The organism is Streptomyces sp. NPDC057702 (assembly GCF_042799315.1).
Lineage (GTDB): Bacteria > Actinomycetota > Actinomycetes > Streptomycetales > Streptomycetaceae > Streptomyces.
The window spans coordinates 1-57,671 of the sequence record NZ_JBHVJC010000002.1 but is presented as its reverse complement, the minus strand read 5'-3'; the positions used below and the strand labels follow the sequence as shown (position 1 = coordinate 57,671).

At 74.2% G+C, this 57,671-nt stretch carries 48 protein-coding genes and 1 pseudogene; 32 read left to right on the top strand and 17 right to left on the bottom strand.

Annotated features, from left to right (window positions below):
* Nucleotides 1-763: 763 nt before the first annotated feature.
* From ACFVFR_RS01645 to ACFVFR_RS01605, 9 genes are all read left to right on the top strand, one after another.
* On the top strand, nt 764-1,213 hold the full coding sequence (locus ACFVFR_RS01645; protein ID WP_383696943.1) for an SRPBCC family protein: 450 nt from the start codon (nt 764-766) through the stop codon (nt 1,211-1,213).
* Between the two features lie 90 nt (nt 1,214-1,303).
* A complete protein-coding gene (locus ACFVFR_RS01640; RefSeq protein ID WP_383696940.1) occupies nt 1,304-1,906 on the top strand; it encodes a flavodoxin family protein in 603 nt (200 codons plus the stop codon).
* A gap of 44 nt (nt 1,907-1,950) precedes the next feature.
* Nucleotides 1,951-2,832, top strand: coding sequence for a glucose 1-dehydrogenase (locus ACFVFR_RS01635; protein ID WP_383696937.1), 882 nt, complete (start codon nt 1,951-1,953; stop codon nt 2,830-2,832).
* 871 nt (nt 2,833-3,703) lie between these two features.
* Nucleotides 3,704-4,174: an SRPBCC domain-containing protein gene (locus ACFVFR_RS01630; RefSeq protein WP_383696935.1), complete on the top strand. Its 471-nt coding sequence runs from the start codon at nt 3,704-3,706 to the stop codon at nt 4,172-4,174.
* A gap of 336 nt (nt 4,175-4,510) precedes the next feature.
* Nucleotides 4,511-5,197, top strand: coding sequence for a HemK2/MTQ2 family protein methyltransferase (locus tag ACFVFR_RS01625; RefSeq protein WP_383696932.1), 687 nt, complete (start codon nt 4,511-4,513; stop codon nt 5,195-5,197).
* Entirely contained in the window at nt 5,181-5,417 is a 237-nt protein-coding gene (locus ACFVFR_RS01620; RefSeq protein WP_383696929.1) for a CDGSH iron-sulfur domain-containing protein, read from the top strand. The genes ACFVFR_RS01625 and ACFVFR_RS01620 overlap by 17 nt, the downstream gene beginning before the upstream one ends.
* Nucleotides 5,414-6,418: an iron-containing redox enzyme family protein gene (locus tag ACFVFR_RS01615; RefSeq protein ID WP_383696926.1), complete on the top strand. Its 1,005-nt coding sequence runs from the start codon at nt 5,414-5,416 to the stop codon at nt 6,416-6,418. The genes ACFVFR_RS01620 and ACFVFR_RS01615 overlap by 4 nt, the downstream gene beginning before the upstream one ends.
* A gap of 146 nt (nt 6,419-6,564) precedes the next feature.
* Complete coding sequence (locus ACFVFR_RS01610; protein ID WP_383696923.1) at nt 6,565-6,744, top strand: CsbD family protein; 180 nt, start codon at nt 6,565-6,567, stop codon at nt 6,742-6,744.
* Between the two features lie 73 nt (nt 6,745-6,817).
* A complete protein-coding gene (locus ACFVFR_RS01605; RefSeq protein WP_383696920.1) occupies nt 6,818-7,993 on the top strand; it encodes an alcohol dehydrogenase catalytic domain-containing protein in 1,176 nt (391 codons plus the stop codon).
* A 452-nt stretch (nt 7,994-8,445) separates the two neighbouring features.
* Here ACFVFR_RS01605 and ACFVFR_RS01600 read toward each other — a convergent pair whose 3' ends face one another.
* On the bottom strand, nt 8,446-8,745 hold the full coding sequence (locus tag ACFVFR_RS01600) for a DUF6087 family protein (RefSeq protein WP_383696917.1): 300 nt from the start codon (nt 8,743-8,745) through the stop codon (nt 8,446-8,448).
* 476 nt (nt 8,746-9,221) lie between these two features.
* Between ACFVFR_RS01600 and ACFVFR_RS01595 the strand changes: the two genes are divergently transcribed.
* The gene (locus ACFVFR_RS01595; RefSeq protein WP_383696914.1) at nt 9,222-9,941 is read left to right on the top strand and encodes a DUF981 domain-containing protein; all 720 of its coding nucleotides are present in this window, start codon (nt 9,222-9,224) and stop codon (nt 9,939-9,941) included.
* A gap of 291 nt (nt 9,942-10,232) precedes the next feature.
* Here the strand turns inward: ACFVFR_RS01595 and ACFVFR_RS01590 are convergent, their stop codons facing one another.
* On the bottom strand, nt 10,233-10,865 hold the full coding sequence (locus ACFVFR_RS01590; RefSeq protein ID WP_383696911.1) for a LysE family translocator: 633 nt from the start codon (nt 10,863-10,865) through the stop codon (nt 10,233-10,235).
* A gap of 27 nt (nt 10,866-10,892) precedes the next feature.
* Entirely contained in the window at nt 10,893-11,633 is a 741-nt protein-coding gene (locus ACFVFR_RS01585) for a metallophosphoesterase (RefSeq protein WP_383696909.1), read from the bottom strand.
* A gap of 172 nt (nt 11,634-11,805) precedes the next feature.
* Between ACFVFR_RS01585 and ACFVFR_RS01580 the strand changes: the two genes are divergently transcribed.
* Nucleotides 11,806-12,423 carry a CGNR zinc finger domain-containing protein gene (locus ACFVFR_RS01580; RefSeq protein WP_383697391.1) on the top strand — a complete coding sequence of 206 codons (618 nt, stop codon included), beginning with the start codon at nt 11,806-11,808 and terminating at the stop codon, nt 12,421-12,423.
* Nucleotides 12,424-12,631: 208 nt separating this feature from the next.
* On the opposite strand, the gene ACFVFR_RS01575 is transcribed toward ACFVFR_RS01580, so the two are convergent.
* A complete protein-coding gene (locus ACFVFR_RS01575; RefSeq protein ID WP_383696906.1) occupies nt 12,632-13,396 on the bottom strand; it encodes an NAD(P)-binding domain-containing protein in 765 nt (254 codons plus the stop codon).
* A 230-nt stretch (nt 13,397-13,626) separates the two neighbouring features.
* Complete coding sequence (locus ACFVFR_RS01570) at nt 13,627-14,592, bottom strand: alpha/beta hydrolase (RefSeq protein ID WP_383696903.1); 966 nt, start codon at nt 14,590-14,592, stop codon at nt 13,627-13,629.
* Between the two features lie 128 nt (nt 14,593-14,720).
* Here ACFVFR_RS01570 and ACFVFR_RS01565 point away from each other — a divergent pair, with 128 nt between their 5' ends.
* Together ACFVFR_RS01565 and ACFVFR_RS01560 are read left to right on the top strand one after the other, a co-directional pair.
* Complete coding sequence (locus ACFVFR_RS01565; RefSeq protein ID WP_383696901.1) at nt 14,721-15,374, top strand: TetR/AcrR family transcriptional regulator; 654 nt, start codon at nt 14,721-14,723, stop codon at nt 15,372-15,374.
* A 214-nt stretch (nt 15,375-15,588) separates the two neighbouring features.
* On the top strand, nt 15,589-15,801 hold the full coding sequence (locus tag ACFVFR_RS01560) for a hypothetical protein (protein WP_383696898.1): 213 nt from the start codon (nt 15,589-15,591) through the stop codon (nt 15,799-15,801).
* A gap of 369 nt (nt 15,802-16,170) precedes the next feature.
* Here the strand turns inward: ACFVFR_RS01560 and ACFVFR_RS01555 are convergent, their stop codons facing one another.
* Complete coding sequence (locus tag ACFVFR_RS01555; RefSeq protein ID WP_383696895.1) at nt 16,171-16,803, bottom strand: type III effector protein; 633 nt, start codon at nt 16,801-16,803, stop codon at nt 16,171-16,173.
* Nucleotides 16,804-16,931: 128 nt separating this feature from the next.
* Between ACFVFR_RS01555 and ACFVFR_RS01550 the strand changes: the two genes are divergently transcribed.
* Nucleotides 16,932-17,363, top strand: coding sequence for an Hsp20/alpha crystallin family protein (locus ACFVFR_RS01550; protein WP_383696894.1), 432 nt, complete (start codon nt 16,932-16,934; stop codon nt 17,361-17,363).
* Between the two features lie 186 nt (nt 17,364-17,549).
* The gene (locus ACFVFR_RS01545) at nt 17,550-17,993 is read left to right on the top strand and encodes a DUF2267 domain-containing protein (protein WP_383696892.1); all 444 of its coding nucleotides are present in this window, start codon (nt 17,550-17,552) and stop codon (nt 17,991-17,993) included.
* 1,002 nt (nt 17,994-18,995) lie between these two features.
* Here ACFVFR_RS01545 and ACFVFR_RS01540 read toward each other — a convergent pair.
* Complete coding sequence (locus tag ACFVFR_RS01540; protein ID WP_383696891.1) at nt 18,996-20,534, bottom strand: amino acid permease; 1,539 nt, start codon at nt 20,532-20,534, stop codon at nt 18,996-18,998.
* A gap of 136 nt (nt 20,535-20,670) precedes the next feature.
* Nucleotides 20,671-21,666, bottom strand: a complete 996-nt coding sequence (locus tag ACFVFR_RS01535) for a hypothetical protein (protein ID WP_383696889.1) — start codon at nt 21,664-21,666, stop codon at nt 20,671-20,673.
* A gap of 920 nt (nt 21,667-22,586) precedes the next feature.
* On the opposite strand from ACFVFR_RS01535, the gene ACFVFR_RS01530 reads away from it, so the two are divergent.
* From ACFVFR_RS01530 to ACFVFR_RS01515, 4 genes and pseudogenes are all read left to right on the top strand, one after another.
* Entirely contained in the window at nt 22,587-24,023 is a 1,437-nt protein-coding gene (locus tag ACFVFR_RS01530) for an FGGY family carbohydrate kinase (protein ID WP_383696886.1), read from the top strand.
* Nucleotides 24,024-24,531: 508 nt separating this feature from the next.
* Nucleotides 24,532-25,932 (top strand): annotated as a pseudogene (locus tag ACFVFR_RS01525) (FAD-dependent oxidoreductase); the annotation flags it as partial.
* A gap of 45 nt (nt 25,933-25,977) precedes the next feature.
* Nucleotides 25,978-26,991, top strand: coding sequence for an FAD-dependent oxidoreductase (locus ACFVFR_RS01520; protein ID WP_383697389.1), 1,014 nt, complete (start codon nt 25,978-25,980; stop codon nt 26,989-26,991).
* Nucleotides 26,992-27,716: 725 nt separating this feature from the next.
* Nucleotides 27,717-30,452: an EAL domain-containing protein gene (locus ACFVFR_RS01515; RefSeq protein ID WP_383696885.1), complete on the top strand. Its 2,736-nt coding sequence runs from the start codon at nt 27,717-27,719 to the stop codon at nt 30,450-30,452.
* Between the two features lie 291 nt (nt 30,453-30,743).
* Here the strand turns inward: ACFVFR_RS01515 and ACFVFR_RS01510 are convergent, their stop codons facing one another.
* Nucleotides 30,744-31,133: a DUF779 domain-containing protein gene (locus tag ACFVFR_RS01510; protein WP_383696882.1), complete on the bottom strand. Its 390-nt coding sequence runs from the start codon at nt 31,131-31,133 to the stop codon at nt 30,744-30,746.
* A 423-nt stretch (nt 31,134-31,556) separates the two neighbouring features.
* On the opposite strand from ACFVFR_RS01510, the gene ACFVFR_RS01505 reads away from it, so the two are divergent.
* Nucleotides 31,557-32,510 (top strand): hypothetical protein, encoded by a 954-nt coding sequence (locus ACFVFR_RS01505; protein WP_383696880.1) that lies wholly within the window; start codon nt 31,557-31,559, stop codon nt 32,508-32,510.
* A gap of 146 nt (nt 32,511-32,656) precedes the next feature.
* On the top strand, nt 32,657-33,358 hold the full coding sequence (locus tag ACFVFR_RS01500; RefSeq protein ID WP_383696878.1) for a hypothetical protein: 702 nt from the start codon (nt 32,657-32,659) through the stop codon (nt 33,356-33,358).
* A gap of 167 nt (nt 33,359-33,525) precedes the next feature.
* Here ACFVFR_RS01500 and ACFVFR_RS01495 read toward each other — a convergent pair whose 3' ends face one another.
* The 3 genes from ACFVFR_RS01495 to ACFVFR_RS01485 form a co-directional block, all read right to left on the bottom strand.
* On the bottom strand, nt 33,526-33,981 hold the full coding sequence (locus ACFVFR_RS01495) for an NUDIX domain-containing protein (RefSeq protein ID WP_383696876.1): 456 nt from the start codon (nt 33,979-33,981) through the stop codon (nt 33,526-33,528).
* 166 nt (nt 33,982-34,147) lie between these two features.
* Nucleotides 34,148-36,103 carry a molecular chaperone HtpG gene (gene htpG / locus ACFVFR_RS01490; protein ID WP_383696874.1) on the bottom strand — a complete coding sequence of 652 codons (1,956 nt, stop codon included), beginning with the start codon at nt 36,101-36,103 and terminating at the stop codon, nt 34,148-34,150.
* Between the two features lie 192 nt (nt 36,104-36,295).
* Nucleotides 36,296-37,153 carry an MBL fold metallo-hydrolase gene (locus tag ACFVFR_RS01485; protein ID WP_383697387.1) on the bottom strand — a complete coding sequence of 286 codons (858 nt, stop codon included), beginning with the start codon at nt 37,151-37,153 and terminating at the stop codon, nt 36,296-36,298.
* Nucleotides 37,154-37,426: 273 nt separating this feature from the next.
* On the opposite strand from ACFVFR_RS01485, the gene ACFVFR_RS01480 reads away from it, so the two are divergent.
* On the top strand, nt 37,427-38,359 hold the full coding sequence (locus tag ACFVFR_RS01480) for a LysR family transcriptional regulator (protein WP_383696871.1): 933 nt from the start codon (nt 37,427-37,429) through the stop codon (nt 38,357-38,359).
* A gap of 16 nt (nt 38,360-38,375) precedes the next feature.
* Here the strand turns inward: ACFVFR_RS01480 and ACFVFR_RS01475 are convergent, their stop codons facing one another.
* Entirely contained in the window at nt 38,376-39,212 is an 837-nt protein-coding gene (locus ACFVFR_RS01475; protein WP_383697386.1) for a thioesterase family protein, read from the bottom strand.
* 767 nt (nt 39,213-39,979) lie between these two features.
* Here ACFVFR_RS01475 and ACFVFR_RS01470 point away from each other — a divergent pair.
* Together ACFVFR_RS01470 and ACFVFR_RS01465 are read left to right on the top strand one after the other, a co-directional pair.
* Nucleotides 39,980-42,067, top strand: coding sequence for an ATP-binding protein (locus ACFVFR_RS01470; RefSeq protein WP_383696869.1), 2,088 nt, complete (start codon nt 39,980-39,982; stop codon nt 42,065-42,067).
* 162 nt (nt 42,068-42,229) lie between these two features.
* Nucleotides 42,230-42,574 (top strand): VOC family protein, encoded by a 345-nt coding sequence (locus ACFVFR_RS01465; protein ID WP_383696867.1) that lies wholly within the window; start codon nt 42,230-42,232, stop codon nt 42,572-42,574.
* A gap of 167 nt (nt 42,575-42,741) precedes the next feature.
* Here the strand turns inward: ACFVFR_RS01465 and ACFVFR_RS01460 are convergent, their stop codons facing one another.
* Nucleotides 42,742-43,404 (bottom strand): response regulator transcription factor, encoded by a 663-nt coding sequence (locus ACFVFR_RS01460; RefSeq protein ID WP_383696865.1) that lies wholly within the window; start codon nt 43,402-43,404, stop codon nt 42,742-42,744.
* A 1,858-nt stretch (nt 43,405-45,262) separates the two neighbouring features.
* On the opposite strand from ACFVFR_RS01460, the gene ACFVFR_RS01455 reads away from it, so the two are divergent.
* From ACFVFR_RS01455 to ACFVFR_RS01435, 5 genes are all read left to right on the top strand, one after another.
* On the top strand, nt 45,263-46,117 hold the full coding sequence (locus ACFVFR_RS01455; protein WP_383696862.1) for a hypothetical protein: 855 nt from the start codon (nt 45,263-45,265) through the stop codon (nt 46,115-46,117).
* Between the two features lie 511 nt (nt 46,118-46,628).
* Nucleotides 46,629-48,752: a serine/threonine-protein kinase gene (locus ACFVFR_RS01450; protein WP_383696859.1), complete on the top strand. Its 2,124-nt coding sequence runs from the start codon at nt 46,629-46,631 to the stop codon at nt 48,750-48,752.
* Between the two features lie 15 nt (nt 48,753-48,767).
* Nucleotides 48,768-50,153, top strand: coding sequence for a protein kinase (locus ACFVFR_RS01445; protein ID WP_383696857.1), 1,386 nt, complete (start codon nt 48,768-48,770; stop codon nt 50,151-50,153).
* Nucleotides 50,150-50,929 carry an FHA domain-containing protein gene (locus tag ACFVFR_RS01440; RefSeq protein WP_383696854.1) on the top strand — a complete coding sequence of 260 codons (780 nt, stop codon included), beginning with the start codon at nt 50,150-50,152 and terminating at the stop codon, nt 50,927-50,929. Before ACFVFR_RS01445 ends, ACFVFR_RS01440 begins: the two co-directional genes overlap by 4 nt.
* A 322-nt stretch (nt 50,930-51,251) precedes the next feature.
* The gene (locus ACFVFR_RS01435) at nt 51,252-52,697 is read left to right on the top strand and encodes a glyceraldehyde-3-phosphate dehydrogenase (protein ID WP_383696852.1); all 1,446 of its coding nucleotides are present in this window, start codon (nt 51,252-51,254) and stop codon (nt 52,695-52,697) included.
* Nucleotides 52,698-52,855: 158 nt separating this feature from the next.
* Here ACFVFR_RS01435 and ACFVFR_RS01430 read toward each other — a convergent pair whose 3' ends face one another.
* On the bottom strand, nt 52,856-53,329 hold the full coding sequence (locus ACFVFR_RS01430; RefSeq protein WP_383696850.1) for a hypothetical protein: 474 nt from the start codon (nt 53,327-53,329) through the stop codon (nt 52,856-52,858).
* Between the two features lie 160 nt (nt 53,330-53,489).
* Between ACFVFR_RS01430 and ACFVFR_RS01425 the strand changes: the two genes are divergently transcribed.
* Complete coding sequence (locus ACFVFR_RS01425) at nt 53,490-54,383, top strand: alpha/beta hydrolase (RefSeq protein WP_383696848.1); 894 nt, start codon at nt 53,490-53,492, stop codon at nt 54,381-54,383.
* Nucleotides 54,384-54,515: 132 nt separating this feature from the next.
* Nucleotides 54,516-55,166 carry a TetR/AcrR family transcriptional regulator gene (locus tag ACFVFR_RS01420; RefSeq protein WP_383696845.1) on the top strand — a complete coding sequence of 217 codons (651 nt, stop codon included), beginning with the start codon at nt 54,516-54,518 and terminating at the stop codon, nt 55,164-55,166.
* An 89-nt stretch (nt 55,167-55,255) separates the two neighbouring features.
* Here ACFVFR_RS01420 and fabI read toward each other — a convergent pair whose 3' ends face one another.
* A complete protein-coding gene (fabI, locus tag ACFVFR_RS01415) occupies nt 55,256-56,035 on the bottom strand; it encodes an enoyl-ACP reductase FabI (protein WP_383696842.1) in 780 nt (259 codons plus the stop codon).
* The gene (locus tag ACFVFR_RS01410; RefSeq protein WP_383696840.1) at nt 56,032-56,895 is read right to left on the bottom strand and encodes an alpha/beta hydrolase; all 864 of its coding nucleotides are present in this window, start codon (nt 56,893-56,895) and stop codon (nt 56,032-56,034) included. Before ACFVFR_RS01410 ends, fabI begins: the two co-directional genes overlap by 4 nt.
* A gap of 157 nt (nt 56,896-57,052) precedes the next feature.
* Between ACFVFR_RS01410 and ACFVFR_RS01405 the strand changes: the two genes are divergently transcribed.
* Nucleotides 57,053-57,223, top strand: coding sequence for a hypothetical protein (locus ACFVFR_RS01405; RefSeq protein ID WP_383696837.1), 171 nt, complete (start codon nt 57,053-57,055; stop codon nt 57,221-57,223).
* Nucleotides 57,224-57,671: the final 448 nt, after the last annotated feature.

Sequence of the window (57,671 nt, the reverse complement as noted above, 5' to 3'; positions counted from 1 at the left end):
CCGCATCGCCGCAGGCGGCCCGCCGAGGTACTCGTTCGGGCCAACCACGGCGGACAGGGGACGACGTGGTGTGACCCGAGGCGTGGCATTGGCGGTGGCGTGGCCGCCTCGGTCGGTCCTGGCTCCCGACGCCTGGCCCCGGTCCGGTCACCGGGAACGCGCGCCGCGTCGGCACGACGCCCGGTACCAGGCCCCGGGTGGCGCCGGGGGCGGGAGTACGGCAGGCCCCGGGGTTTCCTCAGCGGGCGCGGGCCATCAGGGTGGCCCGGGCCGGTTCGGTGGCGGAGCCGGCCCGTTACCTGGACGTCGACACGGCCGGGATCCGGGGTGGGAGCGCTGGCCGCCTCGCGGGGAGGCGGACTTCGGCTCGCGGGCGGAGGTGCGGCTCGCGCCCCTCGACCCGCCGGAGCGGGCACGTTCCGCGTGGACGCTTCGGACGGCGGTCTCCGTGCCCGGCCGGGTGGGCCCCCGCGCTTGCGCGTGGACTCCTTGACGTGCTCGTACCGGCATTCCCTCTCGCTACCGGAACCTCGGGGCATGACGTACTCCTGCCGTCGCGGTGGCGATGTCCTGCTCTCCGAGGGGGCGGCCGGCCTGGACGCGACCGCGAAAGGCCAGGTGGCGGCCCCCTGTGTCCCGTGCGCGCGTGCCCGGGAAGCGGCGGATCACGCACCCGGACCGGCCTGTGTCACGGGCGGCGGGCTGGGTAGTCGGAGCGTCATCAGCCCGCAAGGGACCCGTACAAGCCGGAACGGAGTCGAACGTGTCGAAGATCGAGGAATCCGTCGAGGTCGCCGTCCCCCTGAGCACCGTCTACAACCAGTGGACCCAGTTCGAGGACTTCCCGAGGTTCATGCAGGGTGTCGAGCGGATCGAGCAGCGCACCGAAACCCTCACCCACTGGGTGACCGAGGTCGGCGGGGTCCGCCGCGAGTTCGACGCGGAGATCACCGAGCAGCAGCCCGACGAACGGATCGCCTGGACCACTGTCCAGGGCGAGGTGCGGCAGGCCGGGGTGGTCACCTTCCACCGCCTGGACGACGCCCGGACGAAGGTGATGCTCCAGCTGGACCACGACCCGTCCGGGATCGCCGACTCCGTCGGCGACAAGCTCGGCTTCGTCCGCCACCGTGCCAAGGGCGACCTGGAGCGGTTCAAGGCGTTCATCGAGGACCGCGGCACGGCCACGGGCGGATGGCGCGGCACCGCGTGAGTACCGCCGGGTGGGTGCCCACACCGCGCGGTGTGGGCACCCACCCGGGCAGGCTGTAGCCATGTCACCCGATGCCCGGAGGTTGTGATCATGTCCCGTGCGCTGGCCCTGGTGTGCACACTCACCCCGTCCCCCGACCCCTCCAGCAGCGAACTCCTGGCCCGCCAGGTGATGGAGGAACTCAAGGGCCTGGGCGTGGCGGGAGAGGTGGTACGGGTCGCCGACCACGATGTGCGAACCGGTGTGGCCGTCGACCTGGGCGACGGGGACGCCTGGCCCGGGCTACGGGAGAAGGTCCTGGCCGCCGACATCCTGTTGCTGTCCACACCGATCTGGCTCGGCCACCCCTCCAGCCTCGCCCAGCGCGTCCTGGAGCGTCTCAACGCCGACATCTCCGAGACCGACGACCACGGCCGCCAGCTCCCCTACGGCAAGGTCGGCCTGGTCGCCGTCGTCGGAAACGAGGACGGCGCCCACCACGTCAGCGCCGAACTCTTCCAGGGCCTGAACGACCTCGGCTTCACCCTCGCCCCCGGTGCGGTGACCTACTGGGTGGGCGAGGCCCAGCAGGGCACCGACTACCAGGACCTCGACGAAACCCCCGAGGCCGTCACCCAGACCACCCGGGAGCTGGCCCTCAACGCCGCGCACCTCGCGAAGCTGCTGAACCAGTCGCCCTACCCCCCGCGCTGACCACCGGGCCCCGTGCCCGCAGCCATTTCTGGAGGTACCGAGCCATGGCAGACGAGCCCTCCGACCCGGTCACCCGACACCCACAGCCGGATTTCCCCGACCAGGACCAGCGACATCCGGGGTGGACCGGCCCGATGGACCCCCCACCCGATCACGGCGAGAACTCCTACGAAGGGCACGGCGTCCTCGCGGACCGGGTCGCGGTGATCACGGGCGGGGACTCCGGGATCGGGCGGGCCGTCGCCCTCGCCTACGCCCGCGAGGGCGCCGACATCGTCTTCACCCATCTCGCGGAGGAACAGCGGGAAGCGGGCCGTACGGCGGAGCTCGTCCAGGACGCGGGCCGACGGGCGGTGGCGGTGGAGTGTGACATCCGGGACGAGGACGCCTGCCAGGCGCTGATCGACCAGGCGGTGGGGGAGTTCGGCCGGATCGACGTTCTCGTCAACAACGCCGCCTACCAGATGTCCCAGCCCGACGGCATCTCGGCCATCACCACGGAGCAGTTCGACCGGGTGGTGCGCACCAATCTCTACGGCATGTTCTGGCTCTCCAAGAAGGCGCTGCCGCACATCCCGAAGGGCGGCAGCATCATCAACACCGCCTCCGTCCAGGCCTACAAACCCAGCCCGCACCTGCTCGACTACGCCATGACGAAGGGCGCGATCGTCACGTTCACCCAGGGGCTGGCCCAGATGCTCGCCAAGGACGGCGTCCGCGTCAACGCGGTCGCCCCCGGCCCCGTCTGGACCCCGTTGATCCCCGCCACGCTCCCCGACACCGTCGAGTTCGGGAAGCAGTCCCCGCTCGGCCGCCCCGCGCAGCCCGCGGAGATGGCACCGGCGTTCGTCTTCCTCGCTTCCCCCCGGGCGAGCTACATCACCGGCGAGGTCGTCAACGCGACCGGCGGCACCCCCCTGCCCTGACCCGGACGGCGTGCCGGAAGCCGGAGCGGGCGCTCTGGAGGGGAATGCCGCGCCAGGCGGGCGGGCGCCGAGCCCACCCGCACGACCGTGCCTCGGTCACGGGGCGCCACCCCTCCCGGCGTCGCCCCGGTGCCGGGCACACCTCCCCGGCAGCCGGCCGCCCCGAACGCTCCGCCAGGGGCGAGCACCGGCTTCGAGGGACCCATGTCCCCGTGGGGCCGCCCCCGACACGCGCCCTCCCGGGGGCCGGGGGCGGCCTCGACGCGCCGGGGGGCGACTTCACCGCGCGTCGGTGTGGCCCGGGGGCCCCGGACACCCATCGGAGGGGAAGGCCCCGAGGCGAACGGAGGGCCGCACGCTCTGCGCACCGTCCACGTCGATGAGACGATGCGGGAAGGGCGACTGGCGCGCGGTGCGCCCTCGCGCGGGTTGGAAGAGCGGCCGGTGGCCACTGGCCGCGCCGCGTGGACGCGTAACCATCTCGACCGCCCGAGGACAACCGTGCGCCCGGCGTTGTGCCCGACGGCACTGGCCCCTGCGGGCGGGAGGCCGCGGGGCGGCCCTCGGCGGACCTGCCGGCCCGGTGGCGCCGGGTGACCCGCGGGCTCCGCGTCGGGCGGCGGGCCGCGCTTCCCGCCTGGGGAGTCACTGGTCCAGGCGGGCTCAGGCCGCGCGGCGCACGGAGCTGCTGGGCATCGCCGCCCGGTGACACCCGCGAACCCGCCGGCAGATCCGCCGGGCCCCGACGACCATCAGGAATCTCGGCCGCAGATCCCATCCCGGACCTGAGGGGCTCACCCTCGTCGCGCACCGTGAACGCGGGTGGCCGACTCGGGGCAGCCCGGCCGACTATCCGAGGACGGAGCATCCCATGGCGATCCGCCATCAGCTGATCGGCCGCGACCTCGCCGCCGTGTGGACGGTGTTGTCGAACCCGGCCCGTTACGCCGACTGGGTGGTCGGCACCCAGGACTCCGCCCCCGGTTCCGGCGACTGGCCGGAGGTCGGCTCCACCCTCACCTACACCCTCGCCCTTCCGGGGCGGCGGCGGGCCGACGGCCACACGGTGGTCCGCCGCTTCGAACCCCCGCGCCACCTGGAACTGGAGGCCCACAACCCTCTGGGATCGGCCCGCATCGCGCTCGACATCCGGCCCTGGGGCGACCAGACCCTGGTGATCGTGGACGAGCACCCCCTGCGCGGCGCGGCCGGCGCCCTGCACAACACCCTGGTCGACGCGCTGCTCCAGCTCCGTCACCGCCGGATGCTGCCGCGCCTGGCAGCGGTGGTCGAACACGAGCACCCGCTGCTCCACCCCGGTCCGGGCCGGGCGAGGACATGAGGGACGGACGCCCTCACGGCCGGGGCCGGCTGCCCGGCCGCCGCGAACCTCCCCGCCGACGCCGGTCACCGCGACCCCGCCGACGGCGACGACCAGGAGGCGGACCCCGTACGCGCGACAGGCGGCCAGGGCCCTGCCGGCGGAGACATCCGCGACGACCTCCCGGCGGAAGGCGGCACCCACGGGCGGCCCCCGCCCGTCCGCCCCCGCCCCAGCACGCCCCGTTTCGCGCGGGCGCCGCGCCGGGTGTGCGCCGGGTGCCTGCGGGCACCCGCACATCACCGGAGCCTCCGGGGAGCCCCGACGCCGACCCGTTGTGTGAGACGAGGAGCCCTCATGGCGAGTACCGCAGTGTCCGGCACCACGCAGCCGCCGCCCGGGGTGGCGACCGTCCCCGGGGTCTACGCGCCACAGGACGACACCCGACTGCTGGCCACCGCGCTCGCCCGGGAGAACATCCCACGCGGCGCCGACGCGCTGGACCTGTGCACTGGCAGTGGCACGCTCGCCCTCGCGGCGGCCCGCCAGGGCGCGCGGGTGACCGCCGTCGACATCTCCCGCCGCGCGGTGTGGAACACCCGCCTCAACGCGCTGCTGGCCCGCCGCCGTATCCGGGTGCGCCGCGGCGACCTGACCGGTCCGCTGCCGCCGGAGGGCCGCTTCGACCTCGTGGTCAGCAACCCGCCCTACGTCCCCGCCCCGCACACCGCGACCACGGGGCTCGGCCGGGCCTGGGACGCCGGCGTCAGCGGGCGGCTGCTGCTGGACCGGATCTGCGACGACGTCCCGCCCCTGCTCCGCCGGGGCGGAGCGCTCCTGCTGGTCCACTCGGACCTGTGCGACCCGCAGGAGACGCTGCTGCGGCTGACCTCCGCGGGACTGCACGCCACCATCAGCGCCCGGGCCCGGGTCCCCCTCGGGCCCGTCCTGCGCGCACGCCGCGGCTGGCTGCGTGAGCGCGGCCTGCTCACACCCTGGGACCAGAGCGAAGGACTGGTGATCATCCGTGCCCACCGCCCCTGAGAGCCAGCCGCGACGGGTGCGGGCCGAGACGAACGGGCCCGTGCTGATCGACGGCCCGGTCGAGATCGTCCTGGACGACGGCACCACAGCGGTCTCCCGTCGCCCGGTGGTCGCGGTGTGCACCTGCCGCAGAAGCCGGATCCACCCCTGGTGCGACACCAGCCACCGCCGCCGCCCCCACAAAGGCCCCCGGAGCGGCGACGGAAAGGACACACCGTGACCGCGCCGTCGACCCCGGCACGGCCCCGTCCGCCCCGGGCCCGGGGCGAGCTGTCGGCCGCCGTTCTCGACCGTCTGACCGGCGGCACCTCCCCGCTTCCGCCCTCCTCGGCGGCCGGCCGTACGGACCCGTACGGAGACGATCTGCAACTCGCCCTCTACCTGCTCTACGAGCTCCACTACCGGGGCTTCGACGGTGTGGACGACGCCCTGGAGTGGAATCCGGATCTGCTCGGGCTGCGGGCCCACCTGGAGGAACGCTTCCTGACCGCCCTCCGCATCGACGTACCCCCGGGTGGCAACGCCCGGGAGACGCTGACGGAGCTGATGGACGAGCCCGCCGGGGGCCGCGGAAGCCTCAGCCACTTCCTCCTGCGGCAGGGGGAGCTGTGGCAGCTGCGGGAGTACGCCGCGCTGCGTTCGCTGTACCACCTGAAGGAGGCCGACCCCCAGTTGTGGGTGGTGCCCCGGCTGACGGGGCGGGCGAAGGCGGGGATGGTCGCCGTCGAGTACGACGAGTTCGGTGCCGGCCGGGCCGAGGACATTCACGCCCGGCTCTACGCCGACCTGCTGGAGGATCTCCGGCTCAGCGCTGTGTACGGCGCCTATGTGGACGGGGCGCCGGCCGAGATGCTGGCGGTGGCGACGATGATGTCCCTGTTCGGCCTGCACCGGGCCCGCCGGGGCGCCCTCGTCGGTCACTTCGCCGCCGTCGAGGTCACCTCCTCACCCGGCTCGGCCCGACTGGCCGACTCCCTGCGCCGGTGCGGCGCGGGGCCGGCGGCGCAGCGGTTCTACGACGAGCATGTCGAGGCGGACGCCGTGCACGAGCAGGTCGTCCGCCACGAGGTCGTCGACGGGCTCCTGGCCGACGAGCCCCACCTGGAGGACGACGTCGTCTTCGGGATCCGGGCCACGAGCCTGCTGGAGGACCGGCTCACCACCCACCTGCTCGATGTCTGGAGCAGCGGACGCAGCGCGTTGCGGTCCACGCCGGTGTGACGGCCGGCGGTCGGCTGCCGCGCATCCGTCCGGATCGCTCCCGGTGACGGCAGGCGGCGGGCGAGGCGCCGTTTGCCCGGGCGGTCGCCGGGAACCCGGCGTTCGGCGCCGGGTACGAACGGCGCCCTCACTCGGCAGGGAATGTGGTGGTCATAGCCAAGGACGACACGGCGTGGGCGAAGGCCCGGCAGATCAAGGGAAAGCTACCGAAGGAGGCCGGCCCGGCGGTCGGCGGCGAGCGTCCGAAGGCGACAGACCGCGCCCAGCAGGGTCGAGGGCGACGCCGGCGGGCCAAGGAGAAGCCGAAGGACGTCCTCGCATGTTGACCACGGCGCTGTTCGTCCTTGGAGAGGAGAAGCGATGAGGGCTCTGACCTAGCACGGTCAGCGTGACGTCCGCGTGGACACGGTGCCCGACCCGCGGATCGAGGACCCAACCGATGTGATCGTCCGCGTCACCTCGACCGGAATCTGCGGTTCTGACCTGCACCTGTACGAGGTGTTCGGCCCGTTTCTCGACACCGGGGACATCCTCGGCCACGAGGCCATGGGCATCGTCGAGGAGACCGGACCCGAGGTGCGCACCCTCACCGCCGGAGACCGGGTGGTGGTCCCGTTCAACGTCTCGTGCGGGAGGTGCTGGACGTGCGAGCGCGGGCTGCACTCGCAGTGCGAGACCACCCAGGTCACCGAGTACGGCATGGGGGCCTCCCTGTTCGGCTTCACCAAGCTCTACGGCCAGGTCCCTGGCGGGCAGGCCGAGTTCCTCCGCGTCCCGTTCGGCGACACCCTGCCGGTCAAGGTCCCGCACACCGCGCCGGACCAGCGTTACCTCTACCTCTCCGACGTCCTGCCCACCGCCTGGCAGTCTGTCGCCTACGCGGACGTGCCGCCCGGCGGCACGGTGACCGTCGTGGGGCTCGGCCCCATCGGGGAGATGGCCGCCCGGATCGCCCTCCACCGGGGCGCGTCCCAGGTCATCGGCGTCGATCTCGTCCCCGAGCGCCTCGCCCGCGCCCGCGAACGCGGCGTCCTCACTCTCGATCTCAGCGCACACGACGACGTCGGGGACCGCGTCCGTGATCTCACCGGCGGCCGGGGCACCGACACCGTCATCGAGGCCGTCGGCATGGAGGCCCATGGCGCCCCGCTCACCAAGGCCGCCCAGCGCTTCACCGGACTGCTTCCCGACGCGCTCGGGAAGAAGCTGATGAGCAACGCCGGCATCGACTCCATGACCGCGTTCAACACCGCCGTCGACGCGGTCCGCCGCGGCGGCACCATCAGCGTCGTCGGCGTCTACGGCGGCGCCGTCGACCCCGTTCCGATGCTCACCCTCTTCGACAAACAGATCCAGCTCCGCATGGGCCAGGCCAACGTCCGCCGCTGGACGGACGACCTCCTGCCCCTCCTCACCGACGACGACCCCCTCGGCGTCGACCACTTCGCCACCCACACCCTCCCCCTGGAAGAAGGACCGGCCGCGTACAGGACCTTCCAGGCCAAGGAGGACGGCATGATCAAAACCGTCCTCACCCCCGGCGCCGCGCCCCAAACCCCGCCCGGCTCCCCCTGAGGCGGCCTGCCGGCCACGGTCGCGGCACGCAGGGCGTACAGCGCGACGCGACGGGCGCCGTGCACGCACAGCCAAGGCCCGGCCGCTCCCCCCACGGATGAGGCGGCCGGCGGCGGCAGCGGGTGCCGGCTGTCGACCGCCGCCGCGGCCACGCCTGCGGCCGACCCGGTGTGATGCCCCGCGAGGGCCACGGCTCCGCCCGGCCCCACTGACCGTTCGTCAGATGTCCACGTCCCACAACGCATCAGCACCAACGAACAAGACGCACTGTCCCAACAGGCCCTGCGTGAACAGCTCCCCCCGCCCGACGCTGTGAACCGGGGGCGTCTTCCTGCCCAGCCGCAGGAGTGTGTGGAGGCGCACGACGCGCTCGGAGGCATCCTCCGTGCCGACAGCCACGGCGCGGTTGCCGGCTCGCGTGGGGGTGCTCGCGACCGTGACCGCGCAGGGGGTCAGGGGATGGGCTCCCCGTCGTCGGCCATGCCTGCCTGTTCGTTCACCCAGGTGCGGGCCTGGGCGAGGTCGATGGCGGTGCCGGCGGGCTCGTAGGAGAACCCGTTCCACTCCTCCAGGGCCCGTGGTTCGCCGGGACGGAGGTGGCTGCCGCCGCCGTGGAGTGGGCGGTGGCGGCGGTGGACGTCCAGCGGTGGCCTGCGCCGTCTGTCGTACGCGGCGAGCTTGTTGTCTGGGTCGAGGCGCGGGACAACCCGCGAGGGTTGGTTCGGCGGCCCGGGTCGGGAGTGCTTGCCCATGGGCGGCATGGTCGCAGGCCGAGGCCGAGGTCGGGGCTGGGGCTGGGGCCGAGGTCGGCTGCGCTGCGGGCGGGGTGCCTCAGTGGCGCGGAGCGCTGGGGGAGCAGGGCGCCGTCGGACCTCGTGTCACTGGCGGTCGTGGCGGAGGTGGTGGCCGCTGGGCGACGTCCGGGGCAGCCGGTGCCGCGGGCCGGTGTGGTGCTCTGCGATCTGGCATCGGCTGTCGCCTGGCGCTGCCCGGCGGTGTGCCGGTCCTGGTGGGCGTGTGGTGCCGTAGCGCCGGTGGTGCTGGCGAGGACGGGAGCGGTGTCGTGGACGGGGAGCTTCGTGGTGGGTCGCCCCACGCGCCCGCCTCGCCCACCGCCTCCGCCCCGCACTGCCAATCGGAGTACAGCGCGCGGGGTCTTCGGGGTGCTTCGTGGGCGAACACGGGTCAGGGCGCCGTCCGGGGGCCGGCGAACCGGTTTCCTCGGGCCATGAGCACACTGATGGCAGCCGCCGAAACCGGTCTGAAGATCGACTGGACGCGCATGCCCACCTACAACACCATCATGTCCCTCGCCGCCGGGGCCGGCCTGTTGCTGATCGTGGCCCTCGGGTTCCGGCTCGTGGGTGGGCACCCCGTCGTCTCCGAGAGCTGGGCCCTGGCTTTCGGGGTCCTGGGCGTCATCCTGTTCACCACCGGTCTGCACATGACCCTGACCTGGCCGCTCGCCGGGCAGGGCTTCCCCTTCGACAACATCATCTTCGGGGAGCCCTCCCTGGCCTTCGGCGTGCTGCTGCTGGCCGCCTCCTTCTATCTCTGGAAGCGCGGAACCCAGTTCGACGCCGCGCCCGACCGCGAGCGGACCGTCGCCGTCCTCACCGGGCCGATCTCCGTGTTCGTCTTCGGTCTGGGCCTGGCCTGCCTCGGCATCGCCGCCGCCGGGTGGAAGTACACCCTCTTCGCGGCCCCTCCGGAGGAGCCGATCTCGGGGGAGTTCGCCGACCACCCTATGTTGGAGGCGAGCTTCATGTCGGGGCTCTACGTCCTCGTCGGCGTCGGCGCCCTCGTCTTCCCCGCCCTTCTGCGCCGCCGCACCAAGGCCACCACCTGGATCGTGGGCGCCTGCTGGACCCTCAGCGGCCTGGCGTTCCTCGTGTTCGGCGCACTCAACTACTTCACGCACATCGGGCTCATCGTCAACACGATGTAGTCGGCGGGCCGGGGCGGCGGCCCCGTGTGTCCGCCGGGTGGGGGCGGCACGGGCAGGGTCCGGCGGGTTGCTACGCACGGAGGCCGACCACTTCTCGTAGGCGCCAGCATCGCCGCCCGCACCGTACGCGGCGACGAAGCCGCGAGGGCGGCCGGGCGAGTTGTCCCGGCCGGGGCGGTCAGAACCCGTGGCCCGGACCTCCGCTTCGCCCGCGCCGGCTCCGCCGGTCACGCGCCGAGGCGCGCCGCGGCGGTACGCGAAGCGGCCCGAGGGACGGCTGGTGGCAGGCGGTCACGCCGGTGGCGCTCCATCGCGGTGCTCCGGATGCCGAGGGCGAGGAGGGTCACCGTCGTGGTCCGGGTGGCCGCGCGCGGGAAGCGGGGCTCGCGCGGGGCGCGGGAGGCGCGCCGGATGAGGAGGGTCCAGCCCGCGAGCCAGAGCGCGATCAGCAGTGCGTGCGCGGTGGCCAGCGTCAGGATCTGGCCGGCGAAGGACTGCCGGCCCGCGATGAACTGGGGCCAGGGTCAGGTGGACAGCGGCTGCCTTCGGGTGGAGGGCGTTGGCGAGCAGGGTTGGGGCGTAGCCGGAGTGAGCGGGGCGGGCCGGGCGTCGCCGGTGGGGGTGGGCGTCGGGCGGCGTGGCGGAGCGCCATGTCCGTACGCCCAGTGCGACGAGGTAGGCGGCGCCGATGAGCTTGACGGCGGCCAAGGCCACGCTGGAGTGCGTCACCAGGGCTGACAGCCCGACCGCGGCGAGGGCGGCGTGGACGTACAGGCCGGTGACGATGCCGAGGATGACGGGGCGGGCCCGCCGTCGGCCACCGTCGGTGACGTGCTGGACCAGCAGGGCCAGGCTGGCTCCGGGGGTGGCGACCCGGGGGAGGAGTGCCACCAGGAAGCCGGCGACGGCGTAGGGACCGACCACGGTGTCTCCGGGGCGGGCGAGCGGGGGTCAGAGCACGACGCGGTAGTGGGTGGTCAGGCGCCCGTCGTCGTCCAGGACGTGGAACGCGAGGCCGGGCGGCTGGTCCCGGTCCGCGATCTGGTCGCCCTCCCAGGGCATGCGCAGGGTCCAGGTGACGGCCGGTCCGACGATCAGCGGACGCGCGGCGAAGGTCGAGGCCGCCGCCGTATGAGCGTGACCGGTGAGGACGGCGGCGACCCTTGGGTGCGCGTCGAGCAGTGCGGCCAGCCGCCCGGGCTCTTCGAGCATCGCGGAGTCGGGCAGCGGGTGGTGGAGCGGGACGGGCGGCTGGTGGAAGGCGATCAGCGCCGTGGTGTCCGGCGCCAGTGTGCTGAGGGTGGTGTCGATCCAGGCGAGCGTCGCGGCGTCGAGGCGTCCCTCGTCACGGCCCGGGATGGTGGAGTCGCACATCAGGATGGTGGTGCCGGCGATGTGGTGGGCCTGGTTGACGGGGCCGTCGTCGGGCGCCTGGCCGAGCAGGGCCTTGCGGTAGGCCGGTCGCGCGTCGTGGTTTCCGGGGCAGGTGAGGACGGGGAAGGGGGCGGCCAGGATGCGGGCCGCCTCCTCGTACTCGGCCTCCGTGCCGTGATCGGCGATGTCCCCGGTGACCAGGAGCGCGTCCACCGGGTGAGGCAGGGCTCGCAGGTGGTCCAGGACGCGGGTGGCGCGCCGGGCCGCCCTCTCCCCGCCGTCCAGGTGCAGGTCGCTGATGTGCGCGAGCAGTGTCATGGCGCGGTCGCCTCCCCTGGCGGCTCGGCCGCCGTCCCGTGCGGGGGCGAGTGTCCCGCCCCTCCCACATCCCTAACGGAAGTTTTCGATTTACCGTTAGGGACCTTAGGGTGTGCGTGGCGATGTGATCAAGTGGTCGACGATCTGGCACCGGGAGAGAAGGGGATGCCACGTGGAGCGCTGGCTGGCACTGGAGCTGGTGAGCACGGTTCGTCACGACGGGGACGGCGGCGTCACCGATGACCTCGCCACGATCCAGGGGACAACGCGATGGCTCCAGGAGCGGGGGGATCTGCTGGCCGGCCACGTACCGGCGGGGGGACTGGCGGTAGACGAACAGCTCAGGCTCGGGATCGTCGAGCTGCGACAGGCGGTCCGGGCCCTGTTCGCCCGGGTGGTCAGTCCCGCCCCGCCCAGCCCGGCCGACGCCCATCGCCTGATGCCCCCCGACCAGGCGATGGCCCACCTCAACGCGAGCGCCGCGCGGGAGCCGGTCGCCCCGCAGATCCACTGGCCTCCCGACGGGGAGCCCATCGTCCGACTGCTGTCCGCGCGGGACGATCCAGATGTTCGGCTGGTCTCGGCCCTGGCCCGATCCGCCATCGACTTTCTCGGCGGCCCACCGCGTACACGGCTGCGGGCCTGCGCCGCGCCGCGCTGCGTGCGCTACTTCCTCCAGAGCCACGGGCGGCAGGAGTGGTGCAAGCCGTCGTGCGGAAACCGCGCACGAGCGGCCCGCCACTACAGGCGCCAGCACACGTCGGCCGAAGGCGGCTCAGCCGCGTCCTGACCGCCCCCGAGGGTGTGCCCGGTGACCGCGCCGGATCACCGGGCACGGTGGTCTCGCCCCTCGCCCCACGCCGTGGCCCCCCGCCGCCAACGCCGCCGTCAGGTCCGGCGTGGGCCCGGCGCCGCCGGGCGCGCCCCGGCCGCCCGCCGGGTGGCGCGCGTCAGCGGTCCGCCGACGGTCGGGTCACGGATGGCCCGCGCTGGGGCCGCTACCGCAGATCGGCGAGGAGGCCGTCCAGGGACTCCCGCAACGACGCGGCGTTGGCCGGGTCGAACCAGGTGGTGCGGATGCGCTCGTTGTTGCCCCCGGGGGTCTCGTGGTCGGCGGCGAGGTGGCGCAGGGGCCGGGCCCCGTCGCCCAGCGAGCGGCCGACGTTGTGGAAGAGGCCGCGCACGTACCGCTCGGCGGCGTCGGGGGCGATGCCGTGGTCGGCGGCCCACGCGGTGAGGGTGGCGAGGTAGGCGTAGTGCGCGGTGAGCGTCCCGGTCAGGGCGGAGAAGACGTCGAAGGCGGCTTCGTCGGCCACGGGCAGGGCTCCGCCCAGTTGGTCGAAGAGGGAGTCCACCACCGGATGCGAGGGGTGGGTCACGGTGACGGAGCGACGCTCGCGCACGGCGGGCAGGGGGATCGCGCGGACGATCGGGGCGTCGGTGGCGAGGGTGTGGCGGAGGTCGTCGGCGGCGACGCCCGCCATGAGGTTGACCACGGTCGTGTCGTCGTCGACCGTGAGCCCGGCGAGCGCCTCGCGGTGGCCCTGGCGGCGCACGGCGATGATCACCACGTCGGAGCCGTCGAGCACCTCCTGGTTGTCGGCGCACACGTGGACGCCCTCGAAGCGCTCGGCCAGTTCGGCGGCGGTGCCGGCTCCCCGGGGCGAGAGGAGGACGTCGAACGAGGTGTCGCCTCCGTGGCGCAGGCCCTCGACGAGGGCCCGCCCGATCTCGCCGACTCCGATGATGCCGATGCGTCGCATGGTGTCTTCCTCCGGGTGTGATGGGTGGGCAACCGCGACGGTGTGGGTCCGCGCGGTCGCGAGGGCTGTCGCCGGTTCCCCGGGCCCGGGGAACCGCGGACGCGACGTCCGCGACGTGGTGGACCTCGCGGGTTCCCCGGGGGCCGCGTGAGCGTGCCGGCGTGGGCCGGACACGGACGCGCCCCGATCCGGCCCGGTCCCGGCCCCGGTGGCGGTCCGGTCCTCCTCCCTCACCTCACGAGGGCCGTGCGGAGGAAGGCGAGGATCTCCGCCTGGGCGGCCTCGGCCTGGGCTTCCACGCCGGGCAGGGTGAGGAACGCGTGCCGCGCGCCCGGGTATTCGGTGAGTCGCACGGTCGTCCCGGCCGCCTGGAGACGCTCGGCGTAGCGGCGGCCGTGGTCGGCGACCGCGTCCCGGGTCGGCACGATCACGAGCGCCGGGGCGAGTCCGCCCAGATCGGCCGCGTGGAGAGGGGAGACCGCGATGGCGTCGGCCCCCGGCGGGACGGCCAGCCGCTGGAAGAGCCGCAGGAGGGGCAGCGCCCGGGTCGGGCTGTACGCGTACTCGGCCATCGAGGGGTAGTCGAACATCGTCCCCGTCATCTCGACCGCCGGGTTGACCAGTACCTGCGCCGCGAGACGCAGGCCGGCCTCGCGGGCCCGGATGGCCGTCAGGGCGCTGATCAGCGCGCCGCAGCTCTCGCCGAAGACGGCCGTGCGGGCGGGGTCGACCCCCCACCGCGCGGCGTGCCGCACGACGTGCTGGAGCGTGTCCCAGCCGTCGTCGGCGGCGTCCGCGAGGGAGCTGTCGGGGGCGAGGAGGCGGTGTTCGACCGAGACGACGACGGCGGGTAGTCGGGCGGCGAGGTGACTGTTGGTCCAGTCGCACTGCGCCGCCGTGCCCACGAAGCCGCCTCCGTGGACGTGCACCACAAGGGGCAGCGGATCCGTTCGGGTCGCGGCCGCGTTCCCTCCCGTCGGGGCCGGCCGGTAGACCCGTACCGGCAGGTCGCGGCCGGGCAGCGTGATCTCGCGCCAGTCGATCGTGGCGCCGGGGTGCGGTTCCCCGAGGATCGCCCGGGCCGCGTCGGAGGCCCGGAAGCGGTTCTCCGCCTCGCGGTAGGCGTGCAGCTCCTCGGTCGTGATCGCCGAGAAGTCCGGCTCCGGTGGCCGGGCGGTGGTCGCGCTCTGGCTCATGGTCCCTTCTCTCCCGACCGGGTGTCGGGTCTGTCGTCGCGTCGGAATGACGCGCTGCCCTGATTATGCACGCGGTGCGTGCATAGGCAAGTGCATAAGTTAGACTGAGCTTCGACGAGAGGGGCGTGATGACGGGCCGAAGGCGCTGGTCGACCGACGAGATCCTGGACACGGCGGCCGAGCTGCTGCGTACGAGCGATGCCGAGTCGTTCAGCGTGCGCAAGCTCGCGGCAGCGCTCGGGACCGACTCCTCCAGCCTGTACCGACACTTCCGCAACAAGACCGAACTGCTGCGCGCGGTCGCCGACCGGGTCCTGTTGGCCGCCATGGACGGCTACCACCCCGAGGGCGACTGGCGACAGCGCGTCACCGGGCTCGCCCTGCACCTACGCGCGGCGTTCGGCGGGCAGCCCCAACTCGCCTCGGTGTGGGGGCGCTACGGGTCGGGCGGTGCCGGTTCGCGACTGGTCATGGAGGAGCTGTTGCGGGCCCTGCGCGCGTCCGGCCTGCCCGACGAGGAGGTTCCGACGCGGTATCACCGCCTCGTCGTCCTGATCGCCGCGCTGATCACCTCCGAGGCCGGATTCAGCGCCATCGCCCCGGCCGAGTACGAACAGGGCATGGAGCAGTTCCGCGTCGCGGTCTTCGGCGCCGATCCCGAACGCTTCCCCACGCTGGCCCACTTCGCCAGCGGCGTCCGTCCCCTCGGGGCCGACCGCCGCGCCGCGTTCGAGGAGATCCTCGCCGCCCATCTCGCCCACATCGAGAGCCGGCCCGCCTGACGCGGCCGGCCCCCTGGTGTGCCGGATCGCGCGTACGGCGCGGCCGGGGCGTGCCGCCGTGGGGAGCTGGGCCGGCCGCGCCACCGCCGCGCGGCCGACGCGTTCTCACGTCACGCTGGCACGGGGGAGACGGCCGATTGCTCCCTACAGCCGGCTCAACTCGCCCTCGTACACTCGTGTTTTTCGGCTCGTCCGCTCGTTAGGGGAGGCCGTCGTGTCCTCAGGCGTCAAGTTCTGCTACACCTGCGACACCGACGAACCGCACCGTCCGCTCACCGACCACGAGAAGGTCTGGCTCAAGGGGCGGACAGGGCAGCGGAACGTCGACGGGTACTTCATGTGCGAAGCGCCGAACTGCCGCAACATACGCACGGGTTTCAACAAGCACCCCTTCGATCCGGTCATCCGCGTGCCCCTGCCCGACTGACGCGTTCAGCGCCAGGCTCCTGGGCGGGGAGCGACAGGTGGCCGCCCCCTGGGCGGGTCTTCTCCGCGCCCGCGCGGGGCGCCCGTGGCGGTGTGCGCGGCTCGACGGCACCACCCGCGTGTCGCGCCCCTGATCGGCCGTGGGGGGCGTGGTGCCGAGGAGCCCCTCGCGTACGTCGTGGCGGCTGCGCCGTCGCCCGGGCGCCCCCCCCGCCGGTGCCACTCCGGCCGGGCCCGGGCGTCGTGCGCGGGCGCGAGGTGGCGGATGGCGGGTGGGGTGCCGTACCGGTGCGTGGACCGCGTCGGTCAGGCTTTTCGCGGGAGCCTGAGCGAAGAGCGAAGAGCGCCTCCGTACGTCCCGCGTCGTGGCTCAGGGGGGTGTCAGGGTGTCGAGCTGGGCGGCGAGGTCGGGGTGGGCGGCGGTCAGATGGGGTCGGGTGGCGGCCAGGGGGGCGATCAGGTCGGCGGGGTCGTCGTGGGCGAGGGCCGCGTGCAGCTCTCCGAGCGGGTGGCGGGCGGCCGGGGGAAGGTCGCCGAGGGCGGCGATCTGGCCGGCGAGGCGGCGCAGATCGGCGGCGTGGGACCGGGCCCAGGTGGCGGTGGTGCGCTCGGCGGCCCGGGCCTGCCGAGTGGCGGTCACGCGTTGCTCTCCGGTGGTTCCGGCCGGGCCGGGGCGTCCGCGCAGGTAGCGGCGTTCGGCGGCCTGACGGCTGGCGACGCCCAGCGGGTGGGCGAGATCGGCCCAACTGGCTCCCGCGTCACGGGCCGTTTCGATCAGATCGGTCTCCCATCGGGCGAGTTGCTCGCGCACCTGCCGCAGCAGCATCAGCGAGGCCAGCGCCTGTTCGGGCCCTGTTTCGGGTCCCCTGGACGAGTCCGGGGGCTCCCGTCGGGCGTCGCGCAGGGCGTCGTCGATGGCGTGCAGGGCCGCTGCGGCAGCGAGGAACGAGGCCGGGGTGGTCGTGCTGGCCGTCGCGGGCGGCGGTGGGTCGGCCGCGGTCACGGGCACCTCCCTCAAGATGTCATCCGTAAGACGACATCGTGTTTGTCATCCACTGGATGACATGTTACAACAGGGTCAGTGAGGCGCATTGGCAGTAACTGCCTGGACCTGCTGGAGGTGTTTTCACGATGTTGATGCGCACTGACCCCTTCCGTGAGCTGGATCGACTGACGCAGCAGCTGACGGGCCCGGGTACCTGGTCCAAGCCATCGGCGATGCCGATGGACGCCTACCGTGCGGGCGACCAGTACGTGGTGGCCTTCGACCTGCCCGGTGTCAGCGCGGACGCGATCGATGTCGACGTCGAGCGGAACATGCTGACCGTCAGGGCCGAGCGCAGGCCAGTGGTCAAGGCCGACGACGTGCAGATGGAGCTGTCGGAGCGGCCCCTGGGTGTCTTCTCCCGCCAGATCGTGCTCGCCGACACGCTCGACACCGAGCGCATCCAGGCCGACTACGACGCGGGGGTGCTCACCCTGCGCATTCCGATCGCCGAGCGCGCCAAGCCCCGCAAGATCTCCGTTGGTGTCGGCTCCGGCCACCGCGAGATCTCCGGCTGACACCGGTCGAGCGGGTGCGGAGGGCGGGTGACCGGTCCCCTTTCACCGTGACCCTCCTTCCACCGCGACCCTCCGCACCCTCGCGGGTGGCACCCCCTCGCCACCGTTCCCCTCTCGCCCATCCCGGCTACCCGTGCCATCCCCTGGCACCAGTTCGCCCTGGCTCCACGAAAGGCATGCACCGCAGTGATCACCGACACGCGCGCACCGCTTGAGCGTCAGCAGCCGCACCGGACCGCGTACCAGCAGATGTTGGAGAAGGTCCGGTACGAGGGCGCCTACCCCACCAGGGAGAGAGCCGAAGAAGCGGTCCACCTCGTCCTCGCGGGACTGGGACGCCAGTTGACCGGCGACGAACGCGTTGACCTGGCCGCCTGCCTACCCCAGGAGGCCGCGCGGATCCTGACCGCGCAGATACCCGATCCCCAGCCACTGACCGGAAGGGCTTTCGTCAAGGACCTCGCCACCCGCACCGGCGCCTCCCTGGCCACCACCCGCTGGGACACCGGCTCCGTCCTCTCCGCCGTCGCCGCCCACGCCGGTCCCGACCTCCTCACCCGCATCCTGCGCGAACTCCCCACCGGCTACGCGTTGCTCTTCGGCCGCGCCGAGCTCACCCCCGCCGCGTAGGTCCTGACGCGTGGCCCGGGGCGGGACAGCGCCCGGGCGGGGACGGTGTGCCGCCGCGTACGCCGTTCGGCGGCACACCGTCCCGCTCGCGCTACCGCTGGAACCGGTCGCGGATCACCTGGTCCCGGTCACCGGGATGCACAGCGCGTACACCGTGTAAGTGCCGGTGGTGCCGGCCGAGTTGTTGAAGGACACCGTCCACGTGTTGTCCCCGGACGGGTAGGACTCGTACGCCTGAGCCGTGAGGTTGTTGCCGCCCAGCGGCGTTCTCAGACCGCCGCCGGTGATGCTCGTACCCGCGGGGCACGTGGCCGTACCGGTGTTGAGGCCGCTGCTGAGTGTGTACGTCTCCTCGACGATCCGCGTCGGGCTCGTCGGCCCGGCGGGGCCTGCTGGTCCGGCGGGGCCTTCCGCTCCGGCGGGGCCTGCTGGTCCGGCGGGGCCTTCCGCTCCGGCGGGGCCTGCTGGTCCGGCGGGGCCTTCCGCTCCGGCAGGGCCTGCCGGTCCCGCGGGGCCTTCCGCTCCGGCGGGACCTGCTGGCCCGGCGGGGCCCGCCGGGCCAGCGGGGCCGGGTGGGCCCGGTTGGGGGTTCGGGCAGGTACGCCAACAGCCACCGTCCGGAGCGCCGGACGCCGCCGACGCCACGGACGCCCCGGAGGCCAGCAGAGCCACCGTCAGAACGGACACCGCAGCACCCCGCGGCAGAAGTGCACGACCTTGCTTCACATCGTCCTCCATGATTCGAACGAAGAAACCACCGCCCCGCGCGCTCCACGAAGGCACGTCGCCGTAGCCGTCAAACGATCACGCAGGACGTCTCCATACCAGCACGCGAGGGCACCTGCCGCGCGCGGTGCACGTCCATCCGGATCGCCCCGGTGGGGCGCGGCCGACGAGAGTGCCACCAGCGCGGCGCGGAATCCGCTCGCTCAGGGGCACCGTCACCGTCCCGCGCGGGCCCAGGGCGCGGGGCGAGCGACGGCGCGTGGGGCGGCGTGCTGGTCAGACGATGTCGCCGGCGATCTCGGCCCGTTCGCGGGCCGTGCCGTAGGCGGTCGGGGTGCCGTACGCGTGGCGGGCCACGTACCACCAGACGGTGGCCAGGGCGAGGACGGCGGCCAGGGCGATCACGGCGTAGTTCATCGAGTCCACCGTCACCGGGCGTGACTGGGGCAGGCAGAACAGGACGGTGACCACGGCCACCCAGCCCACCGCGACCCAGCCCACCGGTCGGCTCCAGCGTCCGAGGTGCCAGGGGCCGGGTTCGAACCGGTCTCCGGCGCGCAGGCGCAGGTAGATGGGGATGGCGTAGGCGGGGGTGATGCCGATGACGTTGATGGCCGTCACCGCGCCGTAGGCGGTCTCGGAGTACAGCGAGGGCGCCGCGAGGAGGCAGGCCACCGCGACCGAGAGCCAGACGGCGTGCACGGGCGTGCGGGTGCGGGAGCTGACGCGGCGCCACAGCCCGGAGCCGGGGAGCGCGCCGTCCCGGCTGAAGGCGAAGACCATCCGGCTGGCGGCGGCGACCTCCGCGTTGCCGCAGAACAACTGGGCCACGATGACCACGAGGAGCAGCAGCACCGCGCCCGTGGTGCCGAGGGCGTCCAGCATGATCTGCGCGGGCGGTACGCCGGTGGCACTCTCCCGCGCCCCGGCGTAGTCCTGGATGGCGAAGGTCAGGCCGGCCAGGAGGACGAACCCGGCGATCCACGACACCCAGATGGCGCGCACGATGCCGCGCGCGGCGGAGACCGAGGCGTGTGAGGTCTCCTCGGACAGGTGGGCCGAGGCGTCGTAGCCGGAGAAGGTGTACTGGGCGAGCAGCAGGCCGACGGCGGTCACGTACAGCGGGTTGTCCCAGCCGGTGTCGTTGACGAACTCGGTGAAGGCGAAACCGGGGGACTGGTGCTGGTCGGGGACCACGGTGAGCACGGTGACGATCAGAGCCACACCCGCCAGGTGCCACCAGACGCTGATCGAGTTGAGCACGCTGACCAGCCGTACGCCGAACAGGTTCAGCGTGGCGTGCGCGAGCAGGATGGCGACGAAGATGAGCATGGTCGACTCGGGAGTGGGGTCGAAGCCCCACTGGAGGTTGAGCACGGCACCGGTGAACAGCGCGGCACCGTAGTCGATGCCGGCGATGGCGCCGAGCAGCCCCAGCAGGTTGAGCCAGCCCGTGTACCAGCCCCACTTGCGCCCGCCCAGCCGGTCGGCCATGTAGTACAGCGCGCCCGACGTCGGGTAGGCGCTGGTGACCTCGGCCAGCGCGAGCCCCACGCACAGGACGAAGAGCCCGACGCCGATCCAGCCCCAGAGCATCACGGCGGGCCCGCCGGTGCCCAGGCCGAAGCCGTAGAGCGTCATGCAGCCGGAGAGCACCGAGATGACCGAGAAGCTGATGGCGAAGTTGCCGAAGTGCCCCATGCGACGGGCCAGTACGGGCTGGTAGCCGAGTTCGCGTAGCCGTCGCTCCTCGTCGTGGTGCGTGGCCTCGCCGGACGCGACGCCCATCGGACCGGGCCGCTTTGTGCGTGACATGACAGATTGCTCCCAGGGGGGTGCGCCGCGTGAACGGGACGGAGTGGGGTGAGTGGCGGGGTGGGGGCCGTCCCGCGCGGGTGGGCCGTGGCGCCGCGCGGGGCACGGGCCGGTACGGCGGGGCGCGGCCGGCGGGTCAGGGGCCCGGTCGGCGCGCGGCCGCCAGGCACCGGCCGCGCGCGCGGAGGAAGACCTCCTCGGCGACCTCGGGGCCGCCGGCGCCCTGCCCGCGACAGGCCCAGGGCATCGGCGTGTAGTACGGGCCGAGGGCCTCGAAGACCGGCGCCGCCTCGGCGAAGCGCAGGGCCGCCCACAGCGCGTGCGCCAGGTAGTTCAGGTCCAGCGGCGAGCAGGCGGCGGCGGGAGTGTGGGCGAACCAGTAGTGCAGGGCGTGGTCGGCGTCCCGTAACGCCTCGTCGGTGGTCCAGTGCAGGTCGAGCGCCTGCCAGTGGCCGCGCTCCTCCCGGTAGCGGTCCACGTGGACGTACAGCGGCAGGACGTGCACGGCCGGGCCGACCGGGGCGCGCGAGGACGCCCAGCGGGCGAAGTTCACCGCCTCGGACAGCGGGCCGCCACCCCGCCGGGCGTGCGTGAACTGGAGCATCCGGTGGTACGCCTCGCGGTTGAAGGGGTCGCGTCGGTGCGCCTCGGTCAGCAGCCCCCACGGTCCGGGAAAGAGCATCGGCTCGGGCGGGCGCGCCCGGTGTTCGGCCAGCCGCTGCCCCTGGTCCAACTGGGCCAGCGCCACCAGACACACCCACGGCACCGGGTCGGCGGGGGAGTGGTGCGCGGCGAGCTGGCACGCCTCCCACGCCTCCTGCCACAGCTCGCGGGTGTGCCGGTGCCCCGCGCGGTGCGCGCGCACCGCCCGCTCCACCAGCACCCGGGCCCGCATCACCAGCGCCGCCACGTTGTCCGGCTCCTCCAGGTGCCAGGCCCACACCACGTCCGAGCCGGCGGCCGTGGCCGCGAGCACCTGGGTGCGCTGGGTCCACAGACCCCAGTCGGGCGTCGTGGCCAACAGGTCACGCATGGTCACCCAATGCCCCGTCCGCACCTCCTGTACGGCGTCCCGTAACGCGCCGTCGTGGCCCGCCGGGTGGTAGACCGGGCGGAACGCGCCGTCGGCCATCAGGCCACCGCCGCCGCGCTCCACGCCGCGCCGGGCCTCGCGCCCGGCGCGGCCGGCCGGTCGCCCGCCGTGCGCGCCGGTGGCGGGCGGTCGCGATCCGGTGCCGCGACGGGGACGTGGAGCGGGCGCGCCCGAGCCCCGGCCGGGTGGGGCTCGGGTGGTGGCGTGAGGGTCATCGGTCCTTCAGGGTGCGTGGTGTGTGGTGTCGCGGCGCGCGTCCCGCCGCTGGCGGGACGCACGGTGCGGGGATACGGCGAACCGGCAGCGCCCAGCGCCGTACGCCCCGTGCGGGAGCACCGTGTTCCGGCGCCTCCACCTCCGTGGTGCGGATACTCGGATGGCATTCGTACACGGATCGGCTCCGCTAATCCAGTGGCCAAGAAAACCTACGGCCCGTCAGATTCTTTGACTGGCACGGCAATCGGGTCCGCGGGCATGCCGCGCACCCCCGCGCCGAACCCAAAGTCCCTGCTCAACCGAGTGGGAGGGGGTGGCGCGGCGGCCGTTGAGTTGTTGCCCGATAAACAAAGAGACATACGCGCGAAACCCTCCGCGCGGAATTCCGACGGGGCGGGGCGAGGCGGTGGGATGACGCCGATGTACGACCTTGGCGGGTGGTTCGCGGACGAATGCCCGCACAACCGCGCACGCCGCTTACGCCGTCCACCGACATCGTGGGAGTGCGCGCCGAGCGGGCGCCCACGCGACGGGCGGCGGGCGCGGCGATCCGTGACGCGCGCGGTACGGGGGCGCGTGGTGCGCGGGTGCCCACACCCCAGCGGCCCGGACACCCGCGTGCCGCCACGCCCCACCGGCCAGCGTGGTTGCCAGGCCCGCCCCCGGCGCTCGACACTGCGGCAGGACGCGCGCGGGAGCGGCCCCGGTGGGAAGCGAGGTAGGCCAGTGAGCGGTGGCAGGCGATGAGCGGACCCGTACTCGCCGTGGACCAGGGCACCTCCGGCACCAAGGCGCTGGTCATCTGCCCGGAACGGGGTGTGATCGGCACCGGGTACGCGGCGGTGCGGCCCCGGTACGCGGCTGGTGGGCTGGCCGAGGTCGAGCCGCGGGCGCTGCTGGCCTCGGTGGTGGACGCCGGGCGGCAGGCGCTGGCGGACGCGGGTGAGCGCGTGGTGGCCGTCGGACTCGCCAACCAGGGCGAGACCGTGCTGGCCTGGGACCCCGCCACGGGGGAGCCGCTGACCCAGGCCATCGGCTGGCAGGACCGCCGCGCCGCGCCCCTCTGCGCGGAACTGGCCGCACACGCCCCGGCCCTACGGGAGATCACCGGGCTGCCCCTCGACCCGTACTTCGCCGCGCCCAAGATGGCCTGGCTGCGCCGCCATCTGACCCGCGCCGGCGTGGTGACCACCAGCGACGCCTGGCTGGTACACCGGTTGACCGGCGCGTTCGTCACCGACGTGGCGACCGCCGGCCGCACCCAACTCCTGGACCTGGACAGCCTGACCTGGTCCCAGCCCGCGCTGGAGGTCTTCGGGCTGGCCGGCGAGCAGCTACCCGAGATCGTGGACGCGGACAGCGTCGCCGGCACCGTCACCGCCTTCGGCGCCGAGGTGCCGCTGACGGGGCTGCTGGTGGACCAGCAGGCGGCACTGCTCGCCCAGCGCGTCACCGAGCCGGGCGTGGCCAAGTGCACCTACGGCACCGGTGCCTTCCTGCTCGCGCCGACCGGCGACCGCCCCCGGCGCGGCACGTCCGGCCTGGTGAGCTGCGTCGCCTGGCGACTCGCCGGCCGGCCGAGCTACTGCCTGGACGGGCAGGTGTTCGCCGCCGCCTCCGCCGTGCGCTGGCTCACCGAACTGGGGGCCATCTCCGGGGCGCACGACCTCGACCCGGTCGGCGGCGGCGTGCCCGACGCCGGCGGCGTGACGTTCGTGCCCGCGCTGGCCGGGCTGGCCGCGCCCTGGTGGCGCGGCGACGCGCGCGGCGCGCTGACCGGCCTCGGCCTGGACACCACCCCCGGCCACCTGGTCCGCGCGCTGTGCGAGGGGATCGCGGCCCAGGTCGCCGAGATCGCCGACGCCGCCGCGAGCGACCTGGGCGAGCCGCTGACCGCGCTGCGTGTCGACGGCGGCCTGACCCGGTCGGCGCTGCTCATGCAGACCCAGGCCGACCTGCTGCGACGCCCCGTCGAGGTCTCCGCCTTGCCGGACGCCACCGCGCTGGGCGTGGGCGCGGTGGCCAGGCTCGGCCTCGACACCCAGCTGACCGTGTCCGAGGCCGTCCCCACCTGGCGGCCGGCGGCGGTCTACGAGCCCCGCGTCAGCGCCGCGCAGGCCGCCGAACGGCGCGCCACCTTCCGGTCGGCGGTCGCGGCCCTCCTGGCCCGCACCCCGTAGCCCGGCCCGCCCGCGCCGCCCCTCCCGGCCCAGCCCGTCACGCGAGGGCCGGGGCGCCACCCGAGGGCGCCCGCGCGCGCGTTACGGCCGGTCGTCGCCTGGCGTGCCTCCCGCGCGCGGGGCCCGGCGCGGGAGGGACCGCGGGCCGTGACCACGGCACAGACCACGGACCGCCGGTACGGGCCCGCCCCACCCGGGCGGGTCCTCACCCGGGTGGGCCCGCACTTGGCCGGGCCCCACGGCCGGCTCCCCACCCACGGCCGGGTCCCCCCCCGGCCGGGTCCCCACCCGCCTCGGGCCCCTACCCGCGTCGGGTCGTCGCCCGCCTCCGGGGAGGGCCCGCCGCGTAGCCTGTCCTTCGCGCACGGCCGGTACGCGGCATCCCGCGTGTGAGGGCCCGTTCCGGCGCGCCCGGTGCCAGCGCCCGGCGGCCCGGCGCGGTGGCCCGCGCGGCGGCGAACCGCCCGCTGCGCACACCCGTTGGCACCAGCGAGCAGCGAGGGACCGCATGACCGTCACCACCGCCGGAGCTCTGCCGCGCCACGCGCGCGAGCCCGGGTACGACGTCGCGATCGTCGGCGCCGGCGTCGTCGGCTGCGCCATCGCCCGCGAGCTGGCCCGCCACCCCCTGCGGGTGGCCCTCGTGGAGGCGGCCGATGACGTCGGCACGGGCACGTCCAAGGCCAACACCGCGATCCTGCACACCGGGTTCGACGCCACCCCGGGCACCCTGGAGGCCCGCCTGGTGCGCGAGGGGCACCGGCTGCTGGCCGCGTACGCAGCCGAGACCGGCATCCCGCTGCGCCGCACCGGTGCGCTGCTGGTCGCCTGGGACGCGGACCAACTCGCCGCCCTGCCCGCGCTGGCCGCCAAGGCCGAGCGCAACGGCTACCACGCCACCCGCCCGCTGGAGGCCGCCGAACTGCGCCGGCGCGAACCGCACCTGGGCCCGGGGGCACTCGGCGCCCTCGACGTGCCGGACGAGAGCGTCATCTGCCCCTGGAGCACGGTCGTCGCCTACGCGACACAGGCCGTACGCGCCGGGGTCGACCTGCATCTGGGCGCTCGGGTGCGGCACATCGACGCCGGCGCGTGGCACGAGATCAGCACGGACCGGGGGCCGCTGCGCGCCCGTCACCTGGTCAACGCGGCGGGGCTGCGCGCGGACGAGATCAACCGGCTGCTGGGGCACGACGAGTTCACCGTGCGCCCGCGCCGGGGCCAACTCGTGGTCTTCGACCGCCAAGCCCGCCACCTGGTGCGCCACATCGTGCTCCCGGTACCCACGGCCCTCGGCAAGGGCGTACTGGTGGCGCCGACCGTCTTCGGCAACGTCCTGCTCGGCCCCACCGCCGAGGACCTCACGGACAGGACCGCGACCGGCACCACCGCCGAGGGACTGGCCTTCCTGCGCGACCGGGGCGCCCGCGTCGTGCCCGCGTTGCTCGCCGAGGAAGTCACCGCGGTCTACGCCGGGCTGCGCGCCGCGACCGAACACGACGACTACCAGATCCACGCGCACCCGTCACAGCGGTACGTGGCCGTCGGCGGCATCCGCTCCACCGGACTCACCGCCTCCCTGGCCATCGCCGCCCACGTCGCCGCGCTGCTCGCCGACGGCGGCCTGCCCCTGGGCACCCCCCGCGCGCTGCCACCGGTGCGCACGCCGCACCTGGGCGAGGCGGGCCAGCGTCCCTACCGGCGTCCCGAACTCATCGCGGCCGACCCCGCGTACGGCACCGTGGTCTGCGCCTGCGAGCGGGTCACCCGTGGCGAGGTGCGGGACGCGCTGGCCAGCACGGTGCCGCCGGCCGGGCCCGACGGGCTGCGCCGGCGCACCCGGGCCGGCGCCGGCCGCTGCCAGGGCACCCGCTGCGCGGCGACCCTGCGTGCCCTGCTCGACGGCGCTTCGCCCACCGCACCGGGCGCCGGCCCGGCACGCCCGGCCGATCCCGTGGGCGCGGCCGACACCACGGGCGGGGCGGCAGAGCTCGGCCCGGCCGTACGGAGCGTGGACGTCTTGGTGGTCGGCGCGGGTGTGGCCGGGCTGGCCGCCGCGGGCGCGCTGGCCGCGTTCGGAGTCGGCCCCGTCGAGGTGCTGGAACAGGAGCCGACGGCCGGCGGCGTACTGCGCTTCGCGCCCTGGGCCTGCGGCGCCGGCCCAGGGCTCCGTGTCGCCCACACCGGCCCGGCCGGGCAACGGACCGCGCGACAGCTGACCGACGCGGTCACCGGCTTCGGGGTGTCCGTGCGGACCGGATGGTGCGTCACCGACTGGGCGGGCCCGCTCACCGTCGCCGCCACCGGCCCCACCGGGCGCGAGCTGATCACGGCGCGGGCCGTCGTCCTCGCCACCGGCGCCCGGGAGCGCCCCCGGGCCGCGCGTGGGGTGCCGGGCGCGCGCGGCACGGGAGTCCTCACCGGCGAGGGCGCGCTGCGCGCCCTGGCCCAGTCCGGGCCGCCGATCGGCGCCACCGTGATCGTCGGGGCCACGGACGACCCCGGCCACCGGGTGGCGCGTGCGCTGCGACGGGCCGGCACCCCGCTGGTCGCCGTGGTCGACGCCGCGCCGCACCGGCGGGCGCCGTGGCGCGCGCTGACCCGACTCGGCTGGGGCGTGCCCGTGCTCGACGCCGACGTGCGCGAGCTGACCGGCGCCGAGGGCCGCGTCACGGGGGTGCGGCTGGCCCGCGCGGACGGGGCGCGGGCCGAACTCGACTGCGCGGCCGTGGTGTTCTGCGGCTCCTGGGTGCCGGAGGACGAACTGGCGCGAGCGGCCGGCCTGACACCGACCGCCGGCCACGCGGGTCCGGCCGTCGACGCTGCCGGGCGCACGTCGCGGCCCGGCGTCTTCGCCCTCGGCGGCCTCACCCGCCCCACCGGCCCCGGCCACGCCGCCGCCCGGGGCCGCGCCCTGGCCCACGCGGTCCACGAGTACCTCACCGGCACACCCTGGCCCCGCCCCTAGCCATCACCACGCGGGCTCGGCGTGCGCGTGTCGGACGGGTCGGTCCCGCCCGGCGGGGCGGACGACGGAACGTCAGGTGCCGGACAGCGGGACGGCACCCGACGTCGGGCGGACCTGTCGGCGGCGCCGGGCGCCCCAGCGGCGTCGGGTGTCCCGGAGGTCCCGACGCCGAGTCGGTGGCGGCCGTACCCGGGGTGGCCGTCGGGCGCTTCGGCCGGGGCGTACGCGGGTGGGTCGCCCGGCTTCGCCCGCGTGGCGTGCGGCCGCGGGGCGTACGGAGGCGGCGGGCGCACGGAGGCGCGCTCCCGGCGCATACGGACCGAGCGCCCGGGCGCCCCCGGTGGTGCCCAAACCCCGCGCACCAGAGCGCGGTGGGCGGCGTCGTGGCGGAAAGGCGCCAATAAGAGAACGGGTGTACGAAGAAATGCGGCCGCTCATCGAAACACCTCAGCCACCGCGCTGCATTGGTACGCCACGTCCGTACCTGTGAGCCTCCTCTACCTCATCAGGCCCACTTCACACGCACACTAGGCGACGCGACCACCCTGGGCACGGCAGAATTCCACCTGGCCCGCGGCCAGATGCGGATCGTAGATTTCCGTTTGCGTCTTCCCTTCGAACGGGCGATCAGTAATGTCTGCTCAGCAACGGTGCGCGGAGCCGGACCACACCCCCCGGGAGATCTGGAGAGTACTGATGGAGCGGGCCGCAGTGAGGCACAGGGCGTGACCGCGAGGCCGAGCGGGAGACAGGACACCGAGCCGTACAGCACGGAGCTGCAGAGCGAGGACGACCGGCTCCGACGCTTCGCCAGGATCTGGAGCCGGGCCATCCGCCCGACCGCCGCGATCGCCGTGGTGGAGAGCGAGTTCGTGGAGTACCTGATGCCACTCGCGCGTCGGCTCCGGGACGCGTTGCGCACCACTCCGCTGAACACCCAGCCCGCGTACGAGGTGGGGCAGGCGCTCGTCGCCGCCCAGTGTGACGACGCGGGCGGACTGCCGATCACGCTCGGCGTGCTCGACGCCTACCTGGTGCTCTACTGCCCGCCCAGGCGTCCCATGCCGGCCGAGGAGAGCCGGGCCCGCTGTGCCAGGCTCCAGCACGCGCTCGCCGCCGGCTTCGCCCACGCGCTGAGCGAGCGGGCCAAGGGCGAGCAGGAGTCGGTCTCCCGGGAGGCGCTGGCCGCCCGTGCCGCCGCCGAACAGGCCCTGCACACCAGCGAGGCCCGCTTCCAGGCCATCTTCGACGGGGCGGTCATCGGAGTCGGCGTGGCCGACCTGGACGGTCAGGTGCTGCTCGTCAACGACGCGGTGGCCCGGATGTTCGGCCGGTCGGGCGACCACCTGCTGGGCGAGAACGTGGTGGACTGGGCGCACCCGGAGGACGTCCCGACCGCCATGGACGTCTACCGCGAACTGATCGCCGGTCAGCGCGAGCACTTCCGGATGGAGAAGCCGTACTACCGGGGCGACGGCAGCGTGCTGTGGACCAACCTCACGGTCACGCTGCTGCGCGACGCGACCGGCGCTCCCCAGTACCAGCTCGCGCTGATGGAGGACATCACCGAGCAGCGGCGACTGCGCGACCGCCTGCGGTACGAGGCCACCCACGACGAGCTCACCGGCCTCCCCAACCGCACGCTCTTCTTCGAGCGCCTCGACGAGGCCATCGACGCCCCCACCGACACCGGGGGCGTGCCGTGCTCGCCCGCGAGCGACCCGACCAGCGTCGAGTGCGTCGCCTGGGAGCGGGAGGCCGCCGAACTGATGGAGGCGGACTTGATACCGGAGTCGCCCTCTCACGCGGCGGCCCCCGACCACGGCCCGAGCGGCGCCGCCGGCCCGGCCCACGCCCCCGAGCCCGCCCCCTCCCGCCCGCACCCGGCCGACCACGACGCGACCGCCCCCGCCACGAACGGCCCGCCCCCCGGCGTGCCGGCTCCGGACAGCGTTGGCACCGGACCCACCACCCGCCCCGGTGCGGCGTCGGCCGGCCCCGAGCAGCCGTGGCGGCCGGCCTCGGAGGCCGGGGCCGCGCCCGCCTCCGGCGCGGTCTACGGGCCCGGTGCCACGGATCACGGACCCGTGGCGCGCGCTGACGCGGCGCACTCCCGGACACTGCCGGAGGACGCGGCGGTGGTCCGGGAAGCCCCCGGGGCCCGCACGGAACCGGCCGAGGTGTCGACCGCCGACCGCGAGTCGGCGGTGGGTCGGGGGGCGCCGGCGGCCGAGGACACCGCGCGGTTCGGCATGTGCTACCTGGACCTGGACGGCTTCCGCGCCGTCAACGACAGCCTCGGCCACATCGTCGGCGACCGTCTGCTGATCGCCGTCGCTGAGCGGCTCCAGAACTGCCTGACCTCGCCCTCTCAGCTCGTCGCCCGCCCCGGTGGGGACGAGTTCTTCGCGCTGACGCTGGGGCCCACCGCCCAGCGCGACGCCGTGGACCTCGCCGAGCGGATGCTCCAGGCGCTGGCCGAGCCCATCCGGATCAAGGAGCGTGACCTGCTGGTGCGCGCCAGCATCGGGGTGGCCAGCGGCAAGCGCGGCGAGACCACGCGGGCCGCCGTCATGCGCAGTGTCGACATCGCGATGTACCGGGCCAAGGCGGAGGGCGGCAACCGGTACGAGGTCGCCGACGCCGCCTCCGACGCCCGCGTCATCGCCCGACACAGCCTCACCAACGGGCTGCCGGCCGCGCTGGAGAAGGGCGAGTTCTTCATCGAGTACCAGCCCCTGGTACGCCTCCAGGACGGCACCGTGCGCGGGGCCGAGGCCCTCGTGCGCTGGCTGCACCCGGTGCACGGGGTGCTCGGGCCCGACCAGTTCATCACCCTGGCCGAGAACACCGGCCTGATCGTGCCGCTCGGCCGCTGGGTGCTCACCGAGGCCGCGCGCCAGGCCCGCGCCTGGCGCGACGCGGGCCACGACGGCGAACCGCTGCGCGTCAACGTCAACCTGTCCCCGTGCCAGCTCCGCTACCCGGACCTGGTGGCCGACACCGTCGCCGTGCTGGACGAGGCGGGGCTCGAACCGGCCGCGCTGTGCCTTGAGGTGACCGAGAACGACCTCATCGGCGCGGACGAGGCGGCCCTGCGCCCACTGCGGCAACTCGCCGACCTGGGTGTGGACATCGCCCTGGACGACTTCGGCACGGGCTACTCCAACCTGGCCTACCTGCGCCGGCTGCCGGTCAGCACGCTCAAACTGGACCGGTCCTTCACCCTGGGCATGCAGCGCGCCCCGGCCGACCCGGTGGACGTGAAGATCGTGGAGGGGATCGTCTCGCTGGCCCACACGCTCGACCTCGCCGTGACGGTCGAGGGCGTGGAGACCGGCTCGCAGGCCGAGCACCTGCGCATGCTCGGTTGCGACACGGCCCAGGGCTGGTACTACGCGCGGCCGGGCCCCCCGGAGCGGCTGCACCACCTCGCCCTGACCGACGTGGCCAGCGGCTGACCCGACGCCGGCCCACGCGGTACGGGCCCACGCCACACGCGTCGGCCCCGGGCCGACCCCGCGGCGGCGGTGCCGTACGGGCCGGGGGCAGGCTGGCCCGTTCCCGTCCCGGTCGGGCGGCGGGCCCGGACGCTCCGCGCGGGTCTGCGGGGCGCCGTGACCGGGGCCGGCGGGCCGGCCGTTCGCCGCGTGAGCGGCCGGCCCGCCGGCGGTGGGCGGCTGACGCACCGTCCGCGTCAGCCGCCGTCGTGCGGGCGCCGGGCACGGGCCCGGCGCCGGAACAGGGGTCGCTCACCCGTCCAGGAGCAGCCGTTCCCGGTCGGTGAGCAGCCGGGAGCGGATCAGGAACCGCACGCCCTCGGGCGCCTCCACGGAGAATCCGCTGCCGCGCCCCGGCACCACGTCGACCGTCAGATGGGTGTGCCGCCAGCGCTCGAACTGCTGGCTCGCCATCCAGAAGTCGATCCGTTCGGCGAGCCCGTCCACCGACAGCGAGGCCAGCAGCACGTCGGCACCGCCCGTGCGGAACTCCCCCCTCGGGTAGCACATGGGCGAGCTGCCGTCGCAGCAGCCCCCCGACTGGTGGAACATCAACGGCCCGTGCGCGCGGGTGAGCCGGCGCAGCAGCTCGGCCGCCGCACCGGTCAGCGCGATGCGCGAGACCCCGTACGCGTCACTCACCCGCTTCCCCCTCCACCGCTCGCCCCCTCGTCGCTCCGTGTCCCACCCCTCGCGCCAACTCGCCGGCCCGTCCTGCCCGTTGCCACGGCTCGCGGCGCGGCGGGAGGTCAGCCCGCCGTCGCGGCCGACGCGTCGGTCCGAGGGTGACACCAGCTAACGGGGCCCCAGGTTGCGAGATGGTTGCAGCGCGACGCCTGTCGGCCACCCGGAGGCGCCGCCGTGACCGGCCCCGCACGGCCGGCCGGTGGCCGTGCCGGCCCGGCGCGCGCGTGCGGGGTGGTGGGTGGGTGAGCCTGCCACGGCGTTATGACTCCATGGAAGTAGGCGCGGGGCGCACGGGTCACTACGTTGTGGCCACGACAAGAATGCGGTGTTCCGGGCCGCACCCTCCCCCGTACGTCCGCTCTGAGACGAGGTGTCCCCGTGAGTCGTGGACGATGGTCCCTGCGCCTGCTGACCGGCGCTCTCGCCCTGTCCCTGGGATCGGGACACGTGGCCCTGGCCGCCCCCGCCCCGGCCGGGCCCTTTGCCGGCGCCGCCGAACCCTTCTGCTACAGCGAGCCGGCGAACCCGCGGGCCGACATCGGCGACCTCCGGGCCGCCTTCACCGGCTCCAACTGGATGCGCACCCTCCAGGCCATGTACCAGCGGCGTTGGCCCAGTGGCGAGAAGCTGGCGATCGCCCAGGCCAAGGACCAGTACTGGGACCAGTTCGTCAACAAGCGCAGCTTCGAGGGCTTCGCCGAGTCGATGATGGTGGCCATCCACGAGGAGACCCACATGTGGGACCTCGACCCCTCGCGTACCAAGTGGGACGTGCACATCGCGGCCTGGATCAACGGCTCCCAGCAGGCCGCCCAGGTCCCCACGCACGGCGGCTTCCCGCGCAAGGAGATCCTGCCGCTCATCAAGGACCGGCTCACCACCTCCATGGACAACACCTACCTGCGGGACGCGACCCAGGGCACCTACCGCCTCCAGGGGGTGCTGGCCGAGCAGAACGCCGGACTGACCGGGTTGCCCGCCGTCACGGTGGTCCACGAGTACATCAAGGGCGTCGGGGCCAGCAACGCCCGCGACATCGCCGCCACCAACCTGCGCTACCTGCTGCTCTACCTGCGGGTCGCCAAGACCAAGCACCCCGACTACTGGGCGAAGATCAAGGCCGAGCCGAAGCTGCGCGAACTGGTCCTGACCCAGTTCCTGCGGACCGCCTACTGGCTGGAGGAGTCGGCCCCGTACACCGGCGTGGTCGGTGGCCCCGACGCGGACAAGATCACCGCGACCAACTACGCCCCGGAGAACATCGCCATCGTGGAGGAGTTCACTGGCCGCACGGTACGTACCGACGACCAGAAGCACTGCACCGCCTCCTGAGCGCCGGCGCGGACCCGCGCCCGCCGGGGTGGCGGCACCCGCCCACCGCCGCCCCGGCCCGCACCGGCGCGAGAACCGGCCCGGTGACGGCGGCCCGACGGCCCGACCTCGGGACCCCTCCCCACGCGGGTCGCTAGAGATGTGCCATGACGCATCAGCGACCACGTGGCAGGCGACTGCCCGCCGCGCTCCACCGCCTCGCCGTGCTCGCGGGCCTCGCGACGCTCGCACCCGCGCTCAGCGCCTGTGCCTCCTCCGAATCGCCCGACACTCCCACCGTGGCCCAGCTCTCCCGCGCGTACCTGCACGCGACCGACGTACGCAACGACCCGATGGGCAACGGCGGGACGACGGAGGACCGGTTGGCCAACATGGCCGCCAGCGGGCCCCCGGAAGCGGTCATCAACCAGCTGTTCTCCCTGGTCCCGTGTACCGACGGCAGTCACGACCGGGGCTGTGCCCACGCCGCCGCCGGTGACGGCGCCGGTGCCTACCGGCGCAACATCCTGGTCAGGCACTCCGGCGGCCAACTGGAGGTGCTGCCGCTGTACGTGGTGCGTCGCTCGGGCCACCCGCCGCGCCTGATCGACTCGCGCCGGCGCGCCTATGACGGGGGCCTGGACGACTTCCGCCGCCACAACGACCTGTTGACGGCCGACGACGTCATCCTCACCCCTCGCGATGTCACCGCCGCCTCGGGTGGCGAGCTGGTCGTGGTCTTCGGCCACACCGAGTCCACCACCAGGCGCGACTGGCTCCTCGGCGGGGCCGTCGTGGTCTCCGTGCTCGGCACGGGGACGCTGGCCGCGCGCCGCGTCGCCCGTCGCCGCGCCGCCGACGCCGCCTGACCCGAGCACGAACCGGCCACCGACGCGTCGACAATGGCGCCAACGGGGCCCGTGGCGCGTCGAGTTGGCGCTGGCGCCGGTGCGGCGTGAGCGGGCCGCCCGCACCGGCCACCCGCGACCGTGGCCGGGACACCGGCGGCGCGTGCGGCCCGCGCGTGGCGGGGCCGTCAGGGGATGCGGGAGGCGGTGACCCAGCGGGGGTCGGCCTGGCCCAGCCAGGCGTCCTGGTCGTCGGCGAGCGGATGCCGCAGGGGCAGGGAGACGAAGGCGCAGGCGAAGGTCAGGCCGGCGTCGACGCCGTCGCCCGTGACGCGGTGCTCCCACGCGTCCGGGGCGTTCGCCGGCGCGCGCAGCAGCAGGAAGGTGGTGCGGCGCGGCTGCCCCGTCTCGGGGTGCGGACTGTCCTCGACGGCGAGCTGTCGGACCACGGAGGCCCCCCGCAGACCGGTCTCCTCGGCGACCTCGCGCAGCGCCGCCAGGCCCAGGGGCTCGCCCGGTCGGACGCCACCGGCCGGCACCTGGGTGCCGGCCGCCGCGTCGCCGACGTGGTCGAAGACCAGCAGGCGCGGGGTGGGATGGTGGCGGACGACATAGGCGGCGACGCGGATTCTGGGCTGACTCATCCCCGCATTCTCGGCCACCGGACCCGGACCCGGACCCGGACGCGGACGCGAAGACGGACCCGGACACGGGCCCAAAGACCCGGACGCGGGCCCGCCCCACCGGGGGACGGGCCCGCGCCTGGGACACGGGGCCGGCTCGCGGGCGCGCGCGGCCCGCACACCAGCGTTACAGCGTGCGCTCCAGCCGGTCGGCCAGCAGCTTGACGAAGCGCGCGGGGTCGGGCAGTTCGCCGCCCTCGGCCAGCAGCGCCATGTCGTAGATCAGCTCGGCGGTCTCCGTCAGGCCCTCGTCGTCCGCGCGCTCGGCGCGCGCCGCCCGCAACCCGCTGACCAGCGCGTGGCCCGGGTTGAGCTCCAGGATGCGCTTGGCGACGGGCACCTCCTGGCCCATGGCGCGGTACATGTTCTGGAGCGCGGGGGTCACGTCGTGGGTGTCCGAGACGACGCAGGCGGGCGAGACGGTCAGGCGCGAGGACAGCCGCACCTCCTTGACGTGCTCACCCAGGCTCTCACCCATCCACGTCAGCAGCTCCGCGAACTCCTCCTCCCGCTTGACCCGCTCGGAGTCGGCCTCGGCCTTCTCCTCCTCGGTGTCCAGGTCCACCTCGCCCTTGGCGATCGAGCGCAGCTGCCGACCGTCGAACTCGGGCACGGCCTGCACCCACACCTCGTCGACCGGGTCGGTCAGCAGCAGCACCTCGATGCCCTTGGCGCGGAAGGCCTCCATGTGCGGCGAGTTCTCGATGGCCTGGCGGGACTCGCCCGTCATGAAGAAGACGTCCTGCTGGCCCTCCTTCATCCGCTCCACGTACTCCGCGAGCGTCGTGAGCTCCTCCGCGTCGTGCGTCGAGGCGAACGAGGCGACACCGAGGATCGCGTCGCGGTTCTCGAAGTCGCTGAGCAGCCCCTCCTTGAGCACCGGGCCGAACTCCCGCCAGAAGGTGGCGTACCGGTCGGCGTGCGCGGACCGCAGCTCCTTGATCGTGGAGAGCACCTTCTTGGTCAGCCGGCGGTGCATCAGCTGGATCTGCCGGTCCTGCTGGAGGATCTCGCGCGACACGTTCAGCGACAGGTCCTGGGCGTCCACGACGCCCTTGACGAAGCGCAGGTACGGCGGAAGCAGCGCCTCGCAGTTGTCCATGATGAAGACGCGCTTCACATAGAGCTGGAGGCCGCGCTGGTAGTCCTGGGTGAACAGGTCCTGCGGCGCGCGGGAGGGGAGGAACAGCAGCGCCTGGTACTCGAAGGTGCCCTCGGCGTGCAGCCGCACCGTCTCGAGCGGGTCGTTCCAGTCGTGGCTGATGTGCTTGTAGAGCTCGTGGTACTCCTCGTCGCTGACCTCGCCGCGCGAGCGCGCCCACAGGGCCTTCATCGAGTTCAGCGTCTCGGGCTCGGCCGGGGCCGTCTCCCGCTCGCCGTCGGCGGCCTCCTCGCCGGGCTCGCCCTCGGCCGCCGGGGCCGGCTCGGCGGCCATCCGGATGGGCCAGGTGATGAAGTCCGAGTACCGCTTGACGAGCTCCTTGATCTTCCACGGCTGGGTGTAGTCGTGGAGCTTGTCCTCGCTGTCCTCGGGCTTGAGGCGCAGCGTGACGGAGGTGCCGTGCGGCGCGTCCGGGACGTCCTCGATCGTGTACGTGCCCTCGCCGTCGGAGATCCAGCGCGTGCCCTGGTCCTCGCCCGCGCGCCGGGTCACCAGCGTGACCTGGTCGGCCACCATGAAGCTGGAGTAGAAACCGACGCCGAACTGGCCGATGAGCCCCTCGGTGGACGCGGCGTCCTTGGCCTCCTGGGCTTCCTTGAGTTCGCGCAGGAACGCCGCGGTGCCCGAGTTCGCGATCGTTCCGATGAGCTGGACCACCTCGTCACGCGACATGCCGATGCCGTTGTCCCGCACGGTCAGGGTGCGGGCCTGTGGGTCGGCCTCAAGGTCGATGTGCAGGTCGGAGGCGTCCGCGCGCAACGTGTCGTCGCGCAGCGACTCCAGGCGCAGCTTGTCCAGCGCGTCGGAGGCGTTGGAGACGAGTTCGCGCAGGAACACGTCCTTGTTCGAGTAGATCGAGTGGATCATCAACTGCAGAAGCTGGCGGGCTTCCACCTGAAACTCGAACGTCTCTGTCGGCATATCCGTGCTTTCCTTTTCGGGCCATCAGGTGACGGGACTGACCTGGGCACTGTAGAACAGCCTGTCACCGCGTGACTCCAGGGGCGTCCCACAGGCCCCCGTCCCGCACCCCGCGAGGCCCCCTGCGGGGCGCCGGACCGGTGGCCGGGGCCGGGCGCGGGGTGAGGGGCGGGCGGCCCGGGGCGGGAGCGGTCAGGCGGCGTGCTCGGCGCACAGACAGGCCACGCCCCTGTCGATCCACTCCCGACCGCTCCAGTGCGGATGGCGTTGGATCATCAGCGCCCGGATCTCCTCGACACCGACCGGCGCGCCGGTGGCCCCGGCGCCCGCCGGCCACGTCCGGTCCCACAGGAGTCGCGGGTAGTCGCGGACGTCCTCGATCAGGCGCGGGCCGCCGACCCCGCCGTGACCGGGGACCACGACGCGGGGCGCCTCGGCCGCGAGCCGGCGCAGGACCGCCAGCCACCGGATGCCCGAGACGTCGGTGTCGTGCGGCGGGAACCACGGGAAGATGGCGAACTGCCCGGCCTCCACCAGGTCCCCGGTGAACAGCACGTCCGCGTCCGGCACCGTCACCACCTGGTCGCCCCTGCTGTGCGCCCGGCCGGTGGCCCGCAGGCGCACCACCCGGCCGCCGAGGTCCAGCCGGTGGACCCGGTCGTAGACGACGTCGGGCCGGGGGACCTCGGCGCCCACGAGCTGGCGCGCCACCGGCTCGCCCAGCCCGCGGAACATCTCCAGACAGCCGGCGCCCTTGGCGCTGAGGTCCCGTGCCTGGGCCCGGTTGACCAGGTACGTCGCCGCGTCGCTGAAGACCCGCGCGCCGAACGCGTGCTCGGGGTGGAAGTGCGTGGTGGTCAGGTACAGCTCGCGCCCTCGCGCGTACTCCACCGCGAAGTCCAGCACCCGCCGCGCGTTGCGCGGCCCCAGCCCCGTGTCGATCACCAGGACCGCCCGCCGGCCGCCGACGACGCCGATGTTGGGGACGAGCTGGACGCCCCGGTGGGGGATGACGACCACGTCGCGGATCACCTCCCGGGCGCCCGCCACGTCGAGGAGCGGCTCCGACGGCTGGAGGTGGGCGCGCTCGCCGGCCGCGTGGTCGGGCGCGCGGCGATCGGGCGCGGGGCGCGGGGAGGCGGGCTGGTCGGGCGGGGTGTGCTCGGGCACGGCGACTCCTGGGGGAGCGGGGGAGGAACGCGGCACGTCCGGCACGGCGGACGCCCACGGCCGGCGATCGCGGCCCGCCCACTCCAACCCCGCGCCCCACCCGGCGTCCAACACCGATCGCGTGGGCACGATGCCGCGCGGGTACCGTCGCCGGTGACGGAGCTACGCACGCTGCGCTACTTCGTGACGGTCGCCGACGAACTCCACTTCGGGCGGGCCGCCGCGCGCCTCCAGATGACGCGGCCCCCGCTGAGCCGGGCCATCAAACGGTTGGAGACCGACCTCGGCTGTGTCCTGGTCGACCGCCCGCCCCGGGGCGTGGCCCTCACACCGGCCGGGGCGCTGCTCCACGAGGAGGCGCGGGCCCTGTTGGCGAGCGCCGAGCGGGCGCGGGAGCGGGTGAGCGCCGCCGCCGGCGCGGCCACCGTGACCGTCGGCAGCCTGGGCAACAGCGTCGAGCAGGTGGGCGCGGAGCTGGCCGCCGCGTTCCGGCGGCGGCATCCGGGCGTGCGGGTGGACATCCGCGAGGCCGACTTCGCCGATCCCACGGCCGGGCTGCGGGCCGGGCTGGTGGACGTGGCCCTGACCCGGGCGCCGTTCGAGGACACCGGCATCACCACCCGGGAGCTGAGCGCGGACCCGGTCGGGATCGTGCCGCGCGCGGACGACCCGCTGGCCGGTCGCGCCACGCTGCGCCTGGCCGACGTCGCCGACCGCGGGTGGTTTCGCTTCCCGGCGGGCACCGACCCGGTGTGGCGGCGCCTTTGGACCGGGCCGGGCGAGGCGGACCGGGACCGGCGGGGGCCCGTGGTGCGCACCGTGCACGAGTGCCTTCAGGCGGTGCTGTGGAGCGGCTCGATCGGCATGGCGCCGCTCGGCCACGCCCTGCCCACGGGGCTGACGGTCGTTCCGCTGGCCGACGCGCCACCGAGCCCGCAGGTCATCGCCTGGCGCACCGCGCGCCCCGGGCCGCTGGCGCGCTTCTTCGTCCGCGTCGCCCTGGAGCACCACCGTGGGGCGCGGACCCCCTCGGTGGGCGCGGCCGGGCACGGCCCCGGCGGTCGGGCGCGGGGGAGCGGGGCGTAGGGCGGCGCCGTCGCGCTCAGACCAGGGCCGCGAACTGGCGGGACTGCACGACCAGCGAGCCGCGCGCGTCCCACACCTCCGCGTCCTCGACGACGCTCTGGTCGCAGGCCACGCGCGTACTGGTACGTACCTGCAGCCAGCCCGGGGCCGGCCGGTCTCTGATGTGGGCGGTCAACTGCACCGTCGGCAGCCAGCCGACGTGACCGAAGTCGAAGGAGATGGGCGGCAGGGCGTGGGCGGCCACCAACAGCACCATGGGATCGGGCTGTTGGCCGTCCGCCAGCCGCACCCAGCCGTCGAACCGGCCGGCTCGGGCGGGACTGTCGAAGATCCAGCCCACGCACCCGGGGGACAGTCGCACATCGAGCCCGTCCAACAGGTCGAGGCGCTGGACGAATTCCGCTGGCGTATCCCGAAGACTGACGCACGCCTCGGGCGCGGGAAGCCGTGGCGGTGCGGCGGTGGCGGCCACTGGACGGGAATTCAGTTTCCCGTGCGTGACGAGAGCGCGTACGCGTTCCGTGCACTGCCCGCCGCGCGCGGTCTGCGTTATGGAGACCTGCCCCGTACTGATCCGACTGCCACCGCGAATGATCTCGGCGTACACGGTGGCGGGGCCCGGTTGCGAGGTGGTCAGAAAGGAGGCGCTGACCGTGCTCGGAAAGAAGTCGTCGGTGGCGACGTTCATGGCGCTGGCCGCCGCCCGCGCGGCGATGACCAACAGAACACCGCCGTTGAGTCCGCCTCCCGATTTCCACTCGGGCAGCAAATGACTGTCGAAGACGTCAGCCGTCTTTCCCCGCCGTATGACCGACGTTGCGGTCAGAAAGTCCGCGCCCTCGCACTCCTCCATTGCCTGCACGCCGCGATGCTAGGTGCTCGGAGGGCCGAGTTCCGCGAAGTGAGCAGGGATTGGTCAGTTTCCGAGCAGTCGTCGCGGGTGGGGTCTTCACCGCGTGGACGGCGGAACGGGGGCAGCGGTACGCCGCCCGCGTCGCTGGGCGGGGGCGGAATCGGCCGCCGGCCGGGGAAGGGGAGCGCGGGACGTCGCCGCGCGCCGAACGCGCCCGGCCGGACGGGGGCGCGCGTCCCGAGGCGGGCGGGGGTTCTCGGGCGCCGGCGCCCGGAAGGTCACGCGCCGGGCGAACACGGCGGCAATAGTTGCCGAGTTCGGAGCGTTCCGCAGGGCTTCGCGCTGGGTCGCCGATAAAGTGGTCCGTGCGCATCGAAAGGTAGGGCACGGGTCGGCTCGGAGGGACAGGGCCGGCGCGTCGGGCGACACCTCCGCGAACGACGGGCCCCCGGGCCCGACACCAACGCCAGCCGCCGCCGCGCCGCGAGGTGGCTGACATCTCTCGGGCGCGCGAGGTGGGTGAGTGCATGGTGAGTGAGATGGGCTACCAGGAGCCGTCGGGTGAACCCGTGTGGACCCGGCACGGTCGGTCTGACCAGGCGTGGGTTCACGGCGTACACACGCCCGGCCACTCACCGGGCGCCGCCGCGCCTCCCGTGCCCGACGCCGACCGACGTGACACGGGGGCACCGCGACCGGCTTCCCCCGGTGCTGGCCGGGTCGGGCTGCACAGAGCACTCCCGCACCAGGGAGGGGAAGGAAGCGGCATGCTGGAGGAGCACCCCTCGCCGCGCACCGGGGTCCACCGCGTCCCGGCCCAACGCACTTTGCTGGCCGACCGGTTGGCCTCGGCGCGACTGCAGTACTTCGTCGGCCGCGAGCCCGAGCTCGCGCTGTTCGCGGACGCCCTGCGCGACGTGCCCGGAGCGCCCACCGTCATCGTCGTGTACGGGCCGGGCGGTATCGGCAAGAGCGCCCTGCTCCAGCGCTTCGCGGCGCAGGCGCGCACCGTGGGCCGGCCGGTCGTCAGCGTCGACGCCCGCCTCATCGAGCCGTCCCCCGCCGCCTTCCGGGAGGCGGCCGGCCAGGCCCTGGCGGCCGATCACGCGGTGCTGCTGGTGGACAGCTTCGAGCGCTGCCGCGAGCTGGAGCCGTGGCTGCGCGACCAGTTCCTGCCCGGCCTGCCCGCCGGCGTGCTGGTCGTCGTCGCCAGCCGGCTCGCGCCCGACCCGCTGTGGACGGCCGACCTCGGCTGGAGCGAGGTGCTCCAGGTCGTCCCGCTCGGCGAGTTGGACTCGGCGCAGTCGGTGGCGCTGCTCGCCTCGCAGGGCGCCGACACCGCCCGTCACGGCGCGCTGCTCTCCTTCGCCGCCGGCAACCCGCTGGCCCTACGGCTGGCCGCCGAGGTGGCCGTGCAGGACGGCAGCGACAACGTCGTCTGGGCCCCGTCCCGGGCCGTGGTGGAGCAGTTGCTGTCCCACCTGGTCGGCGAGTTGCCCTCGCCCGCGCACCGGCGCGCGCTGGAGGTGTGCGGGCACGTCGTGGACACCACCGAGGAGCTGCTGCGCGTGGTCTTACCCGACGAGGACGTGGGCGCGCTGTTCTCCTGGCTGCGCCAGTTGCCCTGCGTCCGCTCGGGCCGCTACGGCGTCTACCCGAACGACGTGGTCCGCGACGCCCTGGACAGCGACTTTCGCTGGCGGGACCCCGAGCAGTACAAGACCATGCACCGCGCCGTGCGCCGCCACCTGGTCGAACGCGCGCGCAACGCGCCCGAGAAGGAAGCGCTCCAGGCCACGGCCGCCTACCAGCACGTCATCTCCCGGGCGCCGTGGCACCGGCCGTTCCAGGGCGGCTGGCAGGAGGGCGGCGCCTACGAGGAGCCGCTGGGCCACCAGGACCCGGCGATCCTGGTCGAGATGGCGCGCGCCACCGAGGGCGAGGAGAGCGCCCGCGCCGTCGCGTACTGGCTGGACGAGCAGCCGCAGGCGTTCCACCTCCACCGCCGCTACAGCACCGGCGAACTCCTCGGCTTCATGGCCTGGTTGCGCGTCGAGGACCTCGACGAGCGCGCCCGCGCGGAGGACCCGCTGGTGGCGGACGTGTGGGAGACGTTTCGCCAGCTGGCCCCGGTGCGCCACGGCGAACACCTGGGCATCGCCCGCTTCATGATCCACCCGGCCAGCTACCACCGGCCCTCCCGCGCCTGGGACCTGGTGCACGTACGCATCCCCTACGAGCTGCTGCGGGCCGACCACTGCGCCTGGTCCTGCGTCATCCTGGCGGACGCGGACTTCTGGGAGCCCCTGATGACCTACCTGGACATGACCCGCCTGCCGGGGGAGGCCGGGCGGCACGCCGGGGGCCGGGTCCTGTTCGGCCACGACTGGCGGGCCGCGCGGGTGGACGACTGGACCGAGGGCATCGACGCGCGCCTGCTCAGCGGCCCGCCGCGGCGCCCGACCGGCGAACCCAGGGCACGCGAGGCCGCGCTCACCCGCGCCGAGCTGGACGCCGCCGTGCGCGACGCGCTGCGCTGCTGGCTCGACCCGGACGGGCTCGCCGCCAGTCCTCTGCTGCGCCTGCGGCTGGTGCAGGCCCAGGACGGCGTCGACCCGGTCACCGCGCTGCGCGAGCTGATCAGCAAGGCGGTGCAACGCCTGGAGCGCAACCCGCGCACGCGGCACCTGCACGCCGTACTGACGATGACGTTCCAGTCCTCCTCCACCCAGGAGGCGGTGGCCCGCCGGCTGAACCTGGCGTTCAGCACCTACCGCAGGCACCTGGGCCGCGGCATCGACGACGTGCGCGAGCGGCTGTGGCAGTGGGAGACCCAGGGGCACATCCCCAACTAGGGCCCTCGGCGGGCCACGGCGCCCGGAGTGCCCGCGACCGCCGGCGTACGCCCCGTGTGGGCGGGGCCGCGTGCCTGCGGGTCACGGCCGCGCGCACCGCCCCGAACACGGGGCCCCGCCCCGGGCCGGGCGGCGCGGGGGCGTCGGCATAGGCTCGGGCCCATGCGCGCACACCTGCACCAGATCGTCGTGGACTGCCGGAAGCCGGGTGACCTGGTCCGCTTCTGGGCCGGGCTGTTGGGGGGCGAGCCCGTCGAGCGGGCGCGCGGCTGGGCGCACGTGGAACCGCCGGGGCTGGCGCGGCTCGCCTTCCAGCCGGTACCCGAGCACAAGGCGGTCAAGAACCGGCTCCACCTCGACATCGCCGTCGACGACATCGATGTCGCCGTGGACCGGGCGGTGACGCTGGGCGCGTCCCGGGTCGGCCCGACCGTCACCGACGACCAGGGGGCGTTCCAGGCCATGCGCGACCCGGAGGGCAACGAGTTCTGCTTCGTCCGCCACTGACCACCGGGCCCCGCCCCCCGTCGGGGCCCGGTGAGGGCTCCGACGTTGGCCGTGGTGCGCGCGCTGCGCCGGCGTCCCCCGCGCGGCGGCGGTGCGTGCCCCCACGGTCACCGGGGGCGGGGCTCGATGCGGTCGGTCCTCGCGCCGGCGATGCCGGCACGGCGACCTCAGATGTAGCCCTCGCGCAGGGCGTGGGCGACGGCGTGGGCCCGGTTGCGCAGGTGCAGTCGGGCGGTGAGGGCCTGCATGACGTTCTTGATGGTCCGCTCGGAGTACGAGAGCTTGTCGGCGATCTCCCTGGTGTCGAAGCCGTCGGCGACCAGGCGCAACACGTCCACCTCGCGGGGCGTGAGCCCGCCGGTGGGCGTCCCCGGCACGCCGCTCGCGCCCCGGGAGAGCGAGCCCACCTGGGCCATCAGCCGCCCGAGCAGGTCGGCGGGCAGGTCGCCGTCACCCCGCGAGGCCGCCAGGACGGCCCGGTACAGACGGGCGGCGGTCGCCTCGCGTCGCCACACTATGGCGCCGACGCCGGAGGCGACGAGCTCCACCAGGTCCGGCTCGCGCAGGTGGTGGACGACCAGGACGGAGCGCGTGCCGTCCGTGCGCACCAGCCGGCGCAGCCGGGCCAGCGCGGTCTCGTCCAGGCTGTCCACGACGAAGACGGCGACCGCACCGGGGCGCACGGTGCCGGGTTCGACCAGTTCGACGCCGGGGTGCGGGGCGAGATGGTGTGCCACGCCCGCACTGGAGATGGGGTCAGCGGCGTGGACAGCGACCTGGATGCGGTCCTGCGCCGTCGCGGTTGTTGCCACAAGTACGGAGCTGAGCAAGGTGGTTGTCCCCCCACGTCGTGCCCGGACTGGTGCAGCGGGGTGGTGGTCCGCCGCCCTCCGGGCCGGGCAGCGGGCTGGGGATCTGCTCGGGTGCCGCGCCCCCCTCCCCCGTCGACGGCCTTCGGTCGGCCGTACTCTCGGGTGAGGCGCGGTGTCCAGGGCAGGGTGGGCCAGGGTGGACCTCCTCTGTCGCGCGCCGGATGAGTCGTCGGTGCGGGCTGGTCCCGCCGCTTCGGTACGGCGAGCCCGGGTGTCCATGGTCGGCCGCCGCCCGGCCCCACCACCAGTTCAGGAACTGCTCAACAACTACTCACCGGCGGGCCGGTATCGGCCGTGTGGGGCCGGGGTACGCGGGGCGGTGCCCGGCCGCTCGGGCCCGGGGGCGTGGGCCGGCGCCGTCCGCGTGGGCTCCGGGCGGAGAGCGGGCGTGGTACGGGAGTCGCGGTGGGCGCGGGCAGCGGACGGGGGATCGCGCGCCCGCCCGCGCCGTCGGTGCCGCCTCCCGGCCCGCCCGCCACCGAGCACCGCGATCCTCGACGTTCCGCTCATCGGCACACGGGACCGCGCGCGGCCGGGCACCGGGCGCTGAGCGGCCCCGCGCGGCACGGCGGGTGCGCGAGCGGCCCCCTCGCGCGGCCCCCTCGCGCGGGCGCGTCGGCCGCGTTGGCTGGTCCCGGTCGGCGAACCCGGCGGTGACGCGGGGCCGGTGCGGACCTGTCGGCGGCCCCGCGCTGGGCGGTCGGCTGCTCCCGCCACCCCGGTTCGACGTCGAGCGGCGGTGGCCGGGTGGCGTCCCGCTCTCCGGGCGGGCGTCGCGGGTGGGGCGTGATGAGCGAGGTGCTCATTCGTCCGGTATCCGCCTCGGGCACGGTGGGGCACCGCCTGTGGGAATGCGCCGGGCGAGATCGGTGTGGGGCCTGTGCGTGGAAGTGACAGGTTGCTGACAGCTTTCTTTCGACCTGTTGCCCGGCATCGGCCCAGCTCACCGCCGGTATCCGAGAGTGGTGTGATGTATGTCACTATCTTGCTGAGTGGAATGCGTGTCCGTCTCCCCGCCTCGGGCGCCCGGTTCGGGCAGAAAGCGGAAGGCGGCGGCGGGTCGTTTCCTCGCAACGGGCGGGTTTTGACGCCCGTTCGGGCATATTGATGGGCGGATTTTCGGCCCGTATCCCACCCTTGTTTCGGGTGGATCGGGCTCGGCACAGTGCCATTGAACTCCGCTCGGCTGCCCCGGGTGGCGCACCTCGGTGCGGGCTCGCTCCAAAAAGCGGAGCGAGCGGTAGACGAGCCACCACCGGGGCGGTCGGTGGCGTTCGCGGCGCCTTGGTGGTCCCCGGGGAGTCGGTCGTCGAACGTGCCTGGCGCGGCAGTGGGCACTGCCCGCCTCGCTTGCCCAAGTGAGCCCGAACGGCGCTGTCTTGTCGTGACCGCGATGACCCTCTGGCCAATGCCGGCGGTCATCGGGCCACGTGCGGGGCGGGCGTCGACTGAGGCGCGCGATTCCCGCGTGTCGGGCCAGCGGAATTTCACCCGCTGACCCATGGCTATTTCGTCAGGAATGCCTGTCCGAAGTATTTGACTTTTCATGTATCGCCTGAGTAGTGTCACTGTCACGGTGGGGAAGTTTCTGGAGAGGAAGTGCGACAGTCGCCGGTCGCGCGTCCATGAATGAGCGGAATGCGGAACAGGGAAGCGTGAAGGCGGTTCCGACCAATGCACAGGCCGCAGGTAACGCACCGCTGTTTCCCCGCTGATTCCTTCGGGGAATTCCCCGCACGGAGTATGTCCGAGATCATGGCCCCACCCCGACAGCGGGAACGTTACGACGTCACAGGGGCCGTGTTGAGGGGGAGCTGTGCCGAGTACCTCTGTCAACAAAGCCGACAGCGCCGTGGAATCCTTCGGAGGCCCTGAACCCACTGTTCCCGTCCCGCGACGCCCCACCGGTCCGCCGTTATCGGCGGCGAGCCGCATCTCCGCCAAAGGTACCGAGCGCGTACTGGTCCAGACCCGCAGACTCTTCGAGTCGGTCGCCGACCGGGGCGACGCCGAGGGGCAGCTCCTGGCCACGCTGGACCCCGCCGAGGGGACCGGAGCGGTGGAGCGCGCCATCGACTCGGCGGAGCGGTCGCTGGCCATCGTGCTCTCCGAGTGCGGCGACAGCGCCGCCGCCCGCATCGTCCCGCGCCTGGGGCAGGCCGTCGACCGGGGCGTCGAGGCCCGGCTGTTGGCCGGCCTCGGGCTGCTGGAGCACCGCTCCTTCGTGGAGCTGCTCGACACGTACGCGCCGGGCGTGGACGTACGCCTGGTCAGGGAGCCGCTGCACGAGGCGGTGCTCGCCGACGGGACGGTGGGCGTGGCCTGGTCGCGCCCCGGGCCGGCCGTCGGCGGGACCGCCGTGGTCCGGGCGCCGGACGTGCTGCGCAACCTGCGCACGCTCTTCCAGGTCTCCTGGACCAACAGCCCGGCCTTCACCGACTACCGACGGCTGAGCGAGCACGTGCGCAGCGACACCGCGCGCCGGATTCTGCTGGCTCTCAGCTCGGGCCGCACCGACGAGGCGGCGGCGCGCGGCCTGAGCATGTCGGTGCGCACCTACCGCCGGTACGTCGCCGAGATCATCCGCGAACTGGGAGCCAACTCGCGCTTCCAGGCCGGGGCCCGAGCCGTGGAGCTCGGACTTCTCCCCGCGACCGCCCGCAGCGTCTGACCCACCGCCCTGGCGGCCCACGGCATCGGCGGCAGGCACCCCTTGGGGGACCGCCCGCCGCCGGAGCCGACCGCCCAGGCCGCCCGGCCCGCCCCGCGCCCCCGCCGGGGTCGGCCGCCGGGGCGCGGCGGTGAACGTCACCCGAGGTCACCGGCCGGCGCCACCCGCCGCGTTCGCCGCGCCCGCCTGCTCGCCCGCGGCCGCTCGTGCCGGAGTCGGCCACGCCATCCGCCGGTCCGGCGCGCCCCGCACGTCCCACCGGGACCCCGATCCGCCGGCGGCCCATCCGGGTTCGGCGGGCGATGAGGTGTCCGCCCTCGGCCCGGCCCGTCGGCCCGCGCGGGAGGGTGCCCCGCCGCCGCCAGTGGCCGGCTACAGTCGGCGATGTCCTGACGAGGGAACGCGGTGGGCGGGGTGCGCGAGGTGACGGCTGCGTGGTCGGTCGCGCACGGCGCCCGCACGGTGGAGGGGGCGCCCGGTGGAGCCGTTACGAGCCGATGACCCCCGGCGCGTGGGGTCCTACCGGCTGACGGCCCGCCTCGGCGCGGGCGGCATGGGCGTCGTCTACCTCGGGCACGCGCCCAGCGGTCGTACCGTGGCCGTCAAGGTCGTACGCCAGCACCTGGGGCGCGACTCCCGCTACCGGGCGCGCTTTTGCCGCGAGGTGACCGCCGCCCGCCGGGTGACCGGGACCTTCACCGCCCCGCTGCTGGACGCCGACCCCGACGCCAGTCCGCCGTGGCTGGCCATGGAGCACCTGCCCGGCCCCACCCTGCGCGAGGCCGTCGACGGCTTCGGCGAACTCCCGCCGGGCGCGGTGCGGTTGCTGGCCGCCGCGCTCGCCGAGGCCGTCGCCGCCATCCACCGGGCGGGCTTCGCCCACCGCGACCTGAAGCCCGGCAACATCGTGCTCAGCGTCAGCGGCCCGCGCGTCATCGACTTCGGGATCGCCCTGCCCGACGACGCGACGTCCATCACCGCCGCCGGCGCCCTGCTCGGCACCCCGGGCTTCATGTCGCCCGAAGCGGCGGCGGGGGAGCGCGCCGGCCCGGAGGGCGACGTCTTCGCGCTCGGCGCGGTGCTGGCGTACGCGGCGACCGGGCGGGAGCCGTTCGCGGACGTGGACCGGTCGGCCACGCTGGTACGCGTCCGCCAGGCCCGGGCGGACCTGGCGGGCATCCAGGACGCCGGGCTGCGCGCCCTGATCGCGTCGTGTCTGCGTCACAAACCCGGACAACGCCCGACCGCCGAGGTGCTGTTGAGGCGCCTGGGGCAGCCCGCAGAGTCGGTGCGGGGCACCCGCTGGCTGCCGCCGGAGCTGGCCCAGCTCGTCGACGCGCACACCGCGCTCGCCGCCTGCGACCGGCACCGGGGGCCCGTGGCGCACGCGCCGGCGTACGACCCGGGGACCACCCTCACCCCACCGCCCTCCGCGAAGGACGCCCCGCGACCGCCGGGACCGGCGCCCCGGGACCGTCGCGCGCTGCTGCTGACCGTGGCCGGCGTCGCGCTGGCCGGCGGCGCCCTCGCGCTGGCCCGTGACCGGCTGCCCGACCCCGGGCCCACCGCGCCGGGTTCCGCCAGCTCACCCACGCCTCCCACGGTGCGCTCCGGCCCGTCCGCCCGACACCCGGTGGCCGTCCGGCGCTGGCGCACCCGGATCTTCCGCGACCGCGCCTCACCACGGCTGTACCCGGTGGGCGCGACGGTCGTGGCCGCCGACGGCGGCGAGCGCGCCGGCGCCCTGGACCCGCGCACCGGCCGGGTCCTGTGGACGCGCGCCACCGACCAGCACACCTACGGCGAGGCGATCTCCACCGGCGACGACGCGGTGTACCTCTTCGACGGCCGGCCCCCCAGCAGCACCGAACCGTACGTCCTACGCGCCCTGGACCCCCTCTCCCGGGCCGTGCGCTGGACACGTCGCGTGCCGTTCTTCGCCTCGGGCACGGTCGCCACGGGCCCGGTGGTCTGCTTCCGCGTCGACGACGAGGTGCGCGCGCTGGCGGCCAGCGACGGGCGCCCCCGCTGGAGCGCCCGCTCACCCGGCACCGCCGTGAGCGCGGGCGCCGGACTCGTGGTGGCGGTGGGCGGCGACGCGCTGGACGCCCTGGACGCGCGCAGCGGACGGCCGCGCTGGCGCCGGGAGTTGCCCGAAGCCCCCAGCTACGGCCTCGTCGGCGACGGACTGGTCTTCGCCCGCGACGTCCTGGGCACGGTCCACGCGCTGCGCGCCCACGACGGCTCGACCGCCTGGCGCCACCCGGTGGACTACCGCAGCTCCGTTCGGCACGCGGGCAACGGCATGCTCTATGTCGGCGAGGTCGACGGCCGCGTCCGCGCGCTGCGCGCCCGCACCGGCGCCCAGGTGTGGTCGCGCCAGTTGGGCCGGCCCGGCCCGATGATCGCCGAGTCGGACACGCTCCACCTCGCGGGCGGCACGCTGTGGGCCCAGGGCCCCGAGCAGACCGTGTACGCGCTGGACGCCGCCGACGGCCACGTCACCTGGACCTACGGCGCCTGGACGGCCCCCGACACGCAGTCGGTCACCGGCTCCCGGGCCGTGTCCGTCGCCGGACTGGTGCTCCTGAGCACCCCGGGCGGTTACGTCGAGGCCGTCGAGCCACCCTCGTAGCCGGGAAGGGCGCACATGGAGCGGTTGGAACGAGGCGACCCCCGTAGGTTCGGGGCGTACGCGGTGCTGGCGCGCATCGGTAGCGGGGGCACGGCCACCGTGTATCTGGGCCGCTCGCCCGGCGGCCGGGCCGTGGCGGTCAAGGCCCTGCACGCCGAACTGGCCCGCGAGCCCGAGCACCGCGCCCGCTTCCAGCGCGAGGTGGCCCTGACCCGAGAGGTCGGCGGCGCGCACAGCCCGGCCCTGCTGGGCGCGGACCCCAAGGCGCCCGTGCCCTGGATGGCCACCGAGTACCTGCCGTCCCTCTCGCTGCGCGACGCCGTGGAACGGTTCGGCCCGCTGCCGCCGGCCGTGCTGCGTCAACTGGCCGCGCGGCTGGCCGAGTCGCTCGCCGCCCTCCACCGGGCGCGCGTCATCCACCTGGACGTCAAACCGGCGAACGTGCTGCTCACCGCCGACGGCCCGCGCCTGATCGACTTCGGCATCGCGGCCCGCACGCGTCGGACCGGCGTGGCGGGTTCCCCCGGCTTCATGTCGCCCGAGCAGGTGGCCGGCACCGCCGGCCCGCCCAGCGACGTCTACTCGCTCGGCCTGACCCTGGCGCACGCCGCCGGCCACGGGGCGGCCCGGGACGAGCCCCACGGCGGCGACCCGGAACTGGGCCAGCTGCTGTCGGCCTGCCGCGCCGAGCTCGCCGCCGCCCGGCCGACCGCCGCCGAACTGGCCGACCGGCTGGCCGCGTTGACGCCACCCCCGGCCCGCTGGGACGTCGGCTGGCTGCCCCAGCCGATCATGAGGGCCATCGACGCGGAGGCGAGCACCGCCGCCAACCCGCCCGTGCCCGCCCGCCGCCGACCCCCGCGACGCCTCCTGCTCGGCGCGGGCGCCCTCACCCTGACGGGCGGTGTGGCCCTCACCCTCGGCCTGCCCGGCCGCGGGCCCGCTCCCGGCCCGGGCCCCACCGCGTCCCTGGCCGGCCCCGGGCCGGGAGCCCCGCCCACCGCCACGCCGGCCGGCCCCTCGCCGCGGCCGAGACCCGAGCCCGTGGTGGTGCGGTTCGTGATCACCGGCGACGGGCCGCTGATCTCCCTCTCCTACGCCGTCAACGGGCGCTTCACCACGCTCCGCGACGTGCCGCTGTCCTGGCAGCGGTCCGTGGAGGTGCCGCGCGAGGGCGGGCGGGTGGACTGGCGGCTGCGGCTGACCGCCCCCACGCCGGCGGTCAGGTGTCGGGTGCTGGTGGACGGCGCCGAGAAGTGGGACGGCCCCCACCCGCACCGCCCGCTGATCGGCCCGGCCCCCTACCCGGTGGACGTCAGCGGTTCCGTGGCGTTTCGGGACCCCTCCCCGACGCCGGTGCCTAGGGTCGGGGCCTTCGAACAGGAAGGGTTGGCACCATGACGAGCAAGGTCAGCGTTCTGCCGTCGGACATCGGCAGCCTCAGCCGCACGGCTCCGGTGGCGCGCCCGGGCACGCTCTTCGTCCTGGGCGCGGACGGCGGCATGTCGGTGGCGCCCGACGCCAACTTCCCGCTGATGTTCGGGCGCAACAAGCCGGACGTGCACATCTGTGTGGGCGCCGCGGACCCGCGCGTCAGCCGCCGCCAAGGGCTGATCACCCGCGAGTCCTCGCGCTGGGTGCTGCGCAACACCGGCAACCTGCCCATCCGCCTACCGGGCGCGCGTCTGATCCTCGGCGGGAACCGGGCGGAGCTGTCGGCCGGGTACACCCCGCTGTTCATCGTCTCCGCCCGCCAGGAACACCTGCTGGAGGTCCGCGTCACCGCCGCCGCGCACCGGCCCGGCAACCCGTGCGCGCCGAGCGAGGCGACCACCTACGACGGTGACGTACGCGAGCTCGGCCGGGACGAGCGCCTGGTACTCGCCTGCCTGGCGCAGCGCTACCTACGCGCCGACCCCTACCCGCAGCCACTGACATGGGGCCAGGTCGCCTTCGAGCTCGGCGAGTTGCGCCCGGGAGAGCGGTGGACCGCCAAGCGTGCCGCGCACATCGTCTCCCTGGTGCGCCGACGGATGAGCCGGGAGTACGGAGTGGCCGGCCTCCTGGAGGAGGAGATCCCGCCGCCGGTCGGCAACGCGCTCAACCACAACCTGATCACCTACCTCCTGGAAACGACCACCCTCACCCGAACCGACCTGCGCGAACTGGGCCAGTAGCCGGGCGGGCGCCCTCTCCCGAGGCCCCCGCCACCACCAGCCCGGCGCGCCGGACATCCGCCCGCCCCGACGCGTCCGGCTCCGGCCCGCCCGGCCCGCCCGGCCCGCCCGGCCCCCCGGCCCTCCGGCCTGAGGCCCCCGCTCGGCCGTCCTGCCCCGCCCGGCCGCCGGCCCCTGCCCGAGGCGCCCGGCCCCCGCGTACGCGCACCCCGCCGCCGAAGGGCACTCCGTGCCCGCATGGCGCATCTCACTGACACCGAATGACCCAGCCAAACGTCGGAGGGCTAACATGTGAGCACCGCCTAGCTCGAAAGATAAATCTGTGACTGTCAATGAGGACTCGTTCACTGACTGGAAGAACCGCGAGGAGATCGCGGAATCGATGATCCCGATCATCGGGAAGCTGCAACGCGAGCGGGACGTGACCGTTTTGCTGCACAGCCGCTCCCTGGTGAACAAATCGGTGGTCAGCATTCTGAAGACGCACCGGTTCGCGCGGCAGATAGCCGGCGAGGAGCTCTCGGTCACCGAGACGCTGCCCTTCCTCCAGGCGCTCGCCGCGCTCGATCTCGGCCCGTCCCAGATCGACATCGGCATGCTCGCCGCGCTGCACCGCACCGACGACCGTGGCCTGTCGGTGGCGGAGTTCACCGCCGAGGCCGTCGCCGGGGCCACCGGCGCCAACAAGATCGAGTGCCGTGAGCCGCGCGATGTCGTGCTCTACGGGTTCGGTCGCATCGGCCGCCTCATCGCCCGCCTGCTCATCGAGAAGGCCGGCTCGGGCAACGGCCTGCGACTGCGCGCCATCGTCGTCCGCAAGGGAGCGGGCCAGGACATCGTCAAGCGCGCGTCGCTGCTGCGTCGGGACTCCATCCACGGCCAGTTCCAGGGCACGATCACCGTCGACGAGGCGAACAGCAAGATCATCGCCAACGGCAACGAGATCAAGCTGATCTACGCCGACGACCCGGCCGCGGTGGACTACACGGCGTACGGCATCAAGGACGCCATCCTCGTCGACAACACGGGCAAGTGGCGCGACCGCGCGGGGCTCTCGCAGCACCTGCGCCCCGGCATCGCCAAGGTCGTCCTGACCGCGCCGGGCAAGGGCGACGTCCCCAACATCGTGCACGGCGTCAACCACGACACGATCAAGCCCGACGAGCAGATCCTGTCCTGCGCCTCCTGCACCACCAACGCCATCGTCCCGCCGCTGAAGGCGATGGCGGACGAGTACGGCGTGCTGCGCGGGCACGTGGAGACCGTCCACTCGTTCACCAACGACCAGAACCTGTTGGACAACTACCACAAGTCCGACCGACGTGGTCGCTCCGCCGCCCTCAACATGGTCATCACCGAGACCGGCGCGGCCTCCGCCGTCGCCAAGGCGCTGCCCGACCTGGACGCGCGGATCACCGGCAGCTCCATCCGCGTCCCGGTGCCGGACGTCTCGATCGCGATCCTGAGCCTGCGCCTGGCCCGCGAGACCACCCGCGAGGAGGTCCTGGACTACCTGCGCAACGTCTCGCTGACCTCGCCGCTCAAGCGCCAGATCGACTTCATCAGCGCCCCCGACGCGGTCTCCAGCGACTTCATCGGCTCGCGCCACGCCTCGATCGTCGACGCCGGCGCCACCAAGGTGGAGGGCGACGACGCCATCCTCTACCTCTGGTACGACAACGAGTTCGGCTACTCCTGCCAGGTCATCCGGGTCGTCCAGCACGCCTCCGGAGTGGAGTACCCCACCTACCCGGCTCCGGTGGTCTAAGGGCCACCCACGGGGGCGCGCCGGCACGCCCCAGCGCCGCCCCGCGCGGCCACAGCGAGCGGCGCCCGACGGCATTCCCCGTCGGGCGCCGGTGTCCTGTGCCCGCCGGTGGTCCCGTCACCCGGGGGGCCAGCCGGCGCCCGGAGCGGGGCGGCGCGTCAGGCCAGGCGGGGCGGGGCTCCGGGCTCGCCGTCCGCGCGCGCCCGTGGCCAGGCCACCGCCCCGGTGAGCAGCGACATGGCGGTGGCCAGGGTGACCTCCCGGTCGAAGGGCGCGGCCCGCCAGGTGGTCGACCGCAACGTGCCCCGGTCCCGGTAGTCGCGCATGATCCGGACATGGTCGTGGCGGGCCACGAAGTCCCGGAGCGCCGCCGCGTCGCGCCAGACCGAGACCGAGCCGGAGCGCGGGCGCGCCAGGTCCCGCCCCGTCCACAGCCAGAGCCCGACCGCGCCCGCCACCTCTGGCCAGGTCCGGCGCAGCGCCAGGCCGGCCGCGCTCACGCCGAGCGCGGTCCAGGGCCGGTGCGCGGTGAACTCGGTGACGCTCACCAGGACGGCCTCGCGGTCGCCGTCCGTCGGATTCCGGTCGGCCGGTCCGGGCCTCCACGGCGCGAACCAGACGGGGGTGGGCATGTGCGTCTCCTCGGCGTCGCGGGCACTGGTCGCCCCTCGTGTCCCAACCCGTCGCCACGCCTCGTGGTCGGGTGGTGCACAGGGCGTCTGACCAGGCAAAACTAAACGTACGATCGTGCTAAGATAGCAGGCTCTAGACGTCGATCGAGGAGTTGCGGGCATGAGCGCCATCGAGGCAGTCGCGAGCACCACCCTCAACGCCGTCTCCCGGGTCTCCGGGCGGCTGGCGGGTGCTGGCGCGTTCCGCCTTTTCCACATGCCGTTCGCGCGCAGCAAGATGCGCGGCGCCGAGCGCGAGCTGTTCGCGACGGCGACGGTCGAGCGCCTCGACGTCGCCAGTGGACGCGCGGTGACCTACCGATGGGGCGACGGCACCCGCCCCGTCCTGCTGGTGCACGGCTGGCAGTCGCGCGGCTCGCGGCTGTCCGAGTTCGTCCCCGGGCTCCTGGAGCGCGGCTACAGCGTCCTGACCTTCGACGCCCCCGGCCACGGCGACGCGACCGGCCGCAGCACCACCATCCTCGACTACCGCGACATCATCACCTCCCTGCACGACCGGTACGGCACCTTCGAGGGGCTGGTCGCGCACTCGCTGGGCGCCCTCGGGTCGTTCTACGCGCTCAACGGCGGGGTCAGGGCGGAGCGCGTCGTCACCATCAGCGGGGTCTGCGACTTCGACCACCTGATCGAGGAGTTCTGCTCCGCGCTCAAGGTGCGCGACCCGCTCCAGGAGCAGCTGCGCCGCCAGGTCGACGCGCGGCTCTTCCCCGACCTCCCGAGCGACCGCACCCCCTTCTCCGCGACCCACGCGACGCGGACCGTGCGGGCGCCGCTGCTGGTCATCCACGACGAGGACGACACCCGGATCGTCGTCGCGCAGGGGCGGCGGCTGGCCGGCGCGTTCGGCGAGCAGGCCCGCCTGATCACCACGAGGGAGCTGGGGCACCGCCGCATCCTGGGGGACGCCGAGGTGGTGCGCACGGTGCTGGACTTCGTGGACGGCGGCCCGGGCGCCCTCGACGCGGCGGACGCGCGTACGGCCTCGGCGGACTGAGCCCGTCGGAACCCTCCGTACGCAAACCGCACGGTCGTCCGCACATTGGCTACACTGGGTGGTCCCCCCACCAGCACGACCAGGCTCTGGTGACCACGAGGGTCCGGCACCGGAAAGTAGGTAGACGCGGGCATGGCAGCGACGGCGACACACATCGACGGGCGGATCGCACGCGGAAACCAGACCCGTCAGACGATCCTGAAGCGCACCGTGGAGATCGCCTCCGTCGAGGGCCTGGAAGGGCTCTCCCTGGGGCGGCTGGCCAGCGAACTCAAGTTGAGCAAGAGCGGCGTGTTCGCGCTGTTCGGCTCCAAGGAGGACCTGCAACTGGCCACCGTCCGGGCGGCCATCAAGGTCTACCTGGAGCACGTCGTCCAACCGGCCCGTGACCTGCCGCCGGGCATCGATCGACTGTGGCGGGTGTGTACGGGCTGGCTGGCCTACTCCCGGGAGCGGGTCTTCCCGGGCGGCTGCTTCTTCTACTCGGTCTCGGCCGAGTACGACGCCCGCGAGGGCAAGGTGCACGACATCCTGGCCGCCGCCCGCACCAACTGGTTCAGCTACCTCGAACAGACCGTGCGCGAGGCCCAGGACGCCGGCGAGATCGTGGACGAGACCGACGTGCCGCAGCTCGTCTTCGAGATGGTCGCCCTCATGGAGATGGCCAACGCCGAGTCCGTCCTGCACGACGAGACCACGTACTACGACATGGCGGCCAAGGCGATCGCGCGCCGACTGCGTGCCGTGGCCACCGACCCCGCGTTGCTGCCCGAGGCGCCCTGACCCCCGCGTCCGCGCACCGGAACCCGCGCGGCGGCCCACACCACGGGGGGTGGGTCGCCGCGCGTTCGCCCTCTCGCGCCCGGTGCGCCCTACGCCCCCATGGCGTGCACGCCGCCGTCCACGTGCACGATCTCGCCCGTGGTGCGCGGGAACCAGTCCGACAGCAGCGCGACCACCGCGCGGGCGGCCGGCTCCGGATCGGAGAGGTCCCAGCCGAGCGCCGCGCGCGTCTCCCACACCTGCCGGAACGTCTCGAACCCCGGGATGGACCTGGCCGCCATCGTCTTGATGGGCCCGGCCGCCACCAGGTTGCAGCGGATGTTGTGCGGGCCCAGGTCGCGGGCGACGTAGCGCGAGGTCGACTCCAGCGCCGCCTTGGCCACCCCCATCCAGTCGTACGCGGGCCAGGCCGTGCTGGCGTCGAAGTCCAGCCCCACGATCGCCCCGCCCCGCTCGCGCATAAGCGGCAGACAGGCCATGGCCAGGGCCTTGAGCGAGTACGCGGAGACTTCCACGGCCGTGGCCACCGAGTCCCAGCCGGTGGACAGGAAGTTGCCCCCGAGCGCGTCGCTGGGCGCGAAGGCGATGGAGTGCACCACGCCGTCCAGCCGCCCGTCCCCGGAGGCGGACTCGCGGACGCGGTCGGCGAGGCCGTCGAGGTGCCCCTGGTTCTGTACGTCGAGCTCGATCAGCGGCGCCGGCTGGGGCAGTCGACGGGCGATGCGCTCGACCAGGCTGAGCCGGCCGTAGCCGGTGAGCACGACCTCGGCGCCCTGCTCCTGACACAGCCGGGCGGTGTGGAAGGCGATCGAGGACTCCATCAGGACGCCCGTGACCAGGATGCGCTTGCCCGCCAGCAGACCGCTCATCGGGCCACCTCCTGGACCGGGTGCCCGATCTCGGCGCCGTCGGCCGTGACGAAGTCCGCGACGGCCGCCACCAGTTGCGGGGCGCCCAGGATGCGCCGGTGGCCGAACCTGCGGGTGGTCAGCACCCGCGCGCGCTCCCCGAAGGCGGCGGCGATGCGCCGCGTCTGCTCCGGGTCGACCGCCTCGTCGTCCTCGTCGTGCACCAGCAGGAGTGGTAGGCGTACCTCGGCGGCCCGGTGGAGGACGGAGAAGCGTGTCCACAGATCCGCCTGGCCCGGGTACAGGTCCCGTTCGACGCGCAGCCGCAACTCCGCCCTGAGTTCCGGGCTCATCCCGGTGCGCGCGCAGAACGCGTCGACCACGTAGGTGAAGTCCGGGACGGGGCTGACCGCCACCACGCGGGTGGCGCGCACCCCCTCCCGCAGGGCCAGGAAGGAGGCGGTGGCTCCGAAGGAGTGGGCCACGATCATCTCGAACGCGCCGTGCGTGGCGTGGAGTTCGCCGATGATCTCGCGGTACTCCACCAGGGTCGTGCTGTCGCCCTCGGACTCACCGTGCCCCGGCGCGTCGAAGGCGACCGGGCTGTAGCCCAGCTCCAGCAGCCGTGCGATGACCTTGGCGTACCGGGACGCGCGCGACTCCCAGCCGTGCACCAGGAGCACCGGGCGCTCCCCGTCGCCCCAGGCGTATGTGGTCACCGCCTTGCCGTCCACGCTCAGTCGGCCCCGGCGCGCGCTCTCCATCGCCGTGCGCTCGTCGGGTCGTGGCCTGCTGCGTCCCTGGGGTCGCCGGAAGAGGTCGAACAGCTCTTGCCCCTCGTCACTCAGGGCCACATTGACGTGGGACGTCGCGGGGTCCATGACATGCCTTCCCGATGCGATCACAGTGGGCAAAATGCTAGCACGACCGTTCGCTTACATTTGGGTTCGCGCGGGCTGACGCTCCGGCGCGCCGGTGAAATATGAACGGACGGTCGTGCTACAGTTGGCGCGTCAACTCGCTCCTCTGGAGGACGACATGACACGTGCGCACGCGGGCTCCGTCGCGAACCCAGTGCCGACCGGCCCGCCGGGGCCGAACCAGTGGCTCAAGGACCATCTGGACTCCGTCATCGACGCCCAGCTGCTGGCGGGCGTGTCCGCCGCGGACACCGGCGGCATACCGCCCGAGGTCCGTTCGACGCGGTGACGGGCGTGACGGGACGCGTGCGGGGGGCCGCGTCCGCGGCGGTCGCGCCCCGAGGGTCCACGACCCCTGGAGGTCGTCCGCCCTCGTGAGGCGACGAGGCGTCACACGCCACCGCCGTGCCACACCGTCACCAGGAACCGGGGGACGGGTCAGGAGAGCCCGAACACCGTCGTGTTCTCCTCGCGCGGGCTGCCGACGGGGGAGCAGCCCGCGCTGACCCCACATCACCGCGCCGGCGGCGCAACCACCGCCGCCGGCGCGACCTGCCCATGGCGAAGGCGTCGGCGCACGCCGATCACTCGATGCGCGTCGACGTCCTACGCCCCGCTCCCGTCCCGCCCGCGAGCCAAGGGGAGGCCCGTGACAGGGCCGGGAGTCACCTCCCAGCCGCGCCGCTGACGCGCTGGGGGGAGTCGCCCGCGCGGGGCTCGGTCGGACGTCCGAGCCC

What these genes read in the sequence shown, in the direction of transcription:
- ACFVFR_RS01495 (WP_383696876.1), bottom strand. Translation starts at nt 33,981, where the DNA reads ATGAGTCAGCCCAGAATCCGCGTCGCCGCCTATGTCGTCCGCCACCAT.
- ACFVFR_RS01570 (WP_383696903.1), bottom strand. Translation starts at nt 14,592, where the DNA reads ATGAGCCAGAGCGCGACCACCGCCCGGCCACCGGAGCCGGACTTCTCG.
- ACFVFR_RS01575 (WP_383696906.1), bottom strand. Translation starts at nt 13,396, where the DNA reads ATGCGACGCATCGGCATCATCGGAGTCGGCGAGATCGGGCGGGCCCTC.
- ACFVFR_RS01500 (WP_383696878.1), top strand. Translation starts at nt 32,657, where the DNA reads ATGACGCATCAGCGACCACGTGGCAGGCGACTGCCCGCCGCGCTCCAC.
- ACFVFR_RS01535 (WP_383696889.1), bottom strand. Translation starts at nt 21,666, where the DNA reads ATGGCCGACGGCGCGTTCCGCCCGGTCTACCACCCGGCGGGCCACGAC.
- ACFVFR_RS01445 (WP_383696857.1), top strand. Translation starts at nt 48,768, where the DNA reads ATGGAGCGGTTGGAACGAGGCGACCCCCGTAGGTTCGGGGCGTACGCG.
- ACFVFR_RS01465 (WP_383696867.1), top strand. Translation starts at nt 42,230, where the DNA reads ATGCGCGCACACCTGCACCAGATCGTCGTGGACTGCCGGAAGCCGGGT.
- ACFVFR_RS01530 (WP_383696886.1), top strand. Translation starts at nt 22,587, where the DNA reads ATGAGCGGACCCGTACTCGCCGTGGACCAGGGCACCTCCGGCACCAAG.
- ACFVFR_RS01440 (WP_383696854.1), top strand. Translation starts at nt 50,150, where the DNA reads ATGACGAGCAAGGTCAGCGTTCTGCCGTCGGACATCGGCAGCCTCAGC.
- ACFVFR_RS01625 (WP_383696932.1), top strand. Translation starts at nt 4,511, where the DNA reads ATGGCGAGTACCGCAGTGTCCGGCACCACGCAGCCGCCGCCCGGGGTG.
- ACFVFR_RS01420 (WP_383696845.1), top strand. Translation starts at nt 54,516, where the DNA reads ATGGCAGCGACGGCGACACACATCGACGGGCGGATCGCACGCGGAAAC.
- ACFVFR_RS01425 (WP_383696848.1), top strand. Translation starts at nt 53,490, where the DNA reads ATGAGCGCCATCGAGGCAGTCGCGAGCACCACCCTCAACGCCGTCTCC.
- ACFVFR_RS01550 (WP_383696894.1), top strand. Translation starts at nt 16,932, where the DNA reads ATGTTGATGCGCACTGACCCCTTCCGTGAGCTGGATCGACTGACGCAG.
- ACFVFR_RS01430 (WP_383696850.1), bottom strand. Translation starts at nt 53,329, where the DNA reads ATGCCCACCCCCGTCTGGTTCGCGCCGTGGAGGCCCGGACCGGCCGAC.
- ACFVFR_RS01585 (WP_383696909.1), bottom strand. Translation starts at nt 11,633, where the DNA reads ATGACACTGCTCGCGCACATCAGCGACCTGCACCTGGACGGCGGGGAG.
- ACFVFR_RS01635 (WP_383696937.1), top strand. Translation starts at nt 1,951, where the DNA reads ATGGCAGACGAGCCCTCCGACCCGGTCACCCGACACCCACAGCCGGAT.
- ACFVFR_RS01600 (WP_383696917.1), bottom strand. Translation starts at nt 8,745, where the DNA reads ATGGGCAAGCACTCCCGACCCGGGCCGCCGAACCAACCCTCGCGGGTT.
- ACFVFR_RS01475 (WP_383697386.1), bottom strand. Translation starts at nt 39,212, where the DNA reads ATGGAGGAGTGCGAGGGCGCGGACTTTCTGACCGCAACGTCGGTCATA.
- ACFVFR_RS01405 (WP_383696837.1), top strand. Translation starts at nt 57,053, where the DNA reads ATGACACGTGCGCACGCGGGCTCCGTCGCGAACCCAGTGCCGACCGGC.
- ACFVFR_RS01470 (WP_383696869.1), top strand. Translation starts at nt 39,980, where the DNA reads ATGCTGGAGGAGCACCCCTCGCCGCGCACCGGGGTCCACCGCGTCCCG.
- ACFVFR_RS01565 (WP_383696901.1), top strand. Translation starts at nt 14,721, where the DNA reads ATGACGGGCCGAAGGCGCTGGTCGACCGACGAGATCCTGGACACGGCG.
- ACFVFR_RS01540 (WP_383696891.1), bottom strand. Translation starts at nt 20,534, where the DNA reads ATGTCACGCACAAAGCGGCCCGGTCCGATGGGCGTCGCGTCCGGCGAG.
- ACFVFR_RS01595 (WP_383696914.1), top strand. Translation starts at nt 9,222, where the DNA reads ATGAGCACACTGATGGCAGCCGCCGAAACCGGTCTGAAGATCGACTGG.
- ACFVFR_RS01410 (WP_383696840.1), bottom strand. Translation starts at nt 56,895, where the DNA reads ATGGACCCCGCGACGTCCCACGTCAATGTGGCCCTGAGTGACGAGGGG.
- ACFVFR_RS01640 (WP_383696940.1), top strand. Translation starts at nt 1,304, where the DNA reads ATGTCCCGTGCGCTGGCCCTGGTGTGCACACTCACCCCGTCCCCCGAC.
- fabI (WP_383696842.1), bottom strand. Translation starts at nt 56,035, where the DNA reads ATGAGCGGTCTGCTGGCGGGCAAGCGCATCCTGGTCACGGGCGTCCTG.
- ACFVFR_RS01630 (WP_383696935.1), top strand. Translation starts at nt 3,704, where the DNA reads ATGGCGATCCGCCATCAGCTGATCGGCCGCGACCTCGCCGCCGTGTGG.
- htpG (WP_383696874.1), bottom strand. Translation starts at nt 36,103, where the DNA reads ATGCCGACAGAGACGTTCGAGTTTCAGGTGGAAGCCCGCCAGCTTCTG.